The sequence below is a fragment of the Uniformispora flossi genome, assembly GCF_049534875.1.
In the GTDB taxonomy this organism is placed as follows: Bacteria; Actinomycetota; Actinomycetes; order Streptomycetales; family Streptomycetaceae; genus Yinghuangia; species Yinghuangia aomiensis.
In genome coordinates, this window is record NZ_JBMULZ010000031.1 from 15,047 (window position 1) to 66,181 (window position 51,135).

The 51,135-nt window shown below is 72.2% G+C and carries 43 protein-coding genes, 2 tRNA genes and 1 other RNA gene; 27 read left to right on the plus strand and 19 right to left on the minus strand.

What is annotated here, in order from left to right:
* Window positions 1-78: 78 nt before the first annotated feature.
* Window positions 79-166, minus strand: a tRNA-Ser gene (locus ACPA54_RS37145).
* 367 nt (window positions 167-533) lie between these two features.
* On the opposite strand from ACPA54_RS37145, the gene ffs reads away from it, so the two are divergent.
* The 10 genes from ffs to ACPA54_RS37195 all read left to right on the plus strand — a co-directional run bounded on the left by ffs (window position 534) and on the right by ACPA54_RS37195 (window position 10,768).
* Window positions 534-630, plus strand: an RNA gene (gene ffs / locus ACPA54_RS37150) — signal recognition particle sRNA small type.
* A 109-nt stretch (window positions 631-739) separates the two neighbouring features.
* Entirely contained in the window at window positions 740-2,914 is a 2,175-nt protein-coding gene (locus ACPA54_RS37155; protein ID WP_423536715.1) for a DNA polymerase III subunit gamma and tau, read from the plus strand.
* A 779-nt stretch (window positions 2,915-3,693) separates the two neighbouring features.
* Complete coding sequence (locus ACPA54_RS37160) at window positions 3,694-4,047, plus strand: YbaB/EbfC family nucleoid-associated protein (protein ID WP_345680612.1); 354 nt, start codon at window positions 3,694-3,696, stop codon at window positions 4,045-4,047.
* Window positions 4,048-4,265: 218 nt separating this feature from the next.
* Complete coding sequence (recR, locus tag ACPA54_RS37165; RefSeq protein ID WP_345680613.1) at window positions 4,266-4,865, plus strand: recombination mediator RecR; 600 nt, start codon at window positions 4,266-4,268, stop codon at window positions 4,863-4,865.
* Complete coding sequence (locus ACPA54_RS37170) at window positions 4,858-5,487, plus strand: DUF5063 domain-containing protein (protein ID WP_423536717.1); 630 nt, start codon at window positions 4,858-4,860, stop codon at window positions 5,485-5,487. Before recR ends, ACPA54_RS37170 begins: the two co-directional genes overlap by 8 nt.
* 212 nt (window positions 5,488-5,699) lie before the next feature.
* On the plus strand, window positions 5,700-6,968 hold the full coding sequence (locus ACPA54_RS37175) for an aspartate kinase (protein WP_345680616.1): 1,269 nt from the start codon (window positions 5,700-5,702) through the stop codon (window positions 6,966-6,968).
* Entirely contained in the window at window positions 6,965-8,035 is a 1,071-nt protein-coding gene (locus ACPA54_RS37180; protein WP_423536719.1) for an aspartate-semialdehyde dehydrogenase, read from the plus strand. The genes ACPA54_RS37175 and ACPA54_RS37180 overlap by 4 nt, the downstream gene beginning before the upstream one ends.
* Window positions 8,036-8,368: 333 nt before the next feature.
* Window positions 8,369-8,902 (plus strand): SigE family RNA polymerase sigma factor, encoded by a 534-nt coding sequence (locus ACPA54_RS37185; RefSeq protein WP_345680643.1) that lies wholly within the window; start codon window positions 8,369-8,371, stop codon window positions 8,900-8,902.
* Entirely contained in the window at window positions 8,899-9,936 is a 1,038-nt protein-coding gene (locus ACPA54_RS37190) for a hypothetical protein (protein WP_423536721.1), read from the plus strand. Before ACPA54_RS37185 ends, ACPA54_RS37190 begins: the two co-directional genes overlap by 4 nt.
* Window positions 9,937-9,952: 16 nt before the next feature.
* Window positions 9,953-10,768 carry an SURF1 family protein gene (locus ACPA54_RS37195; RefSeq protein WP_423536723.1) on the plus strand — a complete coding sequence of 272 codons (816 nt, stop codon included), beginning with the start codon at window positions 9,953-9,955 and terminating at the stop codon, window positions 10,766-10,768.
* Between the two features lie 54 nt (window positions 10,769-10,822).
* Here ACPA54_RS37195 and ACPA54_RS37200 read toward each other — a convergent pair whose 3' ends face one another.
* Window positions 10,823-12,670 carry a S9 family peptidase gene (locus ACPA54_RS37200; protein WP_423536725.1) on the minus strand — a complete coding sequence of 616 codons (1,848 nt, stop codon included), beginning with the start codon at window positions 12,668-12,670 and terminating at the stop codon, window positions 10,823-10,825.
* Window positions 12,671-12,948: 278 nt separating this feature from the next.
* On the opposite strand from ACPA54_RS37200, the gene ACPA54_RS37205 reads away from it, so the two are divergent.
* Window positions 12,949-14,235, plus strand: a complete 1,287-nt coding sequence (locus ACPA54_RS37205; protein ID WP_423536727.1) for a ricin-type beta-trefoil lectin domain protein — start codon at window positions 12,949-12,951, stop codon at window positions 14,233-14,235.
* A gap of 69 nt (window positions 14,236-14,304) precedes the next feature.
* On the opposite strand, the gene ACPA54_RS37210 is transcribed toward ACPA54_RS37205, so the two are convergent.
* Window positions 14,305-14,787 (minus strand): GbsR/MarR family transcriptional regulator, encoded by a 483-nt coding sequence (locus ACPA54_RS37210; protein ID WP_423536729.1) that lies wholly within the window; start codon window positions 14,785-14,787, stop codon window positions 14,305-14,307.
* 114 nt (window positions 14,788-14,901) lie between these two features.
* On the opposite strand from ACPA54_RS37210, the gene ACPA54_RS37215 reads away from it, so the two are divergent.
* Together ACPA54_RS37215 and ACPA54_RS37220 are read left to right on the plus strand one after the other, a co-directional pair.
* On the plus strand, window positions 14,902-15,891 hold the full coding sequence (locus ACPA54_RS37215; RefSeq protein WP_423536730.1) for an ABC transporter ATP-binding protein: 990 nt from the start codon (window positions 14,902-14,904) through the stop codon (window positions 15,889-15,891).
* Window positions 15,888-17,471 (plus strand): ABC transporter permease, encoded by a 1,584-nt coding sequence (locus ACPA54_RS37220; RefSeq protein ID WP_423536732.1) that lies wholly within the window; start codon window positions 15,888-15,890, stop codon window positions 17,469-17,471. Before ACPA54_RS37215 ends, ACPA54_RS37220 begins: the two co-directional genes overlap by 4 nt.
* A gap of 68 nt (window positions 17,472-17,539) precedes the next feature.
* Here ACPA54_RS37220 and ACPA54_RS37225 read toward each other — a convergent pair whose 3' ends face one another.
* Window positions 17,540-18,238 (minus strand): GntR family transcriptional regulator, encoded by a 699-nt coding sequence (locus tag ACPA54_RS37225; protein ID WP_345680630.1) that lies wholly within the window; start codon window positions 18,236-18,238, stop codon window positions 17,540-17,542.
* Between the two features lie 233 nt (window positions 18,239-18,471).
* On the opposite strand from ACPA54_RS37225, the gene ACPA54_RS37230 reads away from it, so the two are divergent.
* Together ACPA54_RS37230 and ACPA54_RS37235 are read left to right on the plus strand one after the other, a co-directional pair.
* Window positions 18,472-19,719 (plus strand): amidohydrolase family protein, encoded by a 1,248-nt coding sequence (locus ACPA54_RS37230; protein ID WP_423536734.1) that lies wholly within the window; start codon window positions 18,472-18,474, stop codon window positions 19,717-19,719.
* Window positions 19,720-19,772: 53 nt separating this feature from the next.
* Window positions 19,773-21,260 (plus strand): APC family permease, encoded by a 1,488-nt coding sequence (locus ACPA54_RS37235; protein WP_423536736.1) that lies wholly within the window; start codon window positions 19,773-19,775, stop codon window positions 21,258-21,260.
* An 82-nt stretch (window positions 21,261-21,342) separates the two neighbouring features.
* On the opposite strand, the gene ACPA54_RS37240 is transcribed toward ACPA54_RS37235, so the two are convergent.
* Window positions 21,343-22,566: an amidohydrolase family protein gene (locus ACPA54_RS37240; RefSeq protein WP_423536738.1), complete on the minus strand. Its 1,224-nt coding sequence runs from the start codon at window positions 22,564-22,566 to the stop codon at window positions 21,343-21,345.
* 168 nt (window positions 22,567-22,734) lie between these two features.
* Window positions 22,735-23,748, minus strand: a complete 1,014-nt coding sequence (locus tag ACPA54_RS37245) for a P-loop nucleotide/nucleoside kinase family protein (protein ID WP_423536740.1) — start codon at window positions 23,746-23,748, stop codon at window positions 22,735-22,737.
* A 263-nt stretch (window positions 23,749-24,011) separates the two neighbouring features.
* On the opposite strand from ACPA54_RS37245, the gene ACPA54_RS37250 reads away from it, so the two are divergent.
* Together ACPA54_RS37250 and ACPA54_RS37255 are read left to right on the plus strand one after the other, a co-directional pair.
* Window positions 24,012-24,776: a DUF4232 domain-containing protein gene (locus tag ACPA54_RS37250; RefSeq protein WP_423536741.1), complete on the plus strand. Its 765-nt coding sequence runs from the start codon at window positions 24,012-24,014 to the stop codon at window positions 24,774-24,776.
* A gap of 372 nt (window positions 24,777-25,148) precedes the next feature.
* A complete protein-coding gene (locus tag ACPA54_RS37255; protein WP_423536743.1) occupies window positions 25,149-28,658 on the plus strand; it encodes a HelD family protein in 3,510 nt (1,169 codons plus the stop codon).
* Between the two features lie 120 nt (window positions 28,659-28,778).
* Here ACPA54_RS37255 and ACPA54_RS37260 read toward each other — a convergent pair.
* Window positions 28,779-28,852, minus strand: a tRNA-Pro gene (locus tag ACPA54_RS37260).
* A gap of 232 nt (window positions 28,853-29,084) precedes the next feature.
* Window positions 29,085-29,981, minus strand: a complete 897-nt coding sequence (locus ACPA54_RS37265) for a metallophosphoesterase (RefSeq protein WP_423536745.1) — start codon at window positions 29,979-29,981, stop codon at window positions 29,085-29,087.
* Window positions 29,982-30,159: 178 nt separating this feature from the next.
* Between ACPA54_RS37265 and ACPA54_RS37270 the strand changes: the two genes are divergently transcribed.
* On the plus strand, window positions 30,160-30,615 hold the full coding sequence (locus tag ACPA54_RS37270) for a GatB/YqeY domain-containing protein (protein WP_423536747.1): 456 nt from the start codon (window positions 30,160-30,162) through the stop codon (window positions 30,613-30,615).
* Between the two features lie 179 nt (window positions 30,616-30,794).
* Here ACPA54_RS37270 and ACPA54_RS37275 read toward each other — a convergent pair whose 3' ends face one another.
* Window positions 30,795-33,125 (minus strand): transglycosylase domain-containing protein, encoded by a 2,331-nt coding sequence (locus ACPA54_RS37275; RefSeq protein WP_423536749.1) that lies wholly within the window; start codon window positions 33,123-33,125, stop codon window positions 30,795-30,797.
* Between the two features lie 356 nt (window positions 33,126-33,481).
* Between ACPA54_RS37275 and ACPA54_RS37280 the strand changes: the two genes are divergently transcribed.
* Entirely contained in the window at window positions 33,482-33,808 is a 327-nt protein-coding gene (locus tag ACPA54_RS37280) for a WhiB family transcriptional regulator (protein ID WP_345678137.1), read from the plus strand.
* Between the two features lie 328 nt (window positions 33,809-34,136).
* On the opposite strand, the gene bagB is transcribed toward ACPA54_RS37280, so the two are convergent.
* From bagB to ACPA54_RS37300, 4 genes are all read right to left on the minus strand, one after another.
* Window positions 34,137-35,366 (minus strand): ATPase BagB, encoded by a 1,230-nt coding sequence (gene bagB / locus ACPA54_RS37285; RefSeq protein ID WP_423536751.1) that lies wholly within the window; start codon window positions 35,364-35,366, stop codon window positions 34,137-34,139.
* Window positions 35,363-36,376, minus strand: coding sequence for an ATPase BagA (gene bagA / locus ACPA54_RS37290; protein ID WP_345678177.1), 1,014 nt, complete (start codon window positions 36,374-36,376; stop codon window positions 35,363-35,365). Before bagA ends, bagB begins: the two co-directional genes overlap by 4 nt.
* 120 nt (window positions 36,377-36,496) lie before the next feature.
* Window positions 36,497-37,813, minus strand: a complete 1,317-nt coding sequence (kynU, locus tag ACPA54_RS37295; RefSeq protein ID WP_423536752.1) for a kynureninase — start codon at window positions 37,811-37,813, stop codon at window positions 36,497-36,499.
* Between the two features lie 10 nt (window positions 37,814-37,823).
* Complete coding sequence (locus tag ACPA54_RS37300) at window positions 37,824-38,714, minus strand: tryptophan 2,3-dioxygenase (protein WP_423536754.1); 891 nt, start codon at window positions 38,712-38,714, stop codon at window positions 37,824-37,826.
* Between the two features lie 176 nt (window positions 38,715-38,890).
* On the opposite strand from ACPA54_RS37300, the gene ACPA54_RS37305 reads away from it, so the two are divergent.
* From ACPA54_RS37305 to ACPA54_RS37325, 5 genes are all read left to right on the plus strand, one after another.
* Complete coding sequence (locus tag ACPA54_RS37305; protein ID WP_423536756.1) at window positions 38,891-39,358, plus strand: Lrp/AsnC family transcriptional regulator; 468 nt, start codon at window positions 38,891-38,893, stop codon at window positions 39,356-39,358.
* Window positions 39,359-39,368: 10 nt separating this feature from the next.
* Window positions 39,369-39,524, plus strand: coding sequence for a Sp36 family protein (sp36, locus tag ACPA54_RS37310; protein ID WP_423536758.1), 156 nt, complete (start codon window positions 39,369-39,371; stop codon window positions 39,522-39,524).
* Window positions 39,521-39,994, plus strand: coding sequence for a RidA family protein (locus ACPA54_RS37315; protein ID WP_345678133.1), 474 nt, complete (start codon window positions 39,521-39,523; stop codon window positions 39,992-39,994). Before sp36 ends, ACPA54_RS37315 begins: the two co-directional genes overlap by 4 nt.
* A 168-nt stretch (window positions 39,995-40,162) precedes the next feature.
* Window positions 40,163-41,008, plus strand: a complete 846-nt coding sequence (locus ACPA54_RS37320) for an NUDIX hydrolase (protein ID WP_423536760.1) — start codon at window positions 40,163-40,165, stop codon at window positions 41,006-41,008.
* A 207-nt stretch (window positions 41,009-41,215) separates the two neighbouring features.
* On the plus strand, window positions 41,216-42,043 hold the full coding sequence (locus ACPA54_RS37325; protein WP_423536762.1) for an MBL fold metallo-hydrolase: 828 nt from the start codon (window positions 41,216-41,218) through the stop codon (window positions 42,041-42,043).
* A 57-nt stretch (window positions 42,044-42,100) separates the two neighbouring features.
* Here ACPA54_RS37325 and ACPA54_RS37330 read toward each other — a convergent pair whose 3' ends face one another.
* Window positions 42,101-42,775: a Crp/Fnr family transcriptional regulator gene (locus ACPA54_RS37330; RefSeq protein WP_345678130.1), complete on the minus strand. Its 675-nt coding sequence runs from the start codon at window positions 42,773-42,775 to the stop codon at window positions 42,101-42,103.
* A 285-nt stretch (window positions 42,776-43,060) separates the two neighbouring features.
* Between ACPA54_RS37330 and nth the strand changes: the two genes are divergently transcribed.
* The 3 genes from nth (at window position 43,061) to ACPA54_RS37345 (ending at window position 45,966) form a co-directional block, all read left to right on the plus strand.
* Entirely contained in the window at window positions 43,061-43,864 is an 804-nt protein-coding gene (gene nth / locus ACPA54_RS37335) for an endonuclease III (RefSeq protein WP_423536763.1), read from the plus strand.
* Window positions 43,861-44,664, plus strand: a complete 804-nt coding sequence (locus tag ACPA54_RS37340) for an NUDIX hydrolase (RefSeq protein WP_423536765.1) — start codon at window positions 43,861-43,863, stop codon at window positions 44,662-44,664. Before nth ends, ACPA54_RS37340 begins: the two co-directional genes overlap by 4 nt.
* A 111-nt stretch (window positions 44,665-44,775) precedes the next feature.
* Window positions 44,776-45,966, plus strand: a complete 1,191-nt coding sequence (locus ACPA54_RS37345; protein WP_423536766.1) for a MarP family serine protease — start codon at window positions 44,776-44,778, stop codon at window positions 45,964-45,966.
* 320 nt (window positions 45,967-46,286) lie between these two features.
* Here ACPA54_RS37345 and ACPA54_RS37350 read toward each other — a convergent pair whose 3' ends face one another.
* The 5 genes from ACPA54_RS37350 to ACPA54_RS37370 form a co-directional block, all read right to left on the minus strand.
* Entirely contained in the window at window positions 46,287-47,207 is a 921-nt protein-coding gene (locus ACPA54_RS37350) for an alpha/beta fold hydrolase (RefSeq protein ID WP_423536768.1), read from the minus strand.
* Window positions 47,208-47,351: 144 nt separating this feature from the next.
* Window positions 47,352-47,771 (minus strand): phage holin family protein, encoded by a 420-nt coding sequence (locus ACPA54_RS37355; RefSeq protein ID WP_423536770.1) that lies wholly within the window; start codon window positions 47,769-47,771, stop codon window positions 47,352-47,354.
* 106 nt (window positions 47,772-47,877) lie between these two features.
* Window positions 47,878-49,344 carry a Na+/H+ antiporter NhaA gene (gene nhaA / locus ACPA54_RS37360; protein ID WP_423536772.1) on the minus strand — a complete coding sequence of 489 codons (1,467 nt, stop codon included), beginning with the start codon at window positions 49,342-49,344 and terminating at the stop codon, window positions 47,878-47,880.
* A gap of 130 nt (window positions 49,345-49,474) precedes the next feature.
* On the minus strand, window positions 49,475-50,149 hold the full coding sequence (gene merB, locus ACPA54_RS37365) for an organomercurial lyase (protein WP_423536774.1): 675 nt from the start codon (window positions 50,147-50,149) through the stop codon (window positions 49,475-49,477).
* Window positions 50,146-51,018: a GNAT family N-acetyltransferase gene (locus ACPA54_RS37370; RefSeq protein ID WP_423536776.1), complete on the minus strand. Its 873-nt coding sequence runs from the start codon at window positions 51,016-51,018 to the stop codon at window positions 50,146-50,148. The genes merB and ACPA54_RS37370 overlap by 4 nt, the downstream gene beginning before the upstream one ends.
* Window positions 51,019-51,135 lie beyond the last annotated feature (117 nt).

A 51,135-nucleotide genomic window follows, 5' to 3' on the forward strand; every position in this document is an offset into this window, starting at 1 on the left:
TGAACCCCCAACTGCCACGACTCCCACGACGGCCCCCACCCAAGCTGCGGCGGGGGCCGACGTTTCGCCTGTTCAGGCTGGCGGAGGATACGAGATTCGAACTCGTGAGGGGTTGCCCCCAACACGCTTTCCAAGCGTGCGCCCTAGGCCACTAGGCGAATCCTCCGCCGGATAGCTTACCGGAGGCTGCGGGGTGGTTGCGCACGAGTATCCGGATGGGGGGCCGGGAGGGGTCGCCGGTGGCGTGCGGGGTTCGCTGCGGCGGGTCGGCTCGGGGGTGGTGGGTCGCCGCTTCCACCCGGTCGCCTCGGGCGTCGTCGCCGTCGCCTCGGCCGTCACCGCCGTCACCGCCGTCACCCGGGATGGCATCCGGCGGCGCGCGCCCCGTCCGCCCGCCTTCGTCCCGCCCGAGCGCTGCAGACCCGTCCGTCGTGGGCCTCGCCGCCGCGGCACCGCACCCTCGGCCGGGACCCGTCGCGCCGCGCCCGTGCCGGGTGGCAGCGAGCCGGTCCTCTCGTCGGGTAGTGTGGCCTCCGGACCCCCCGTGTGGCGGCATCCTGCTAAACCCCCCCAGGGCCGGAAGGCAGCAAGGGTAGGCGGGCTCTGTCGGGTGCGCGGGGGGTCTTTGCATGCCCGGAGGATTGTTCGCGGGAATAGCCGCGGGATCGTCCACAGCGGCCGACGCCCGCCCCGTCGGTCCGGGCCGGTTCGGGTTGCGCCGAACGCGGCATGGCTCCGGATGTCTCCCGGCCCGGCTATCGTCGACGTCGTGTCGCTTGCGCTCTACCGTCGCTACCGCCCCGAGACCTATGCCGAGGTCATCGGGCAGGAGCACGTGACCGATCCGCTCCAGCAGGCCCTCCGCAACAACCGCGTGAACCACGCGTATTTGTTCAGCGGGCCGCGCGGGTGCGGCAAGACCACGAGCGCGCGCATTCTGGCGCGGTGCCTCAACTGCGAGCAGGGGCCGACGCCGACGCCGTGCGGCGAGTGCCAGTCGTGCCAGGATCTGGCGCGCGGCGGGCCCGGCAGCATCGACGTCATCGAGATCGACGCCGCGTCGCACGGTGGTGTGGACGATGCGCGCGACCTGCGGGAGAAGGCGTTCTTCGCGCCGGTCAGCTCGCGGTTCAAGATCTACATCATCGACGAGGCCCACATGGTCACGTCGGCGGGCTTCAACGCGCTGCTCAAGGTGGTCGAGGAGCCGCCGGAGCACCTGAAGTTCATTTTCGCGACGACCGAGCCCGAGAAGGTCATCGGGACGATCCGCTCGCGCACCCACCACTACCCCTTCCGCCTGGTGCCGCCCGGCGTGCTGCGCGACTACCTGGAAAAGGTGTGCGCGGAAGAGGACGTCCAGGTCGAGAAGGCCGTGTTCCCGCTGGTCGTGCAGGCCGGCGCGGGGTCGGTCCGCGACTCGATGTCGGTGATGGACCAGCTGCTGGCCGGTGCCGACGAGCAGGGCGTGACGTACGCCATGGCCACGTCGCTCCTCGGCTACACCGACCGCGCGCTGATGGACGAGATCACCGACGCGTTCGGCGGCCGGGACGGTGCCGCCGCCTTCCAGGTCGTCGACCGGGTCATCGAGGGCGGTTACGACCCGCGCCGGTTCGTCGCCGACCTGCTGGTACGCCTCCGCGACCTGGTCATCCTCGCCGCCGTCCCGGACGCCGCGGACAAGGGGCTCATCGACGTCCCCGGCGACCAGCTCGAGCGCATGGTCGGGCAGGCCCGCGCCTTCGGCCAAGCGGAACTCACCCGGGCCGCGGACATCGTCAATACCGGCCTGACCGAGATGCGCGGTGCCACGTCGCCCCGGCTCCAGCTCGAACTCATCTGCGCGCGCGTCCTGTTGCCGGGTGCGGACGCGGGCGACCAGGCCTTCGGCGCGCGGCTCGACCGGCTGGAGCGGCGGGTCGAACTCGGCGTGCCGGCGTCCGGGGGTGCGGGGTTCGCCCCCTCAGCCCCGTCGGCCCCGTCCGCCGCGGACTTCGAAGACGCCCCGCCGGTGTCCCGGCCCGCCCCGCGCCCCCAGGCTCCGGAACCGGCGGCTCCGGCTCCGGCTCCCCGCCAGGCAGCCCCGCCGCCCGCCGCCGCACCGGCCCCGCAGCCGTCCGGCCGCGCCCCCGGCGCTTGGCCGTCGTCCTCGCGCGCGCCCCAGCAGGCGGCTCCGCCGCAGGCGGCCGCACCACAGTCCGCCCCGGCAGCCCAGACGGCCCAGACGGCCCAGGCGCCGAGCGCGCCCGCACCGCAGGGCTCGGCCCCGCAGGCCGGGGGCGGAGACGTCAACCGGGTACGCGGCATGTGGCCGCAGATCATCGACGCGGTCAAGGGCCGCAAGCGTGTGACGTGGATGCTGCTGCAGCGGGCGTCCGTGGCCGGGTTCGACGGCAAGACGCTCCAGGTCGCCTTCGAGAACGCGGGCACCCGGGACGGGTTCGTCAACAGCGGACACGACGAGGTGCTGCGCCAGGCGATCATCGATGCGTTCGCCCTCGACTGGCGCATCGAAGCCATCGTCGACCCCGGCTCGGGCGGCGGCGGCCCGGCCCCGTACGGCGGCAATTCGGGCGGCGGCGGCCGCGGATTCGCCCCCGCCCCCGCGCAGCCCCCCGCCCCGCCGCAGCCCGCGGCCCCGGCCCCGTCCACCGGCGGCTGGCCGGCCACGTCCCGTGCCCCGCAGGACACGCCGCCCCCGCAGGCGGCCCCGCCGCCCCCGGAACCGGAGCCCCAGGCCCCGCCGCCGGACGACTACGTCCCGCCGGAGTACGCGCCGCCGCCGGTTGCCCCGGAAGACGACATCGCCGCGTACGACGACGAGGACATCGCGGACGACGCCTTCACCAGCCACGAACTCCTCGTCCGCGAACTCGGCGCCACGGTGATCGAGGAAACCCGCAACATGTAAGGCACGGCGGGACCGCTCCGCACCCGGAGGCCCGGGGGGCGGGCGGCTCAACCAGCACCGCAGGAATGCCGCGGCCGACGGCACACCTGACGCAGGGCTTGGCCGCTGCCACCCGAAACAGGCGGCGCCGGACCGACCTGGGACGACGCGCCATGCGACGGGCGTGGACAGGCAGGCGAGGGCGCACGCACGTCGGCGGCCCTTGCGCAGCCGCCCCTCGGCGAGGACACCCCTGGCCTGGCCCCGCCCGCAGCGGCGCAGGGTCCGGCCCCGCCTCAGAGACGCGACGTCTGGCCCGCCCTCGTCGAAGTCCCCGGACGCCGCGACCAACCCCGCACACGCGAGGGACCGCCGCTGAACCGGGCGCCGGACGCGTTGTAGGTCGAGCCGACAGCCGACAGCCGACAGCCGACAGCCGACAGCCAGGTCAGCCCGCACGCTCAGCCCGCCGAATCCGCCGCAGGGGGCGCCACGCGCCACACCCTCATGCCCCCGCGTGCCCAACAGCCCCACCGCGCCCGCCCCAGCACCTGCGCGGCCCGTCGAAGCTCGGGCATCAGTCGCCCACGTCGGCACCGACCCGCACCCCACCCCGACTCCCCGCCTCCCGCCCCCCACCCCGACTCCCCACCCCCCCCGCACGCGCCCCCGTCGCGCCCCCCGCGCCCCGGCCCGGCGTGCCTCCGGGCACCTCCGGTCGGCCCGACGCCGTAGGCTCGAGCCGTACGCGCAGCCCTGTTCTTTCCGGGCTGCCCAGACCGCGACGAAGGGTGCCCCTGGTGTTTCCCGGTGGTGGCCAGCCCGACATGCAGCAGTTGCTGCAGCAGGCGCAGAAGATGCAGCAGGACCTGATGGCCGCGCAGGAAGAACTCGCGCGGACGCAGGTGAAGGGCACCGCGGGTGGCGGGCTCGTCACCGCGACGGTGAGCGGCGCCGGTGAGCTGCTGGCTCTGGAGATCTCGCCCGACGCGGTGGATCCTGAGGACACGGAGACGCTCGGCGACCTGATCGTCGCCGCGGTGCGCGACGCGAACCGCGCGGCGACCGAGCTGGCGTCCCGGGCGATGGGCCCGCTGGCCCAGGGCCTGGGCGGCGGCGGTCTCGGCGGCGGCTTGGGACTGCCGGGCATGTAGCCGGTCCGGTCCGGTGCGTGCGGCGGCGGTGGAGCGACACCGCGGCCACCGCCCGCACCCGGGCCGCGACGGTCCGCAGCCGACGGCGAAAACCGGAAGCGGAAACCGAAGCGAAAACCGGAGGCGAAAACCGCCACCTGCCCGAGCCTTGATGCGGCCACTACACCTCCCGTAATACAAAAGAAGACGAGAGACATCGACCCGAGGAGCGACCCAAGGTGTACGAAGGCGCCGTTCAGGACCTCATCGACGAGTTGGGCAGGCTGCCCGGCGTCGGTCCGAAGAGCGCGCAGCGGATCGCCTTCCACCTGCTCGCCGCCGACCCCGCCGACGTGCGCCGCCTGGTGAACGCGCTGGTGGAGGTCAAGGACAAGGTGCGGTTCTGCACGGTCTGCGGCAACGTCGCCGAGGCCGAGCAGTGCCGGATCTGCCTCGACCCGCGCCGCGATCCCGCGGTGATCTGCGTGGTCGAGGAGTCCAAGGACGTGGTCGCGGTGGAGAAGACCCGCGAGTTCCGCGGTCGCTACCACGTGCTCGGCGGGGCGATCAGCCCGATCGAGGGGGTGGGTCCGGACGACCTGCGCATCCGCGAGCTCATGACGCGGCTGGCGGACGGGACCGTGACCGAACTCATCCTCGCGACCGACCCGAATCTGGAAGGAGAGGCGACCGCGACGTACCTGGCCCGCCTCTGCAAGCCGATGGGTCTCAAAGTGACCCGGCTGGCCAGCGGGCTGCCGGTGGGGGGCGACCTGGAGTACGCCGACGAGGTGACCCTCGGGCGTGCCTTTGAGGGGAGACGACTGCTCGATGTCTGACGACCTGACCGACTTCACCGCGGAAATCGCCGACCAGATCGAGAGCTTCGTGGTGGCCGTCACGGAGGTGGCCAAGGGCGAGGAGCCCGGGGCGGCCGTGTCGATGCTGCTGCTCGAGGTGTCTCAGCTGATGCTCGCGGGCGGCCGTCTCGGCGCGATCGCCGACGTGCTGCCCGACGAGCGGTTCGAGCCGGATTCCGGCCCGGACCCCGACGTGGACGCGCTGCGCAGCGACCTTTCGGAGCTGCTCGAACCCATCGACGTCTACTACGAGGTGTTCGACCCGTACGTCCCGCGCCCGAAGCCGGTCGCGTTCCGGATCTCCGACGACATGGCGGACGTCGTCACCGACCTCATGCACGGTCTGGCGCACCACCGCGCCGGCCGGACGACCGAGGCACTTTGGTGGTGGCAGTTCTCCTACCTGGCGAACTGGGGCGCCACGGCCAGCGCCGTGCTGCGCGCGCTGCAGGCGGTCGTCGCGCACGCGCGGCTGGACGCGGCGGTGGGCGACGGTGTCGAGGCGGCGGTGGACGACGCGTTGGGCAACGAGCTGGCGGACCAGCTGGCCGAGCAGCTGGACGACGCGGTGGTGCTGGGCGGGCCGCCGCAGAAGGGCTGACGCCGGACGCGAGCGGCCGCGGCCGGGTCCGTCCCGAACGGAGCCGCCGCAGGTTTTCGCGCCCGGCCCGGCCGCCGCGCCACATTTCGTCGCTTTCGCGGGACAGTGTTCAAAAAGTGATACGAACGTCTCACTATGTGAATAGAACGTGGCGGTTGCGGTGGCCTCGTTAGACTGTCCCGACTGCAGCCAAAACGAACCGAGGAGCGCACGTGGGCCTTGTCGTGCAGAAGTACGGAGGCTCCTCCGTGGCCGATGCCGACGGCATCAAGCGCGTCGCCAAGCGGATCGTCGACACCAAGAAGATGGGCCACGAGGTGGTCGTGGTGGTGTCCGCGATGGGTGACACGACGGACGAGCTGATCGACCTCGCCCAGCAGGTGAGCCCCATTCCTGCCGGCCGCGAGCTGGACATGCTGCTCACTTCCGGTGAGCGGATCTCGATGGCGCTGCTGGCGATGGCGATCAAAAACCTCGGTGTCGAGGCGCGGTCGTTCACGGGCAGCCAGGCCGGTGTGATCACCGACTCTGTGCACAACAAAGCACGCATCATCGACGTGACGCCCGGCCGGATCCGCTCGGCGCTCGACGAGGACGCGGTCGCGATCGTGGCCGGCTTCCAGGGTGTCTCGCAGGACACCAAGGACATCACCACGCTGGGCCGCGGCGGCTCGGACACCACGGCGGTCGCGCTGGCCGCCGCGCTGGACGCCGAGGTCTGCGAGATCTACACGGACGTCGACGGCGTGTTCACCGCCGACCCCCGGGTGGTCAAGAAGGCTCGCAAGATCAACGCGATCAGCTACCAGGAGATGCTGGAGCTGGCCGCGAGCGGTTCGAAGGTGCTGCACCTGCGCTGCGTCGAGTACGCGCGCCGCTACAACATGCCCGTCCACGTGCGGTCGTCCTTCTCCGGACACCAGGGCACGTGGGTACGAAGCCAGTCCGAAGGGGACGACGTGGAGCAGGCGATCATCTCCGGTGTCGCCCACGACACCAGCGAGGCCAAGGTCACCGTGGTCGGGGTCCCGGACAAGCCGGGCGAGGCCGCGAAGATCTTCCGCACGATCGCGGATGCCGAGATCAACATCGACATGGTCGTGCAGAACGTGTCGGCCGCGTCCACCGGGCGCACGGACATCTCCTTCACGCTCCCGATGACCGACGGCCACAAGGCCATCGAGTCGCTGACCAAGATCCAGGACGAGATCGGCTTCGAGTCGCTCCGCTACGACGACCAGATCGGCAAGATCTCGCTGGTCGGCGCCGGCATGCGGTCGCACCCCGGGGTCACGGCGGAGTTCTTCGAGGCGCTGTCGAACGCGGGCGTCAACATCGAGCTGATCTCCACGTCGGAGATCCGCATCTCGGTGGTGTGCCGCGCGGACCAGGTGCCCACCGCCATCCAGGCCGTCCACACCGCCTTCGGTCTCGACGCCGAAACCGAAGAGGCCGTCGTCTACGGAGGTACCGGCCGATGAGCACCACCCGCAAGCCCACTCTCGCCCTGGTCGGCGCGACCGGTGCGGTCGGCTCGGTCATGCTCGAGCTGCTGTCGACCCGGCAGGACGTGTGGGGCGAGATCCGGCTGATCGCGTCGCCGCGTTCGGCCGGCAAGAAGCTCGTCGTGCGCGGCGAAGAGGTCGAGGTCGTCGCGCTCTCCGAGGAGTGCTTCGAGGGCGTCGACGTCGCGATGTTCGACGTGCCGGACGAGGTCTCCGCGCAGTGGGCGCCGATCGCCGCCGCCAAGGGCGCCGTCGCGGTCGACAACTCCGGCGCGTTCCGGATGGATCCCGAGGTCCCGCTGGTCGTCCCCGAGGTGAACCCGGCCGCGGCGCGCCTCCGCCCGCGCGGCATCATCTCGAACCCGAACTGCACGACGCTGAGCATGGTCGTCGCGCTGGGCGCGCTGCACGCCGAACTCGGCCTGCGCGAGCTGGTCGTGTCGTCGTACCAGGCGGCGTCCGGCGCCGGTCAGCCGGGCATCGACACGCTGCGCGAGCAGCTGGCGAAGGTCGCCGGGTCGGCGACGCTGGGCACCCAGCCGGGCGACGTGCGGCGCGCGGTGGGCGACTTCGGGCCGTTCCCGGCGCCGCTCGCGCTCAACGTGGTGCCGTGGGCGGGCTCGCTCAAGGACGGCGGCTGGTCGTCCGAGGAGCTGAAGGTCCGCAACGAGTCGCGCAAGATCCTCGGGCTGCCGGACCTCAAGGTGTCCGCGACCTGTGTGCGCGTCCCGGTGGTCACGACGCACTCGCTCGCCGTGCACGCGGTGTTCGAGCGGGACGTCACGGTCGCGCGCGCCCACGAGATCCTCGCCGAAGCCCCGGGTGTCGTGCTGTGCGACGACCCGGAGAACGGCGAGTTCCCGACGCCGGCCGACGTGGTCGGCACCGACCCGACCTGGGTCGGCCGGGTGCGCCAGGCGCTGGACTTCCCGAACACGCTGGACATGTTCATGTGCGGCGACAACCTGCGGAAGGGCGCGGCGCTCAACACCGCGCAGATCGCGGAGCTGATCGCGGCGGAACTGACCGCCCAGGAGGGCTGACCGCAGCCCCGGGCCGACGACGGCCGGCGCCCCTCCCGTGCGGAGGGACGCCGGCCGTCGGCATGCCGGGGGACCGGACCCGGCGAACCCCTCTCCTGACGGCGCGTCAACCAGTAGCGTGTGGGGCGCGGATCGGGGGGAGGCCGGTACGGACTTCCCGGCACTTCCGTACAACCTTCCGGGGACATCGGCTGTCTAACGTTCGTGGCGGAGTTGGTGGGGGTGGAACCACGGGTCGAGCGGGGCGTCGTCCGCCCGCCGCACCCGCCTGCCGAGGTGTCGGCGGGCGGTGATTCCCTCACGTGGGTGTCGGCACCGGACGCGGCGGCGGGGGTGGCGTTCGGATCGGCGGCGGGAGCGGCGGTGGCCTCAGACGAGGGCGTTTCCGTCGACCTGCTCACCGAGACATACCGCAGGCACTATCCGACGCTGCTGCGGCTGGCCGCGCTGCTCCTGGACGACCCGCATTCGTGCGAGGACGTCGTGCAGGAGGCGTTCGTCCGGGTGCACGTGGCCCGGCACCGGCTCCGGGAACCCGACAAGACGCTTGCGTACCTGCGGCAGACTGTCGTGAACCTCTCGCGGTCTACTCTGCGGCGGAGGCTTATGGCGCTGCGCCTGATGCCCCGGCCGACCGCCGACGAGCCGGCGGCGGAGGAGGGCGCGCACAGCGTGCTCGAACGCGACGCCCTCGTGCGCGTGCTGAGGGACCTGCCCAGGCGGCAGCGGGAAGTGATCGTGCTGCGCTACTACGCGGATCTGACGGAGGTTCAGGTGGCTGACCTGCTTGGACTGTCGGTGGGTTCGGTGAAGGCGTACGGCTCGCGAGGGCTCGAGGCACTGCGGGCCCGGATGGAGACGTCGTGACCGCGATGAACGAGGGCCCGGGTCGGCCGGGCGGTTCGTCCGGCGAACTGCCGGACGGCCTGTCCGAGGAGGTGCGCCGCCGTCTGCACGACGCGGTGGCCGATATCCAGCCCGCCCCGGGCGCGCTCGAACGGCTGCGCGTCGCGGTGCCCGCCCGGCGTCGCCGCCGACGGGCCGCGGGGGCGACCGCGCTGGCCACGGTGGCGGTGCTGGCCATCGCGACGCCGGTGGTGCGCACCGCGGTGCTCAGCGACCAGACGTCCCAGAAGAGTGCAAAAACGTCCTCTCAGTCGTCCGCGGGCGGCGGCCAGAACGACCAGGGCGAGAACGACGACGACCAGGAGAGCCGCGGCACCGACGGCTCGTCGGGAGTGGCCGGGTCGAACGGCAACGGTGCCAAACCGCGCACGACCGGGGGCCCGCAGGCGACCGCGACGACGACGGTCGTCGTCGCGCCGGTCCTGCCGACGGCCACGGCGACCGCCACCGCGTCGCCGACCGCCACCGCGACCTCGACGCTGCCGACCGGGGCCCAGGCGTGCGAGGTGAAGGACCTCGAGCAGGGCTCCGGCACGACGCTGGCGGCGCCCGGTTCGGACGGCATCGCGTACGGCGTGCTCGAGGTGCGGAACGTGTCCCGGCGGGACTGCTCGGTCTCCGGGGCGGGGATCGTGCTGGTCGCCGCCGCGCCGGGCAATCCGCCGGTGCAGGTGCAGGTGAAGTTCCACGAAGCGGGCGACCTGGCGGTCCGGCTGCCCTCGGTGACCGCGCCGACCGCGCCGCTGACGGTCCGGGCGGGCGCGGCGTACGAGTTCCAGTTCGCGTGGCTGCCGACGCGCGGCACCGGCGCCAACGGCAGCTGCACGCCGGGCGACGGCCAGGCCGGGCCGCCGCCGCCGATTCCGTCGCTCGCGTACATGCTGGCGGACGGCGGGGTGAAGATGGCCGAGGTGCCGCTGACCCCGGCGTGCGGCGGGGTGGTGTACCGGACCGAGGTGTATCCGGTGGGGGCGTTCCCGCGCGCCGCGGGCTGACGGTTACCGTGGTGGGGTGCGACACCGCTTCCTGCTGCAGCCCCGATGGCTGGCGTTCCACGTCCTGGTACTGGTCGCCGTCCCGGTGTGCGCGGCGCTCGGCCTGTGGCAGTTCCACCGCTACAACGAGCACAAGAGCAGCGGGCCGTCCGCGGCCCAGGCCGCCGCCGAGCCGCCCGTCGCGCTGGCCGAGCGGCTGCGCAACGGCACGGTGGTGACGCCGGACGATCGCGGCGGCACCGTCGAGGTGTCCGGCCGGTTCGACGCCGCGCACCAGCTCGTCGTGGTCGACCGCACGCTGGACGGGCGCAAGGGCAGCTATGTCCTCACCCCGTTCCAGCCCGCGTCCGGCGGCCCGGCCGTCCCCGTCGTGCGGGGCTGGCTGGAAGGCACCCAGGCTCCCGCGCCGCCCGCGGGCGAGGTGCGGCTGACCGGTCGCCTGGAGCTGTCCGAGACCGAGCACGGCTCCGGCATCGACCGGATCGCGGGCCTGCCCGCCGGGCAGGTCTCGCTGATCAGCACGCCCGAGCTGGTCAACGTGCTGCCGTACCCGATCTACGACGGCTACGTCGCGCTCACCGCGCAGGATCCGGCCGGCGATGCCGTGCTGCAGCCGGTGCCGCCCGCGAAGGAGCAGAAGAGCAACGGGATTTCCGGGCGGGCATGGCAGAACCTCGGGTACACCGCGCAATGGTTCGTGTTCGCGGGCGCGTCGGTGTTCCTGTGGTGGCGGGTGGTGCGCCGCGAGATCGAGGAGCGCCAGGAAGCGGAAGAGGCCGCGCTGCTGCGCGAGTTGGGCTTGGAGCCGGAGGGCGCGCCCGCGGAGGCGTAGCGGAGGCGACGACGAGGGCGGGTGCGGCCGGTGGCCGCACCCGCCCTCGCGTGTTCAGCGGCGCGGCAGGTGGCGGGCCACGAAGTCGAGTTCCTTGCGGACCTGGCGGATCCGCTCCTCGACGACGGCCGAGCCGTGGCCCGCGTCGTACCGGTAGACCTCGTGCACCACGCCGAGGGCGGCCAGGCGCGCGACGTAGTTCTCGATCTGCCGGATCGGGCAGCGCGGGTCGTTGACGCCGGCGCTGATGAAGACCGGCACGCCGACGTTCTCGACGTAGGTGATCGGGGACGCCTTGGCGTAGCGCTCCGGGACCTCGTCGGGCGAGCCGCCGATCAGCGTGCGGTCCATCGCCTTGAGGCCTTCCATCTCGTCCTCGTAGGCGGCGACGTAGTCGGCGACCGGCACCGCGGCGAGGCCGAGCGCCCAGTCCCCGGCCTGCACGCCGAGGCCGAGGAGCGTCAGGTAGCCGCCCCACGAGCCGCCGGACAGCACGAGCCGTTCGGGGTCGGCGAGCCCGGACTCGACCGCCCAGGCGCGGACCGCGGCGATGTCCTCCAGCTCGGTCAGGCCGACGTTCTGCCGCAGCGCGTCAGACCACGCCTTGCCGTAGCCGGTCGAGCCGCGGTAATTGACCCGGACCACGGCGAACCCGTGGTCGACCCACACGGCGACGCCGGGGGCGAAGTGGTCGCCGTCGTGAGCGGCGGGGCCGCCGTGCACTTCGAAGACCGTCGGGAACGGGCCCACGCCGACCGGACGGGACACCAGCGCGTGGATCGCGCCGCCGGGCCCTTCCACCCACGCGTCCTCCACGGGCACCGACCCGGGGGCGCGTTCGCCCGGCGGCACGAGCACGGTGCCGCCGCCGGTGGAGCGCAGTTCGCTGGGGCGTTCCCCGCTCGACCACAGGTATTCGACGGTGCCGTCGGGGCGGGCGCCCGCGCCGAGCACGGTGCCGGGCGGGGTCTCCAAGCGCTCCAGGGTGCCGGTGGCGAGTTCGTACCGGTACAGCTCGGAGCGGGCGTGGTGCTCGTGCTCGACGAGGATCGCGCTCGCGTCCGGGTACCAGTCGACCGCGACGTCGCCGGGCAGGCCGAGGTCGATGTCCTGCTCCTCGCCGGTGAGCGGGTTCCAGATCAGCGGCTCCCAGCGGCCGCGGCGCTGGTGCCGGACCAGGACGCGCGAGTCGCCGAGGATCGGCGCGAACCCGGTCGCTTCCAGACCGGAGGCCGGGGGTTCGCCGGGCACGCCGTCGTGCAGGTCGGCGACCAGTGTGCCGTCCAGGCGCACGGCGCGCAGCGAGGGGTGCATGGTGTCGCCGTGCTCGCTGTGCTCGATGACGAGCAGCGTGTCGTCTTCGGACAGCGCGGAGACGCCTGCCGACTCGCGGTGCCGGTAAATGGTGACCGGGTCGGTGCCGGGGCGGACGACGTGGACGGTGGAACCGTCTTCGTCGGTCGAGCGGCCGACCACGGCGAGGCCGTCGGCGCCGATGGTGAGGCCGACCGGGTAGGCCGGAGCGAGTCCCGGTGCGGCTTCCTCGTCGGGCCCGCCTTCGAAGCGCTGCCGCATCCACACCCCGAACTCGTCACCGTCGGTGTCCGCGAACCACCAGATCCACGTGCCGGTCGGGTCGATGCACGCGGTCGTGGTGCCGTTGGGACGATCGGTGACCTGCCGTTGTGCACCGGTGAACCGGTCCCACGCGTAGATCTCGTACCGGCCCGAGGCGTTCGACAGGAACACCGAGCGGTCGGGGGCATGTTCGGCCCAGTCGGGCAGGGACACGCGGGGCGCCCGGAACCGCCGTTCCCAGGCGGGGGCGGCGGGTTCCGCTGCGGCGGGGCGGGGTGCGGTGTCGGGACCTTCTGCGGTCGCCAATGGCGCGGAGTCGGACATGCGGTCCATTGAACTACGCGGGATCGCCCCGCCGCGCGGCCTCTGCGCGCCGCAGGGCAGCCGGAAACCGGCCACCGTGATTCCGCTCGGCCCGGGCGAACGCCTTGCGGCCCGGCGCACCGGGTGTCCGGTTTCCGTCAGTCGTCCGTGCGTCCGCGGGATAGCCGGGGGCGGTGGTGCGACCCGTACGCTGCCGTCCGGCGGGGCCGTTTGCGCCCCGCATCCGTTTCCGAGGGGAATCCTCTTCAGTGCGAGCCAATCGTTCACGCCGTGCGGTCGTGATCGCCGCCGTCGGCGCCATAGCCGTCTACTCCGGAATCCAGCTGGCGGATGCGTCGTCGTCCGGTTCCGGAAGTTCCGCGACGGCCGCGGCCACGGCGGACCCGACGCCGGGTCCGTCCGCCGAGGCGGCCGCGGACGCGGCGGCCGGCACGGGCCTGACCGGGCCGGTGGAAGGCGACGACGCCAACGCGATCGCCGAGGGCGGCCCCGCGGCGTTCAGCGCAGCGGTCACCGCGGCGGCCCCGCCGTCGGGCCTCGGCTGGAAGTCGAACGCGGCGACCAACCTGATGACCACGGGCTACACGTTCAAGTTCCGCGACCAGCGGGCGGCGGACTGGCTCGGCCCCTACGTGAAGTCGATCGCGGCGCAGATGTCGCAGATCACCAACATCCGCTACACCGTCGACACGCACCCGGTGGGCACCGCCTACCAGCGCGCGGCCGGGGACGTGCTGGTGATGCTGCACAACCGGCCGTGCAAGCCGACCGGCGGCTCGGGCATTTCCACCAGCTACAAGGGCGTCACCGACGGCAGCGGCGCGGCCAACTTCAGCTGCGGCTTCTACTGGTACAACGGCAACAAGACGACGGTCAGCGGCGAGGCGTGGATCGACTCCGAGTTCCTCACCTCGACCGGCGCACCGCGCGCGGACTGGGGCGGCGCGACGTTCTTCAAGAACCACATCGCCCACGAACTCGGCCACACGATGGGCCTGGCGCACGCGAACAACTCGACCCGGGAAGGCGACTGCGCGAAGGGCACGGACGCCGGCGAACTGCCGGTGATGTGCCGCCCGTCGACCGCGTACAAGGACCGCGCGGCGGGTCGCTACGTCCAGCAGTTCGACCTGCAGGGCCTGCGCACGCTGGCCGCGAACGGCGGCGCGAAGCCGCCGGCGCAGGGCCCGGTCGTCGGCGTCGGCGGCAAGTGCCTCGACGCCCGCGGCGGCAAGTCGGCCGACGGGACCCAGGTCCAGATCTACAAGTGCAACAACACCGCTGCGCAGTCGTGGATCCTCAACGCCGACGGCAGCATCAACATCCTGGGCAAGTGCCTGGACAACTACTCCAACAAGAGCGTGGACAAGAACAAGATCCAGCTCTACACCTGCAACGGGTCGGCGGCCCAGAAGTGGGCCGTCAACGCCAAGGGCCAGATCGTGCACGTGGCTTCCGGCAAGGTGCTGGACGTGACCGGGGGGAAGACCACGGACGGCACGGCGGTTCAGCTCTACAAGGCGACCACCGGCAAGAACCAGCTGTGGACGGTGCCGAAGGCCTGACCGGCCGACGGCGCGCGGCGCGGCCCCGTCCCCCGACCCGGGGGGCGGGGCCGCTCCCATGTCCCGGCGTCAGTCGCCGGGCTGCCGCTGCCGGGCCTGCCAGCGCTCCAGCATGCCCGCCAGCTCCTGCTGCATGAACGTGAAGAACTCCACGGTTTCGATGAGGCGTTCGCCCGCCCCGGTGGCCGGGCCGACCGCGTCGACGCCGGTGCGCAGAGTGGCTTCCCAGCGGGAGAGGATCCGGTCGCGGTTGGCGATGGCCTGGTAGAGCTGGTCGTTGCGGACCCGATAGCGCTCGCGCCGGGTACCGGGCTCGCGTTCGCGGGCGATCATGCCGACCTGTGACAGGTAGCGGACCGCGCCGGAGACGGCCGCGGGGCTGATGCGCAGCCGGGCGGAGAGGTCGGCGGAGCCGAGGACGCCGTCCTCGGACGCCAGCAGGGCGGCGAACACGCGGGCCGGCATGCGCGGCATGCCGGCTTCGGCCATGTCGCCCGCAAACCGCTCGACGAATGCGTCGACCGCATCCCCGGGTCCTGGGGGTGTGCTCACCGCCGGCCTCGCTCTCTGTCCCCGTTGCTCCTCGGCACGCACCGGTCAGCCTATCGGGCTTATGCACTTTCTTAATCTTCACGATTTTCTGAATCCAGAGTAGATTGCGGAGGCATGGACACCGCAATCCGCACGGCGGCGCTGCGCAAGACGTTCGGCCGTACCGTCGCCCTCGACGGGCTCGATCTGGAGGTGCGCACAGGGGAGGTGCACGGGTTCCTCGGGCCCAACGGGGCGGGCAAGTCGACCACGATCCGGGTCCTGCTCGGCCTGCTGCGCGCGGACGGGGGCACCGCGGAACTCCTCGGCGGCGACCCGTGGCGGGACGCGGTGGCCCTGCACCGGCGGCTCGCGTACGTGCCGGGCGACGTGACGCTGTGGCGCAACCTGACCGGCGGCGAGGTCATCGACCTGCTCGGCCGGCTGCGCGGCGGCCTCGACCCGGCGCGGCGCGCGACACTCGTGGACCGCTTCGAGCTGGACCCGACCAAGAAGGGCCGGGCCTACTCCAAGGGCAACCGGCAGAAGGTGGCGCTCGTCGCGGCGTTCGCCTCGGACGTCGACCTGCTCGTCCTCGACGAGCCGACCTCCGGGCTCGACCCGCTGATGGAGGAGGTGTTCCAGCAGTGCGTGGCCGACGAGCGCGAACGCGGCCGCACCGTGCTGCTGTCCAGCCACATCCTCAGCGAGGTCGAAGCGCTGTGCGACCGGGTGAGCATCATCCGGCAGGGCCGCACGGTGGAAACCGGCACGCTCGCCGAACTGCGGCACCTGACCCGTACCTCCGTGACCGCCGAACTCGCGGGCCCGCCGAACGGATTGGCAGACGTCGCCGGCGTGCACGACCTGGCCGTCGAAGGGCACCGGGTGCGGCTCCAGGCGGACAGCGACCGCATCGGCGACGTCCTCGCGGTCCTCGGCGCCTCCGGTATCCGCAGCCTGACCAGCACCCCGCCGACCCTGGAGGAACTGTTCCTCCGGCACTACCAAGACGACGGAACCGACCAAGCCGACCAAGCCGACCAAGCCGACCAAGCCGACCAAGCCGACCAAGCCGACGGAACCGAGACGGCCGCCGCCCCGCGGAACGGATCCGCCCGATGAGCGCCTACGCGGCCACCGGCACCCTCGGCCGGCTCGCCCTGCGCCGCGACCGCGCGATGATCGCGGCCTGGGTCGCCGGCCTGACCGCCGTCGTGCTCGCCACCGGAAGCTCGTTCGGCAGCCTCTACGACACCGCGCAGAAGCGCGCCGACCTGGCCGCGAGCATGAACGGCAACGCGTCGCTGCGCGCCTTCTACGGTCCGATGTTCGGCTGGGACGGCACCGGCGCGCTCACCGCGTGGCGGTTCACCGTGCTCGGGGCCGCCCTGACCGGCCTGATGGCCGCGTTCGTCGTGGTGCGGCACACGCGCGACGACGAGGAGTCCGGCCGCCAGGAACTGGTGTCCGCGGGCGCCGTCGGCCGACGCGCCCCGCTGACCGCGGCCCTCGGCACCGCGATCGGCGCCGGATTCGCGGTCGGGCTGTGCGTCGCGCTCGGCAGTGCCGCGAACGGCGGCTCCGTCGCCGGGGCCGCGGTGTTCGGCCTCGATCTGGCCGCCGGGGCGGCGGTTTTCGCGGGCGTTGCCGCGGTCGCCGCGCAGGTGGCCGAGACGGGGCGCGGGGCCCGCGGGATCGCGGGCGCGGTGCTGGCCGCGGCGTACCTCCTGCGTGCGGCGGGGGACGCGGCGACCGACGACGCCTCGTCGCCGCTGGTGTGGGTGTCGCCGCTCGGCTGGATCGAGAACACCCGGCCGTACGCCGGGGACCGCTGGTGGGTGCTCCTGCTGCCGTTCGCGTTCGCCGCGGTCTGCGCGGCCGCCGCCTACGCCCTGGCCGCCCGCCGCGATGTCGGCGCCGGACTGGTCGCCGGCCGTCCCGGCCCCCCGGCCGCCGCGCCCTCGCTCGCCGGGCCGTTCGCGCTCGCCTGGCGGCTGCACCGCGGCGCGCTCGCCGCCTGGGCGGGCGGCTTCGCGGTCGCCGGGATCGTCTACGGCGCCGTCGCGGGCAGCGTCGCCGACCTGGTCAAGGACAACCAGGGCGTCGTCGACGTCATCGAGCGCATGGGCGGGCAGGCCGGCATCACCGACGCCTTCCTGGCGAGCGCGATGGCGCTGATGGGGATCCTCGCCGCCGTCTACGCGGTGCAGTGCGTGCTCCGCATGCGCGGCGAGGAGACCTCCGGCCGCGCCGAACCCGTCCTCGCCGGGGCCGTCGGACGCCTGCGGTGGGCGGGCAGCCACCTGGTCTTCGCGGCCGCCGGGCCGGTGCTGCTGCTGGCGGTCGGCGGACTCGCCACCGGTCTGGCGCACGGCGCGCAGATCGGCGGACTCGTCGGTGCGGCGGTGGCGCAGACGCCCGCGGTGTGGGCGGTCGCGGCGGCGGCCGCCGCGGTGTTCGGGCTGTTGCCGCGCGCGATGGCCGCGGTCTGGGTGCTCGTCGCGCTGTGCGTGCTGCTCGGCATGGTCGGCGACGCCCTGCAGTTGCCGCAGCCGGTGATGGACCTGTCGCCGTTCACCCACCTGCCGAAACTGCCGGGCGGGGACGTGGAGTTGCTGCCGTACGCCCTGCTCACCGCGGTCGCGGGGCTGCTCGGCGCGGCGGCGTTCGCCGGAACCCGGCGCCGCGACCTCGGAGGCTGACGGCACCGCGTCGGGACACCCGGGCGAGCCCCTCCCTGCGGCGTGCCCGGCAGCGGCGGAAGCTCCGGCTATCGGTTCTCGGCCGCCGTGTCGGGGGCGAGCATGCCGAGCGCGTTCTCGTGGGTGCCGACGACGTGGCGGCGGGCGAGTTCGGCGGCTTGTTCGGCGTCGCGGGAGGCGATCGCGGCGTAGAGGCGCTCGTGCTCGCCGCACATCGCGGCGCCGTCTTCCGGGGTCGAGGTCAGCCGGAACAGCCGGCGGAGCCGCCCGTCGAGCGGTGTCATCAGGTCCTTGAGCAGCGGGTTGCCGGACATGTCGACGATCTGCTGGTGGAAGTCCGCGTTGAGGGCGACGGCCTCGCGCAGCCGCCCGGCCTCCGCTGCGCGGCGCGAGCGCTCGACGATGCGTTCGAGGGCGCGGAGTTCGGCGTCGCTCGCGTGGGTGGCGGCCAGTCCCGCGGCGAGCGCTTCGAGCGACTCGCGGACGGCGAAGAAGTGCCGCGCGTCCTCCGGCCCGAAGTCCGCGACGACCGCGCCCTTGCGGGGCTGTATCGCGACGAAGCCCTCGGTCTCGAGGCGCTGCATGGCCTCGCGGACCGGGATCCGGGAGACGCCCAGCTCCTCGGCGATCTCGCGTTCGACGAGCCGGTGGCCGGCCGGGTACTGCCCTTCGATGATGCGTTCGCGCAGCTCGACGTACGCCTGGTCGCGCAGGGACCGGTGCGCGTCGCCCATGTTCGGGCGGTCGGCGGTGGTGCGCGGGCTCATGGGCGTACTCCAGACGTGGGCGCGGTGCGGCCGGGCGGGCTCCGGCCTCCCGATCATTCCAGATGATTTCCGCAACAGACCGTTGCTTGGTATTCGGTATACCAGTTACGGTAGCCGCCGCCCGCCTCGGACACCTCCCGGAGCGCGCCCGCAGACCCGACAACGACCGCCCGCCGGCCCGCCGCAGCCGCCATGCGGCCCGCAATCGCCCCGCCACCGCCCCGAGGAGAGCCATGCCGACGCCGTACGAACCGTCCGTGTTGCGCAACGCGACACTGCCCGACGGCACCCGCGCCGACGTATGCCTCGCCGACGGCGTGATCACGGAGATCCGGGCCGCCGCCGAGCCCACCGACCCCACCGACCCCACCGACCCCACGGGACCCGCCCAGCCCGCCCAGCCGCCCGCCGACGCGGTCGACCTGGCCGGCGCGCTGCTCATGCCGGCGTTCGTCGACGGCCACGCGCACCTGGACAAGACGTTCCTCGGCTCCCCGTGGCAGCCGCACCTGCCCGTCGCCGACCTGCGTACCCAGATCGCCGCGGAGCGGGAGCTGCGCCGCCGGATCCCGGTCCCGGTCGAGGAACGCGCCATGACGCTGGCCCGCCGCATGTCCGCGCTCGGCACCGGGCACGTGCGCTCGCACGTCGACATCGACCCGGACGTCGGCCTCGACGGCCTGCACGCGCTCCTCGCCGTGCGCGAGGCCTGCCGCGACTTCCTCGGCATCCAGCTCGTCGCCTTCCCGCAGAGCGGCGTGGTGACCGCGCCGGGCGTCGCCGACCTGCTGGACGCCGCGCTGCGCGAGGGCGCCGAGCTGATCGGCGGCCTCGACCCGGCCGGGTTCGACGGCGACGTCGCCGGACAACTCGACGTCGTCTTCGGCCTCGCCGAGCGGCACGGCGCGGGCATCGACATCCACCTGCACGACGGCGGCACGACCGGCACCGGGCAGCTGCGCGAAATCGCCCGGCGCACCGCCGCGCTCGGCCTCGGCGGCCGCGTCGCGGTCAGCCACGCGTACGCGCTCGGCCAGGTCGACGACGCCGAAGTGGCGCGCACCGCCGAGCCCCTGGCCGCGGCCGGGGTCGCGATCATGACGAACGGCCCGGCCGGGACCATGCCGCCCGTGCTGCGGCTGCGCGACCTGGGCGTGCGGGTCTTCGCCGGCTCGGACAACATCCGCGACGCGTGGTGGCCCTACGGCACCGGCGACATGCTCGAACGTTCCACGATCATCGGCCTGCAGGGCGACCTCATGACCGACGACGACCTGCGCTACGCCGCCTCCCTCGCCACCGGCAACGCCGCTGCCGTCCTCGGCCTCACCGGCTACGGCCTGGCCGAAGGCGCCCGCGCCGACTTGGTCGTGGTCGACGCCGCGTCCGTCCCAGAAGCCGTCGCCGGACACCCGCCGCGCCTGCTCGTCCTGCACGGCGGCCGCGTCGTCGCGGACCACCGCCCGCCGCACCGCGGCTGACGTACCCCCCTTCCCACGCGCACTGCCGCTCCGCCCCCCCGGAGGTCCCTGCCATGACCACCCCCGCTCCGCCGTCCGCACCGCCCGAGAAGGCGGTGTCCGGTGACCCCGAGTCCGCCGGCCGCAAGCTGGCGAGCGGCCAGATAGGCACCGCCGACCTGGTCTTCTTCGTCGTCGCGGCGGCCGCGCCGCTCACCGTGCTGGCCGGTGTCGCACCGTTCGCGATCGGCGTCGGCGGTGCCGGGACGCCCCTGGGCTACCTGGTGTCCGGCGTGCTCCTCGCGCTGTTCGCCGCCGGGTTCACCGCGATGAGCATGTACGTCCGCAACGCGGGCGCGTTCTACGCCTACGTGGCGCGCGGCCTGGGCCGGACACTGGGCGTGGCCACGGCCTACGTCGCCGTCGTCGCGTACAACCTGATCACCCCCGGTGTAGCCGCCGCCTTCGGCTACTTCGGCGCGAACTACCTGAACGAGCGTGCGGGCACCGACATCCCGTGGTGGGTGCTCGCGGGCGTGTGCATCGCCGCCACCGGCGTGCTCGGCTGGCTGCGCGTCACACTGAGCGCCAAGGTCCTCGGGGTCGCGCTCGTCCTCGAAGTGCTGTCGCTGGTGCTCATGGAGTTCGGCATCCTCAAGGACCGCGGCGGCGCGGCCTTCGACCTCGGCTCGTTCGACCCGGGGACGCTCACGCACGGCGGCATCGCGAGCATGTTCGTCCTGGTCATCGGTGCGTTCACGGGCTTCGAGGCGACCGCGATCTACGCGGAGGAGGCCAAGGAGCCGCGCCGCACGGTGCCGCGCGCGACCTTCGTCGCCATCGGCTTCCTGGCGGTGTTCTACGCCCTGGGCGTGTGGATGATCATGGGCGCCTACGGTACCGACCAGGCCGTCGCGCTCGCGCAGGCCGCCGACGGGCCCGACCTGACGTTCAACGCGGCCGGCGCGCACGTCGGCACGTGGCTCGCGGACAGCATGGAAGTACTCATCATCGTCAGCGCGTTCGCCTCGACGCTCGCGTTCCACAACGCCGGCGCGCGGTACATGTACGCACTCGGCCGCGAAGGCCTGCTGCCGCGGTCCCTCGGCCGGGTGTCCGGCAAGCACGGCTCGCCCGGTGCCGCGGTCCTCGCGCAGAGCGGCTTCAACGTGCTGCTCATCGCGGTGGGCGTGCTGCTCGCGGCGGACCCGTACGCCGAGGTGTTCCTCTGGAGCAACAGCGTCGGCGTCCTGGGCGTCATGGTCATGCAGGCGCTCGCCGCGCTCGCGGTGTGGGCGTTCTTCCGTCGCGACCGACGCGGGATGTCCGCGTTCCGCGTGGTGTGGGCGCCGCTGATCTCGTGCCTCGGACTCGTGGTGCTGAGCGTGCTCGCGGTGCTGCACTTCGACCTGCTCACCGGCAAGACCGGCACGGTCAACACCGTGCTGCTCGTGCCGCTGCCCGTCGTGGCGGTGGCCGGCGTGCTCGTGGCCCTGCGGATCCGGCGGCGCGACCCGGCCCGCTACGCGCGGCTCACCGAGGTGGACGTGGAACGCGACTGAACCGGGGGAGCACGGCAGCACGGGCCGGTCCCGCGGCGGATTCCCGCCGCGGGACCGGCCCGTTGCCGTAGACCCGCGGCAGCTACCCGAGCTTGCCGTGGCGCGCGACGACCCGGCCGCCGCGGACGACCATCCGGCGCTCGGGCAGATCCACCACCACCTGCGGCACACACTCGCCCTCGACCAGCATGAAGTCCGCGGGGGAGCCGGGCGTGAAGTCGACGCGCGGCAGCCCGACCAGCACCGCCCCGCCGTCCGCCGCCAATGCCAGGCACGCTTCCAGCTCCTCGTCGAGCCGCGCGTCGACAGCCCAGCCGAGCAGATGCGCCCGGTGCAGCATGTCGGCGTTGCCGAACGGGCTCCACGAGTCCCGCACGCCGTCCGAACCCAGGCCCACGAGCACGCCCCGCGCCGCGAGTTCGCGGAACGGCAGCACCGTCGACTCGCCCAGCGCCGCGGTGGTCAGCGACACCCCGGCGTCCGCCAACGTGCCTGCGGCTTCATCGAGTTCGCGTTCGCCGAGGGCGGCCAGGCAGAAGGCGTGGCTGACCGTCACCCGGCCGGCCAGGCCGAGCGCGCGGGTGCGGGCGCAGATGTCGTACAGCGGGGCCAGGCCGGTCTCGCCGGTGTCGTGGATGTGGATGTCCACGCCGGTGCCGTAGCGCTCGGCGATCCCGAAGACGGTGTCGAGTTGCCCCTGCTGGTCCCCGTCGAAGCCCGCCGGGTCGAGACCGCCGACGGCGTCCGCCAGGCCCGCGCGCACCGCTTCCTCCAACAGCGCGGCCGTGCCGGGGGTGCGCTGGAGGCCGTGCTGCGGGAAGGCGACGATCTGCACGTCCAGCACGCCGAGCAGGGCCTCGCGGGCAGCGGCGACACCGTCGAGCGGACCGAGGCCGTAGGCCGGGGCGACGTCCACATGCGCCCGCACCGCGCGGGTGCCTTGCGCGGCCGCGTGGGACAGGAGCCGCAGAGCGCGCTCGCCGACTGGCGTCTCCTGCGAGCGGTACAGGTCGACGTCGCCTTGCACGTACTCGGCGAGGCCGGAGGCCGGGCGGCGGCTGTACCAGGGCTCCCCCCAGGCCGTCTTGTCCGGATGGATGTGCGCGTCGACCAGCGTCGGCAGCGCGATCATGCCCCGGCCGTCCACCACCTCGGCGACCGCGCCCACCGGCATGCTGTCCGCGAACACCCCGTCGACGACCACCAGTTCGACGGGCGCACCGCCCGCCGGGCGGACGTCGCGGAACACGGTGACGGTACTGGGGTGGGGCATGGCCGGCCTGCTCTCGCTCACGGTCCGGCGCATCGGCCGGGACACTTCTCTCCCCTCTGGTATACCAAATCGGGGGAGCGGTGCCGGGCGGCGGAGGACCGCGGTCACGCGGTCGTCGCAGCGCGAACCCGGCGCGGGACTCTCCCGGGCGCCGGAGCGGAACGGTGCGGCCGATTCCCTTGCGTCACCGATTTCCCTGCGTCACCGATTCCCGCCGCGCACGATGGCCTCCCGGGCGCGATCGGCGAGGGCGACCGCCGTGCCGTGGCGGTTGTCGACGACGAAGTGCGGTGTCACAGGCCGCATCTCCGGGTCCAGGCCGGCGGCGTAGGTGTCCCAGTTCCGCAGCTTCCCGGCATCGCGCGGAGTCCCGCGGAACTCGATGTGCTCCCGCATCGACGCCGGGTCGGAGGCTACCCAGACGCTGTGCAGCGTGACGTGCTCGGCCGCGCACCGGTCGGTGAGTCCGCGCATCCACTCCGGGTTCGAGAACTGCCCGACGAAGGGCGCGTCCAGGATCACCGAGACGCCGCAGCGGAGGTTGTCCCAGGCGGTGTCCATCAGGCACCGGTACTCGTAGGGCCGCACGTGCTCGGTGTACAGCTCCGAATGCCGATCGTCCGGGTCCGCGCCGTAAGCCCGCAGGAGTTGCTCGACCATCGGCCGGGTGAGGGTGTCCTTGTCGAGGACGGCCCACGCGGTGACCATCCCGAGGAACCGGGCGAGTTCCGACTTCCCGGACCCGGCGTACCCGCCCACCAGGGTCAGCGTCGTCCGACGCCGGGAGAGACCCGCACCACGACGCCGCCGCCATGCGCCGACCACGTCGTTACGGAAATCGGCGGCGGACACCTCGGGCACGCCCGGCGCGACCACCGCCAGCACGGAGCCGACTGCCTGCTCGCCGACGTCCGCCGACGAGCCCGGCGGATGCGGTTCGGCCGCCGGCGGGGTGTCCCCCGGCACCGGATTCCGCCACCCCAGCCGGGATTCGTCCGACTGGTAGAGCAGGCAGTAGGCCCGCCGCTCATGCGGATTCGGGTACGCCGCGCCGACCTCGTGGGCCGCCAACGTCGGGGCGTCCGCCGCCAGGTCCCAGTGGTGCCGCCGGGCAATGCCGCGCAGTTCGCGCGCGGCATCCTCCGCCGTCAGCCCCAGTGCCTCACGCGCCTTGCGGAGGGCCGCCGGATCCCAGCCCCGGCGCTCCCGAGCCATCGCACCTCCCCGGCTTGGTGGGGTTCAACGTAGAACACCGCGACGCCAGGTCGGGCCCGTCAGCCGATGCGCGCAGCACCAACAGGCGCTCCCTGACTTCCGTTTGTTCCTTCCGTGTGACCGTGTCACCGGATGGTGACAGCGCTGTCGTGGGTCGACGACGCCCGTATCCCCGCGGTCGGCGGCCGGTTCATAGTGATCAGGCAAGGACCGAGGGGCCGGGAAAGTTCAGGCCCCAACCGTGCGCTACCAAGGGGCTTTTCATGTTCGGCAACCGTCGCAAGGCACTCCTCCTCTCCGCCGCCGTCCTCGGCGGCGCGATGCTGACGACCGCGTGCCAGAACTCCGACTCGGGCGCCGCACAGGGAAGTTCCTCCAACGCATCGGCAGGCCAGGGGGCAGCCGCGGCCGGTTCCTCGTCCGCCGGCGGCAACCAGGGCGGGAACCAGAGCGGCAATCAGGTGAGCAACCAGGGAAGCGGCAAGGACTCCGCAGGCAAGTCCTCGGCGGGGAACAGCTCGGGCGGCCAGGGTGCGGCGGCCGGCTCCGGCTCCGGCTCCGGCTCGGGTTCAGGCTCGGGTTCCGGTGCGGATTCCGGCAGCGGCAAGAACGCGAAGTGCCGCACCGACGAGCTGAAGATCACCGCCATGGACAGCACCATCTCCGACGACAGGGAAGGCACCGTCGCGGTCACGCTGAAGAACACCGGCAGCCGGACCTGCGCGATATCCGGCTACGCGGGCGTCGACCTGAAGACCAACGCAGGCACGCTGTCCGCGGTGCGCAACGGCGACCCTGTCGTCCAGGGCACCCTCAAGAGCGGCGAGTCGGTCTCCTTCGGCATCTTCTACCCGGTCAACGACACCGGCGGCTCCGGCGTCCGCATCACCGGGCTCGTGGTGACCCCGCCCGACGAGACGAAGAGCGTCACCCTCCCGTGGCCGGGCGGCGCCAGCCTGCCCGTCACCGAAAGCGCCGGCACCCCGGTCAAGGTCGGCCCCATCGGCAGCGCGGGTCAGGGCGGCTGACCGGCACACGACGGCCGACAACGCCCTTGGGCGGCGGGGGCCGCGGGGGAGTGGGGGAGCTTCATGGGCCTGCCAGTCGGCCGGCCACCACGCGGTACCGCGACGCCGCGTTCACGCTGCGGTCCGCCGTGGAGGCCGAGACGGCCCGCCGTGCGAAAGCCCTGTCGGCTTCGATGTGCCTCGCGTGCCACTACCACCGGTACGAACTCGGGCCGACCAAGGAGCAGTTGTCCCATTGGCGGGCCGAAATCGATTCGGTGCTCGACCGTTTGGACGATAGCCGCGCGTCCGCCAACGAACCTGTGTTATCACTCGGGGGTGTGTGTGGGCTCCGGCCCGCACCGGGGCCGGGCCGGCGGAAGGGGACCTCCCGTGACCACCACATCTCGGGGCGCGGTCATCGCCGCCGAGCAGGAAGCGGTAGACCACGCTTACGCCTGCTACGAATCGGCTCTGGCGGACATGGGCCCGGATGCCGCCGCGGCGGCGTCCGCGAGCGGCAAGGACAGCGTCGCGGTGCGCCGTGCCGCAGAAGCCCGGGTCGAGGCATACGGCGGGCTGGACGGCGAGGCGCTGGTGATCAGCCGCGTCGACGTCCACGAGTCGAACGCACAGCCCGAAACCTGGTACATCGGACGACGGCTGGTTCGCGACGCGAACGGCGACATCGTCGTCGTCTCGTGGACCGACCCGACCGCCGCCGCCTGGCGCAGTGCCCTGCCCGAGTCGCCGGGCGACGTGCGCCTGCGGAGGCAATTGCGGTGCACCGAACGACTCGTCGAGGACTACTTCGACGAGATCGTCCTGGACACGCCCGCAGCGGTCGCCAGGAGAGGCGAACGGGCGGAGCAGGAGGACTGGGCCGAGGATCCGACGGGCAGTCGCGCGGACGACCGCGGCGATGCTTCCGGGGTGGGCACAGGCCCGGAAGAGACTGCGTCTCTCGGTCCGGAGCGGGCACGCGTGCCGTCACCGCGCGATGTCGGGCGGCAGGCGCGGAAGAAGCCGCGCCAGGTGGACGAATACCTCCTGCGCGAACTCCACCGCTCCCGCAGCGGACGCATGCGCGACATTGTCGAAACGATCCGCCGCGACCAGATGGCCCTGGTCACCGACGACCCGACGGGTGTTCTCGTCGTGCAAGGCGGGCCGGGTACCGGCAAGTCCGCGGTGGGCCTGCACCGCGTCACTTGGCTGGTGGACAACGGACACTTCCCTCCTCAGGAGATCCTCGTCGTCGGCCCGCACCGGCGCTTCCTCGACTACGTCGGGAGTGTGCTGCCGGCCCTCGGCACCCGGAATGTCACGTCGGTCCAGCTCGAACGTCTGTGGGACGGCGAGGTGCGGGGCACCGACTCCCGAGAGGCGCGACGCGTCAAGTCGGACGAACGGATGGCCGAAGTGCTGCGCCGCCGCGTCGAGGCGGAGTGCCGGCCAGAGGCGGTCGACGGGCTTCTGGAGGAAGCCTTCCGTGAGTCCGACGAGCCGTCCTTTGCCGTCGGCATCGGCAGCAAGTACTTGCGGCTGCGGCGCTCGGAGGTCCTCGATCTCGCACGCGAGACTCGCGACGAAGCGGGTGCGTATCGGGTAAAGCGGCTGCGGTTCCGCAGCCGCCTCGTAGACGCGCTTCTTCGTGCCGCCGCCGACGCGACCCCGGGCCGGCGGCGGGACAGCACGCTCAGGGCGGACCTGGAGCGCCACCGGCAGGTCATTGCTCTTGTCGAACGGGTGTGGCCCGCCCTCAGCCCCGAGGAAGCGCTGCGCAGTCTGCTGAACTCCACCGACCGGCTGAGGGAATGCGCAGCGGGCATTCTCGAAGACGCGGAGCAGGCCGCGCTGCGTCGGCCGCGTGCCAAGTCCGCGGCGGACGAGCCGTGGACGCTCGACGACCTGGTGTGCCTCGAAGAGCTTCGGCACCTCATCGCGGGAGATACCCCGCCGCGCCACCGGCACATCGTCGTCGACGAGGCGCAGGATCTGACGCCGATGCAGGCACGCTCGTTGAGTAAGCGGTGCCCCACCGGATCGATGACCGTGCTCGGTGACCTGACGCAGGCAACCGGCCCCCACACATACGCCGACTGGGACAGGCTTGCCAGGTTGCTCTCCGGCACCGGAGAGGCATGGCGCATCGCGGAGCTGGGCGTCAGCTACCGGGTGCCGGAACAGATCATGGCGTACGTGGCGCCCGTCGCGCGTGCTATCGGGCCCGAACTGCCTTTCCCCACAGCGGTTCGCCGCGTAGACGGAGACGCGGTGCGGTCGACCGCGGCCGACGTCGACACGTTGCCGGACGTGGCTCTCGCACGGGTCCGCCGACTGATCGGTACCGACGATCGTACGTTCCGATCGATCGCGGTGATCGGGCCCGACGACTCGCCGCTGCCGGACGCGTTCCGCAGTCGGTTGGACGCCGCCGGAGACATGACTCCGGAGGCACGCCAGTCGGTATCGGTGCTCGCGGCTTCGCACGCCAAGGGAATGGAGTTCGACCACGTCGTACTTCTGGAACCGGCGGCTGTCGCCGCGGACGAACAGGTCGGGTTGCGGCTGCTGTACGTGGCTCTCACCCGCAGTACGCAGACACTCACCATCGTGCACGCGGCACCACTGCCCGAGCCGCTTGCCGCCCACGACGTGGGGACGGACAGCCCGCCCGCGGCGGTGTCGCCTGGGGTCGGCGACAGCGTGCGCGTGCGGGTCTTGGACGGGGGCACCGGGTCGCATCGCAGAGTTCGAAGCGTGTCACCAGCGATGGATCGTCCCCTGCTGCTCGTCGTGAGGCACGGGACACCGCCGCCTCAGGTGGGCAGCGAACTGGACTGCTGGATCGTCCGGCAAGAAGCCCACGTCAGCATGGTGAGCGCGAGCGACTTCGGACGTCGGCCGATCGCGCCGGGCACAGTGAAGCGCTACGCGGGCGCGCTATCCCTGCTCGGCGAGCTTGCCGCCGGACGCACCGTCGACTCTGCCGACTCCGCCGCGAGGCTGTCCGAGCTGCGGGGGCTGGCCAACCGCTGTCTGAGCCGGGACCAGCCCGATTGGCTCACCGTTTGGCGGCTCCTCGGACAGCCGGACACAACCCGGCTGAAGGATTTGGTTGCCCTCACCCAGGCCGCGCGGAGCTGGGTGATGTCAGGTGATCCCGAAATTGCGCACCGGCTCCGGATCGATCCCCGATGGGAGGCGTGGAGCACCGCCTTCCATATCGCGGGACAGCATTTGCGGAGCCATGAGCAGGCCGGATCTCGAAGCGGCAGCGTCGAGGGCAGCTCACTCACCGCCGTCAACGCCGAGGGAGCCGCGGCGTTGGACGGAACACCGCGCCAACCCGTGCGCGAGCCCGGATCCGAGAGCCCTTCGAACGTCGCACCGCCGTCCGAAGGACGTTCATCTGAGGAGATTCAACTGAAGCCGTCAACGGGTCGACCCGACCTGGTGAACCCGGATGCAGCGCCGGAAAATTGGCGCGAAGCGCTGCTTCACGACCTCACGGCCGCGGTGGCCGCGGACCGTAACTGCAACGTGCACGAAGCGGTACGCCACGAGTTGCAGGCTGCCCTGCTCCGCTCCGGGATGCGCCCGTTCGACTCCCCTGTCCTGGACGTCGGCCTGGAGAGTGCCCAGGGCACGGTCGTCTACGAAGTACTCGGTACAGGACGTACGGGATATGCGGACCTGCGCGCCGGTGCCGTGCGGCTGCACGAGGTGCGAAGCCTTCTTCCGCAGGCCACAGCCCGTCTCTACCTGGTTCTTGCCGAATCTCCCAAGGAGGACTGGAGCGCGGACGCCGTGCGAGACGTGCTGGGTGTGCACGTGGTCTGGCGTACGACGCGAGGTTGGGAGGGAGAAGACGCGGACGCCGCCCTGGGCCTCGGCTGAGGGGCGTCACGCGGCCGGCACGAGAGGGCGCCTGCTGCCCTCGACCCTGCGCACGGCTCGTGACATGAGTGAGGCCCTGACCCGCTTCCGCGGATCAGGGCCTCACTCGTACATCTCACGTCGGGGTGGCGGGATTTGAACCCACGACCTCTTCGTCCCGAACGAAGCGCGCTACCAAGCTGCGCCACACCCCGTTTGATGCGCGTTTAGCTTAGCGGACCCGGGGGCTCAGGCGAAATCCGGTTTAGGAGGACGGGAACGTGCAGGTCAGGGCGAGGGGAGCGGCAGGCGACGGGGTGGGCGGAAGAGTCGCTCGAACGGCCGGAGGCGGGCCGAGTAGCGCACGTCACACCCTTTCCCCGCCGACCGGCGGTGGCGCTCCCCGCCAGCCCGCCCCGGACCCGCCGGAGCCGGACTGCCTCCGCCTTACCCCGCCGTCAGCGTCATCAGCGTCGCCTCGGGTGGGCAGGCGAAGCGGAAGCGTGCGTACCGCGACGTTCCGCAGCCCGCCGACACGTGGAGGTAGGTCTCGTTGCCGCCCGACGCGTAGCGCGAGAGGCCCTTGGCGCGTTTGCGGTCGAGGTCGCAGTTGGTGGCGAGGGCGCCGTAGAAGGGGACGCAGACCTGGCCGCCGTGGGTGTGGCCGGCGATGACGAGGGGGTAGCCCTCGGCGGTGAAGGCGTCCAGGGCGCGCAGGTAGGGGGCGTGGACGACGGCGAGGGACAGGTCCGCCGCGTGGTCGGGGCCGCCGGCGACGAGTTCGTAGCGGTCGCGGTCGATGTGCGGGTCGTCGAGGCCGACGAGTTCGATGTCGCAGCCGTCGAGCTTGAGGCGGCCGCGGGCGTTGTTGAGGTTCTCCCAGCCGACCTGGTCGAAGCCGTCGCGGAGTTCCGTCCACGGGTTCTCGGGGCCGTGGGTGCGGGTGCCGTCGTCGCGGCGGAGGTAGCCGGTGGGGTCCTTGCGGCGGGGGCCGAAGTAGTCGTTCGAGCCGAAGACGTACGCGCCGGGCAGCTCCATCAGCGGCGCCAGCGCGTCGAGGGTCTCCGGGACGGCTTCCGGGTCGGACAGGTTGTCACCGGTGTTCAGCACGAAGTCCGGACGAAGCGCGGCGAGTCGGCGCAGCCAGTCCTGCTTCTTGCGCTGGCCCGACACCATGTGGATGTCGGACACGTGGAGCACCCGCAGCGGGCGCATGCCTTTCGGGAGAACGGGCACCTCGACGCGCCGCAGCCGGAACGACCGGGCTTCGTAGGCGGAGGCGTAGGTCAGGCAGGCGGCCCCGGTGGCGGCGATCCCCAGCGGCAGCGCAAACTTCGTTCGCATTCTTCCCATGGTTCCAGAGCCGGGCCGTAGGAGGGAGCCGCCGGATGTTCCGGTTGTGTACGAGTGCGGCCGCGACGCCCGTCCCTTGCACGGCAGCTCCTCCCCACCGCCGGTCCCGAAAAGCGGTTGTGCCCAAAACCCGTGAGGTGTCCTGCGGGGCGGCTGCGACACTGGGGGCATGAGTACCTTCAAGAGCCGCCTCCAGAACGACCTCACCGAGTCCATCCGCGCGCGGGACGAGCTGCGTTCCTCGACGCTGCGGCTGACGCTGACCGCGGTGACGAACGAGGAGGTCGCGGGCAAGGAGGCCCGGGAGCTGTCCGACGACGAGGTGCTGAAGATCGTCGTCCGCGAGGCGAAGAAGCGCCGTGAGGCCGCCGAGGCGTTCGACCAGGGCAACCGCCCCGAGCAGGCCGCGCGCGAGCGCGCCGAAGGCGAGATTCTCGCCGAATACCTGCCGAAGCAGCTCGACGACGCCGAGCTGAAGAGCATCGTGGCCGCGGCGATCGCCGAGCTGGGCGTGTCGGGCCCGTCGGCGATGGGGCAGGTCATGAAGGTCGTGCGGCCGAAGGTCGGCGACCGCGCGGAGGGCGGCCGCATCGCCGCGGAGATCAAGGGGCAGCTCGGCAGCTGAGCGCATGCCGTCCGGGCACAGCCGGGCAGCCGAGCGCGAGCCGCCTCCAGGTCCACGAAGGACCCGGGCCGAGCCGCGCACGAGAAAGCGCCGGTGGGATTCCTCCCACCGGCGCTTTCGCCGTTCCGCTCGACCGCGCGCCCGCGGCTATGGCCTGGCCGCGGGCGCGCGGGCGGGGGTCACCCGCCCGTGGTCGTGTCCTGCGTCCGCGGGTTGCCCGGCAGTCCCGGGAATCCCGGGAAGGTCGGGGTGGTCGGGTCCGTCGGCTTGTCCGGCTTCCCGGGCTTGCCGGGCTTGTTGTCGCCGGGCTTGTTCTGGTTCTGGTCCGGCTTGCCCGGGTCCGGCGTGGCCGCGTGCTGGTCGACCTGCGGCGGGATCGCCCCGTCCGGCGGCGCGGTGAAGCTGATCTTCTGGGCGCCCGCCAGCGCGGCGGTCATGGCGTTCTTCCAGATCGGCGCCGGGATGCTGCCGCCGAAGACTTGGTAGACGCGCTTGCCGCCGATCACGATGCCGCCGTCCGGCTCCATCGTGGTCGGCTTCAGCGGGTTGCCGACCCACACCGCGGTGGACAGCTGCGGGGTGTAGCCGACGAACCAGGCGTTGGTCTTCTCGTCCGTGGTACCGGTCTTGCCGGCGTTGTCGCGGTCGCTCAGGCCGGCCTTGCTGCCCGTGCCGCTTTCCGTGACGCCCGCCAGCAGCTGGTTGATTATGTCCGCGTTCTCGGGCTTGATCAGCTGGTGGCAGTTGGCGCTCGGCGGGGTGATCTTGGTGCCGTCCAGCCGCGAGACCTCGGTGATGGCGACCGGGGAGCAGTACTTGCCGCGTGCCGCGAAGGTCGCGTACGCGTTCGCCATCGCCAGCGGGGTGACGGTCTCCGAGCCCAGGGTCAGCGACGGGATCTCCTGCAGCGGCTTGCCGTCGCCGCGGGTGACGCCCATGCTCTGCGCCATCGTGGAGACCGGGCAGATGCCGACCTGCTGCTCGAGCTTCACGAAGTACGTGTTGACCGAGAGCTTCATCGCCGACTGCATGTCGAAGGTGCCGAACTCCGACTCCGACTCGTTCTTGAGGCCCTGCTTGCCGTCCCACTCGGCCGGCTTGACGCTGCCCGTGCAGGTCTTGAAGGACTGGTCGCTCAACTTCACGACCGACGACGTCGTCGTGTCCTTGAAGTCGGGCTTGATCCCCGCCTCGAGCGCGGCGGCCGCGGTGATCGGCTTGAAGGTCGACCCCGGCTGGAAGCCGAGTGCCGACCCGCCCATCGACGACCCGACCGAGTAGTTGATCGTCGTCTCGTTGGCGGTGTCCTCGAACCCGTACGGCCGGCTCTGCGCCATCGCCTTGATCTGCCCGGTGCCCGGTTCGACCATCACCACCGCGTCGGCGACGGTCTCCTTCTGCAGCACGCCCTTGGTGGCCGCGTTGTACGCCGCCTCCTGCATCTTCGGGTCGAGCGTGGTCTTGATCCGCAGACCGCCCGCGCGCCAGAGCGCGTCGCGCTCCTCCTTGGTCTTGCCGAACGCCGGGTCGTTGCGCACCACGTTCTTGACGTAGTCGCAGAAGAACGACGAGCCGTTCGTGTTGTTGGCCGCGATGCAGCCGTTGGTGAGCGGCTGGACCTTGAGGTTCAGCTCGGTCGCCTTGGCCGCGTCCACGTCCTGCTGGGTGGCCGCGCCGACCTCGACCATGCGCTGCAGCACGATGTTGCGGCGGTCCTTGGCCGTCTGCGGGTTGCGGATCGGGTCGTACTTCGTCGGCGCGTTGACGATGCCGGCGAGCAGCGCGGCCTCGGGCAGCGTGAGGTCCTTGGCGTGCTTGCCGTAGTAGCGGTACGCCGCCGCCTCGATGCCGAACGCGCGCTGGCCGAACGGGATGATGTTGAGGTAGCGGGTCAGGATCTCGTTCTTGCTGAACCGCTGCTCCATCCCGATCGCGTACTTGAGCTCCTTGATCTTGCGGGACAGCTCCTGCTTGGTGGCGTCCGCGACCTTGGCGGGGTCGTCGCCGGCCAGCTCGACGAAGATGTTCTTCACGTACTGCTGGGTGAGGCTCGACCCGCCCTGCGTCTCGCCGCCGGACTGGTTCTTGACCAGCGCGCGGAGGGTGCCCTTGAGGTCGATCGGCCCGTGCTCGTAGAACCGCGAGTCCTCGATCGCCACGATCGCCTTCTTCATGACGTCGGCGATCTGGTCGTAGTTCACGATGATGCGGTAACGGTCGTAGACCGTGGCCAGGGTGTTCCCCGAGCTGTCGTAGATGTACGACGGCTGGGCGAGGAACGGCGCCTCCAGCTCGTTCGGGAAGTCGTCGAAGTTCTCCGCACCGGCCTTCGCCGCCAAGCCGAGGCCGCCGACGATCGGCAGGGCGACGCCCGCGAGCAACGCGCCCGCCAGAACAGCCGCGCCGACGAACGCCGCGATGCGCCCGGTGAAGCCTATGAACGACGGGGGGCGTAGCGGTCCACGACCTGAGGTGCCAGGGCGGGACTTGCCGGAGGGGGTTGGGGCCATGCGGCAAAGACTACGTGGCGAAACTTGCCGCACGGCGGAGGTACTTCACCTAGTCTGTAACAGCAGCCGGGGGACAGCTCCCACCAACCCGTTCACTCGTACGAGTGAATTCGGGCCAACGCGGGAGGTTCCCGGCAACCGGACCGGGGTGCCGTGTCGAGGCAAATCCACAGGTCGCGCAAGGGTTTTCACCCGCATGGGTGGGCTCATATTCGCGCATAGTCCGTCCGGGTCATGGATGACCGCCCAGTAGGGGCTGTTGCGCGGGCCCGTCTTTTCGTAGCGTCCTGCTTGGCAACGGGATTTCCCGTCGCCGCCGTAGGGGGAGCCTCGAATCGGGAGAGGACGGCACCAGCATGAGCTGGGTTACCGACTGGAACGCACTGGCCGCGTGCCGCGCCAGCGATCCGGATGAGCTGTTCGTGCAGGGGGCGGCCCAGAATCGCGCAAAGGCCGTATGCACCGGATGTCCGGTGCGTACCGAATGCCTGGCCGACGCCCTCGACAATCGGGTCGAGTTCGGGGTCTGGGGAGGGATGACGGAACGCGAAAGGCGGGCTCTGCTCCGCCGGCGGCCGACCGTCACCTCGTGGCGCAGGCTCCTGGAGACCGCGCGAGAAGAATACGAGCGGGAAATCCATGCGGATTATCCGGAGAGCATCGGTCTGCGCGCGGCAGGCTGACGGTTCCCCGGGACAACATCCCGCCGCCCGGAATATCCGGATAGCGGGTCACATCGGAACATCGGCCGCACACCGTGGCGGCAGACGCGCCGGCTGAGCACCATCGCACGCACCATCCGCCGGTCCGCCGAGCTTGGGAGTCAGGCCCCGGCTCGGGGACCGGGGTGGAGCGTCGGCCGACCGCGTCCGCCGGTGCCCTCGGTGCCGCGGACGGTACGCGTATGCCCGCGGCGGGCAGGCCGGCCGGTCAGGCTGTTCGGCTTGTTCGGCTTGTTCGGACTGCTCGGGCTGTGCGCGCGGTTCATGCTGTTCACGCTGTTCATGCCGTTCATGCCAGGTGTCCGCCGATGCTGCGCAGCCCGTCGAGGTCGTGCACGTCGCCCGGCAGCGCCGGCACTTCGACCACCGGCACGTCCGGGTGGATCGACGTGAAGCGCGTGCGCACGCGCTCCTCACGGCCGATCATGCGCAGCCGTTCGGCGTGCAGGGTGAGGAGTCCGGCGACGAGCCGGAGGTCGTCGGCCGACGGGGCGTCGCCGGCGGGTTCCTCGTCGTCGTAGGTGTCTTCGTCGTAGGTGTCTTCGTCGTACGCGCGCTCGTACAGCGTTTCCGCGGCGGCCATGCTCCGCTCCGCGGAGAGCTGCCCGGCGCCGGTGCCGTGCACGCGGTTGAGCACGAGTCCGGCGAGCGGCATCGACTCGGCGTCGAGGCGTTCCACGAAGTAGGCGGCTTCGCGCAGCGCGTCCTTCTCCGGGGCGGCGACCACCAGGAACGCCGTGCCGGGGGCCTGGAGCAGTTTGTACGTGGCGTCCGCGCGCTTGCGGAACCCGCCGAAGGTGGTGTCGAGCGCGGCGACGAACGTCTGGATGTCGGTGAGCAGGTGCGCCCCGACGACCTTGTTGAGCGCCCCGGTCATCAGCCCCATGCCCGCGGACAGGAACTTGAGCGCGCCGCGTCCGCCGACCTTCGCGGGCGCGGACAGGATGCGGATCAGCCGCCCGTCGAGGAACGAGCCGAGGCGCTGCGGCGCGTCGAGGAAGTCGAGCGCGGAGCGGGACGGCGGGGTGTCGACGACGATGAGGTCCCAGTCCCCGCCGCCGTGCAGCTGGCCGAGCTTCTCCATGGCCATGTATTCCTGCGTGCCCGCGAAGCTGGACGACAGCGACTGGTAGAAGGGGTTCTCCAGGATCTGCCGGGCGCGCTCGCGGTCCGCGTGCTGTTCGACGATCTCGTCGAACGTGCGCTTCATGTCGAGCATCATGGCGTGCAGGCTGCCGCCCTTGGTCTCGTCGACGCCGCCCACCCGGCGCGGCGTGTTGTCGAGTTCGGTCAGCCCCATCGACTGCGCGAGGCGGCGCGCCGGGTCGATCGTCAGCACGACGACGTCGCGGCCGCGTTCGGCGGCGCGCAGGCCGAGCGCGGCGGCGGTCGTGGTCTTGCCGACGCCGCCGGAGCCGCAGCACACGACGATGCGGGTCGCCGGGTCGTCGATGAGCGGGTCGAGTTCCAGCTGCCGGGCGGAGAACCCGGTCCGACGGGACTTCACCGTGCCGGTCATGCGACCCCCTGTTCGCGCAGTGCCTCGGCGAGCCGGTAGAGCCCGCCGAGGTCGACGCCGTCGGCGAGCAGCGGCAGCTCGTACATGGGCAGGCCCAGGGCGCGCACCGTCTGGCGTTCCTCGGTCTCCAGGACGATGCGGCCCGCGTGCTCGTCGGCTTCCGCGAGGAGCGCCGCGACGAGCGTCTTGGTGGGGCGTACGCCGGCCGCCCGCAGCCCGGCGTCGAGCAGGTCGGGGGTGAGCCGCCGGCCGGTGTCGGTCTCGTCGTCGACCTGGAGCGGCGGCCGCGCCATGTTGACCACCACGCCGCCGACGGGCAGCCCGGTGGCGCGGAGTTCGGCGACGCCGTCGACGGTCTCCTGGACGGGCATCTCCTCCAGGAGGGTGACCAGGTGGACCGCCGTCTCGGGGGAGCGCAGCACCCGCATGACGGCTTCGGCCTGCGCGTGGATGGGGCCGAACCGGGCGAGCCCGGCGACTTCGGTGTTGACGTTGAGGAAGCGGGAGATGCGGCCGGTCGGCGGCGCGTCCATGACCACCGCGTCGTAGACCCACGAGTTGTCGCCCTTGACCCGGCGGCGCACCGCTTCGCACGCCTTGCCGGTCAGCAGGACGTCCCGTAGGCCGGGCGCGATGGTGGTGGCGAAGTCGATCGCGCCGAGCTTCTTCAGGCCCTTACCGGTGCGGCCCAGGTGGTAGAACATGTCGAGGTAGTCGAGGAGTGCTTCCTCGGGGTCGATGGCGAGCGCGAACACCTCGCCGCCGCCCGGTGCCACCGCGATCTTGCGCTCCTCGTAGGGGAGTTCCGCGGTCTCGAACAACTGGGCGATGCCTTGCCGCCCCTCGACCTCGACCAGCAGCGTGCGGTGCCCGTCGTGGGCGAGCGCCAGGGCGAGCGCCGCCGCGACGCTGGTCTTGCCGGTCCCGCCCTTGCCGCTGACGACGTGGAGGCGGACGCCCTCCCAGTCGGAGTCGGGGCCGCCCGCGCGGCGGCTGTCGTGCTGGGTCACCTGGCTCACACTGTCGAGACTAACCACCCCGCGGCATGCCAACCGCCGGTGGTCCGCGCGGGTGACCGGTTTCACGCGGCCGGGCCGGGCCGCGCCCGCCCCGCCCCGGTTCGGCCCCGCTCAGGTGACGGTGTTGCGCACCGTGTACTTCGGATCCCGGTGCGCGCCGGACGCCAGCACGTCGCCGAGCGCCTCGGCGGCGGCCACGACGTCGGCGAACGACACGTACAGCGCGTTGAACCCGAACCGCAGGATGTCCGGCGGCCGCACGTCCCCGATCACGCCGCGGTCCACGAGCGCGGCCATGACCGCGTGCGCCTCGGGGTGCCGCACCGCGACCTGGCTGCCGCGCCGGGCGTGCGGCCGCGGCGTGGCGACCTCCAGCCCCAACTCGTCGGCGCAGGTGATGAAGAGGTCGGTCAGGGCCAGGCTCTTGGCGCGCACCGCGGCGATGCCTGCCTCGCCGAACACGCCCAGCGCGGCTTCCAGCGCCAGCATGCTCAGCAGCGGCGGCGTCCCGATCCGGGCCCGTGCGATGCCGTCCGCGGGCCGGTAGGCGGGCTCCATCGCGAACGGGTCGGCGTGCCCGTGCCAGCCGGTGAGCGCCGGGTCGAACCCGGCGTGGAGCCGCCGGGCGATGTACAGGAACGCGGGCGAGCCCGGCCCGCCGGACAGGTACTTGTAGGTGCAGCCGACCACGAAGTCCAGGTCGAGCGCGTCCGCGTCCACCGGGACCGCGCCGACCGTGTGGCACACGTCCCACAGCACCAGCGCCCCGGTGTCGTGCGCGGCCGCGGTGATCCCGGCGACGTCGCGCAGCTCGCCCGTGCGGTAGTCCACGTGGTTGTACGCGGCGACCGCCACCCCGGTGCCCTCCGCCCGCAGCACCTCCGCCGCCTCCGCGGCCGGGACCCGCCGGACCTCGGCGCCGCACAGCCGGGCCGCCGAATCGGCGAGGTAGGCGTCCGTCGGGAAGGTGTCCGGGTCGGCGAGCAGCACGCCGCGGCCCGACCGCGCCCGGAGCGCCGCCACCAGCGCGTTGAACAGGTGCACCGACGTCGAGTCGCCGCACACGACCTGCCCGGGCGCCGCGCCGATCAGCGGCGCGATCGCGTCGCCGACCCGGGTGGGCGCGTTCCACCAGTCGTGGGTGTTCCACGACCGGATCAGGTCGGTGCCCCACTGGCGGTGCACGACGTCGTCGACCACGGCGGGCACGTCGTCGGGCAGCGCGCCGAGCGAGTTGCCGTCCAGGTAGACGACGCCCGGCGGCAGCCGGAAACGGTCGCGGAACCCGGCCAGCGGGTCGCGCGCGTCGAGGGACGCCGCATAGTCGCGGGACGTCCCCGGGGCCTCGCGGGCGTCGTTGCCGGCTTGTTCGCGAGCCTGGCCGCGGGCTTCTTCGCGGGCTTCTTCGCGGGAGGTGTGAGGCAGCACGGTCCAGTTCCTAGACGACGGAGGTGCGCATGGTCCAGAGGTCGGGGAAGACCCGCAGCCGCACGGTGCGCTCCAGCCACTCGGCCCCCGACGAGCCGCCGGTGCCCGGGCGGTTGCCGAGCGCGCGCAGGGTCGCGGCCAAGTGCCGCTCGCGCCAGCGGGTCCAGCGCTCCGATATGTCGGTCAGCGTCTCGCCGAGGTCGCGCAGGTCCGGGTGCGCGGTGCCGGTCGCGTAGACCTCCGCCCACGCACGCTCGGCGTCCGGGTCGGACTCGTGCGGGCGCAGCCGGGCGGCCGGATCGGCGGGCGGCAGCGGCAGGCCGCGGCGGCGCAGCACGTCGAGCGCCGCGTCGTACAGGCTCGGCGCGTGCAGCACCGCGTCCAGCTCGGCGTGCACGTCGGGCACACCCTCGTACGGAAGCAGCGCCGCCGGACGCTTCAGCCCCAGCAGGAACTCCAGCTCGCGGTACAGGTGCGACTGGAACCCGGACGCCTCGCCCAGCGCCTCGCGGAACGCGGCGAACTCGGCGGGCGTCAGCGTCGCCAGCAGGTCCCACGACGCCACCAGCACGTCCGCCTGCCGCACGCTGCGCCGCAGTACCCGGGTGGCCTCGGCGACCTCGTCCGCCTCCAGCAGCCCGCGCGCCGTCGACCACTCGTGCTTGAGCAGCGCGAACAGCAGCTCCATGACCTGCGACGCGACGAGGAACGACACCTCGGTCGGCTCGTCGGTGCGCGGCGTCTGGAGGCTCAGCAGACGGTCGAGGCCCACATAGTCGGCGTACGGCGGCGCGCCCGCGTACGAGCTGCGCGGTGCCTGGGGCGCGTTCTCGGCGCCGGAGCCGCCCATCGGGCACACTCCGGCCGGCTCCATACCCGCGGCGGTTGCTGCCTGTGCCATCACCGTCCACACCTCCCTCACGCCCCCGCCGGATTCCTGTGCCCCATATGCAAGCGTGCGATGCCGCCGCGCGGAATGGACGCCGAACGGCACCGCCGTCCGATCGTCTTACGATCCGAAGGAGAAACCCGCAGATCGTTCACGAACGGAAACCCGATCCGAAAGGACGCCGCCCGATGCCCCACGACGTGGCCCTGGATGCCGCCGACCGGCGGCTCCTCGCCGAACTCCAGAACGACGCACGGCTGTCGTACAACGAACTCGCCAGACGGGTGAACCTGAGCGCGCCGACCGTCGCCGACCGGGTCCGCCGCCTGGAACGCGCGGGCGTCATCACCGGCTACCACGCGCACGTCGACCCGGCCGCCGCCGGCCGTGCCGTCGTCGCCCTGGTCCGGATGAACTGCTACGGCCCGCGCTGCCTGCTGCGCCGCGACGCCGACGAGGTCCGCGACTGGCCCGAGCTGCTGCAACTGCACCGGGTCACCGGCGACGCCTGCTGCGAACTCATGGTCGCGACCGCGAGCATGCACGACTTCCAGTCGCTCATCGACCGCCTCGCCGAGCACGGCACGCCGTCCAGCACGATGGTCCTGTCGAGCCCCGTCCCGTGGCGCGCGGTCGCCGCCCCCGACCCGCGTTAGAGTCCCGCCCATGAAGAAATGGGAATACTTCACCGCGCCGCTGCTGATCCACAACACCAAGCAGATCCTCGACACGTTCGGTGAGGACGGCTGGGAGCTGGTGCAGGTCGTGCCGGGCCCGAACCCGGAGAACCTGGTCGCCTACTTCAAGCGGGAGAAGCAGTGACCGACGCTTTCGTGCACCCCGAGGACCGGCTCGCGCAGCTCGGGCTGACCCTGCCGGGCGTCGCCGCGCCGGTCGCCGCCTACGTGCCGGCCCTGCGCACCGGCAACTACGTGCACACCTCGGGCCAGCTGCCGATGGTCGAGGGCAAGCTCCCGCAGACCGGCAAGGTCGGCGCGGAGGTCACTCCGGAGGACGCCAAGAAGTTCGCGGAGCGCTGCGCCCTCAACGCGCTCGCCGCGGTCAAGGCGGAGATCGGCGACCTCGCCCTCGTCCGCCGCGTGGTCAAGGTCGTCGGCTTCGTCGCCAGCGACCCGGGCTTCACCGGCCAGCCCGCGGTGATCAACGGGGCGAGCGAGCTGCTCGGCGCGGTCTTCGGCGACGCCGGCAGGCATGCCCGCAGCGCGGTCGGCGTCGCGGTGCTGCCGCTGGACGCGCCGGTCGAGGTGGAGTTGCTCGTCGAGGTCGTCTGACGCGGGGCCGGCCGGCCCCGCCGCCGGCGGTGACGAGGGCGGGTCCGGTTTCCCTGGACGGGTGCCGTTCCGGGGACCGGACGCCGCCCCGGCCGTCCGCGGACGGCCGGATCAGCAGGCAACCTGACGGTCTGTCGGATCGATGCGGTGCCGCGTAGCATCCGCCGCATGACACTGCCCGGCATGCCCGCGTCCTGGACCGACCGCGCCCGCGCGATCCTCGACGGCGACCTCGTCCCCGCCGAGCCGCGCCGCGCCGCGACCGTCGTCCTGCTACGGGAGCGGCCGGGCGGGCCGGAGGCCTACCTGCTGCGCCGGCACGCGGGCATGAAATTCGCAGCCGGGATGTACGCGTTCCCGGGCGGCGGAGTCGATCCGCGGGATGCCGACCACGCGGTCGCGTGGGCGGGGCCGGGCCCGGAGGAATGGGCGGAGCGGTTCGGGACGTCGGCGGCCGAGGCACGGGCGATCGTCGCCGCGGCGGTGCGGGAGACGTTCGAAGAGTCCGGCGTGCTGCTGGCCGGGCCCGGGCCGGACTCGGTGGTCGCGGACACCACGGGGGACGACTGGGAAGCCGACCGGGCCGCGCTGGTCGACCGGTCGCTGGGATTCACCGAGTTCCTTGACCGGCGGGGGCTCGTGCTGCGGTCCGACCTGCTCGGGGCGTGGTCGCGGTGGATCACGCCGGAATTCGAGGACCGCCGGTACGACACGTGGTTCTTCGTGGCGGCGCTGCCCGAGGGCCAGCGGACACGGGATGTGTCCGGCGAAGCGGACCGGGTGACGTGGGCGCGGCCCGCGGACGCCTTGGCCGGACTCAAGACAGGCGAACTCGGCATGCTGCCGCCGACGATCGAGACGCTGCGGAACCTGGCGGTGTACGCCGGGACGGCGGAGGCCCTGGCCGCGGCGGCGGGCAGGGGGCTGGCGCCGGTTATGGCGAAGCCTCGGTTCGAGGGGGAGCGGTTGGTTATCGAGTGGCCGGGGATTCCGGATCCGTTTGGGACGGCCTGAGTCTTTCCGCCTTACAGGGCCCTCCCTCCTCCCACCACTGTCGGTACGAGTTACGCGTCGGCAGCCCCTCCCCCGCCCCCTCCGCCATCAAGCAGCCCCCACGGACCCGCCCGACGCCCCCACCTTCGCCCACCCGTCCCAGCCCTGTCATCCACCAAACCGCCACCCTGTGGATAACCGTTCACAACTACAGAACACACTTGCTCCATGGACTCTTTCCGCATCCCCGGCGATCCGCGCCCGGTCGTGGCCGGTCCCGCCACCGCCCGCGCGACCTGTGTCCTGGCCCCCAACCCCAGCCCGATGACCCTTGACGGCACGAATACCTGGCTGCTCGCCGAGCCGGCCGCCGACCGTGCCGTCGTCGTCGACCCCGGCCCCCTCCACGAGGGCCACCTCGCCGCCGTGCTGGCCGCCGCCGACGAGCGCGGCACCCGCATCGCGGAGATCCTCCTCACCCACGGCCACCCCGACCACTCCGAAGGCGCGGTGCGGCTCGCAGAGCTGGCCGGCTGCGGCGTCCGTGCGCTCGACCCCGCGCACCGCCTGGGCAGCGAAGGCCTCGTGGAGGGCGACGTCGTCACCGCGGGCGGCCTCGAACTCCGCGTCCTGGCCACCCCGGGCCACTCGTGGGATTCGCTCTCGTTCGTGCTGCCTGCCGACGGCGTCGTGCTCACCGGCGACACCGTTCTCGGCCGCGGCACCACTGTCGTCGCCCACCCGGACGGCAAGCTCGGCGAGTACCTCGACTCGTTGGCCCGGCTGCGCGCCCTCGTCGAGGCGGGCGGTGTCGACCGCGTGCTGCCCGCGCACGGCCCGGTCCTCGACGACGCCCGCGGCGTGATCGAGTTCTACTTGGAGCACCGCGCACAACGCCTCGCCCAGGTTGAGGCCGCCGTCGCGGCCGGCGACCGGACGGCCCGCGAGGTCGTCGAACGCGTGTACGCCGACGTCGACAAGAACGTCTGGTGGGCCGCCGAAATGTCGGTCCGCGCCCAACTCGACTACCTGAAGGAACGCGGCACCGTCGGCTGACGGCAAACGGCCGGGCCCGCGGCAGCGGACCCGGCCGTCAAGCCGTCGGGGCGACTCTCAGCGCGACCGGCGCGACAGCCGCTCCACATCCAGCAGCACCACGGCCCGCGCCTCCAAGCGCAGCCAGCCGCGGCTCGCGAAGTCGGCGAGGGCCTTGTTGACCGTCTCGCGCGACGCGCCGACGAGCTGCGCCAGCTCTTCCTGCGTCAGGTCGTGCGCGACGTGGATGCCTTCCTCGGCCGGGACGCCGAAGCGCCGCGACAGGTCCAGCAGGGCCTTGGCCACGCGGCCGGGGACGTCGGAGAACACCAGGTCGCCCAGGCTCTCGTTGGTCCGGCGCAGACGGCGGGCTATTGCGCGCAGCAGCGACAGCGCGACCTTCGGGCGGCCGTTGAGCCACGGCTGCAGGTCCTGGTGGCCCAGGCCGAGCAGGCGCACGTCGGTGAGCGCGGTCGCGGTCGCGGTCCGCGGGCCCGGGTCGAACAGCGACAGTTCGCCGAACATCTCACTGGGGCCGAGCACCGCGAGCATGTTCTCGCGGCCGTCGTTCGAGCTGCGGTGCAGCTTGATCTTGCCTTCGATGACCACGTACAGCCGGTCGCCCGGGTCGCCCTCGTGGAAGAGGGAGTCACCGCGTTCCAGCGAGACCTCGGTCATGGAGGCACGCAGCTCGGCGGCGTCCTCGTCTTCGAGCGCCGCAAACAACGGCGCCCGCTGCAGAACGTCGTCCACGAGGGGTCCCTCCTTGCCGGTCCGGATCACCCGATCGGAGCCTGGCGGTCAAACAGTGCGATCGGTCACAGTCTGACGCACGCGGATCGGGTTTGGTCACGCGGGTGTCCTGAGTCACGATCCGGTGGCATCCGTTCGTGTCGGGACATATCCCCCCGGTGATCGGGTGTATGCGCTGGGTTGCGTACACGTTGCGCGGGGATTACCCCGGATCGGCCGTCGGCACGCCGAGCGGCCCATCCGTGTGCCCCACATATGTAGCACCCGCCTGCGTACTCTGGCCGAGTGCCTAGCAAAAAGCCCGAGTCGCAGGTCGCCAAGGTTCGCCGTGCCCGCCGGATCAACCGGGAGCTGGGCGAGCTGTATCCCGGAGCGCACTGCGAGCTGGACTACGAGAACGCCTTCCAGCTGCTGGTCGCCGTCGTGCTGTCCGCGCAGACCACGGACCGCAGCGTCAACAACGTGACCCCCGCGTTGTTCGCGCGGTATCCGGATGCCGAGGCGCTTGCCCAGGCCCAGGCCGCCGAGCTGGAGGAGATCATCCGCCCGACCGGGTTCTTCCGGGCGAAAGCTCGGTCGATCACCGGCCTCGCCCAAGCCCTGTGCGACAAGTTCGGAGGGCAGGTCCCGCGCAAGCAGGCCGATCTCGTGACGCTGCCGGGTGTGGGCCGCAAGACCGCGAACGTCGTCCTCGGTGAGGCCTACGGGGTCCCCGGAATCAGCGTGGACACCCACTTCGGGCGGCTTTCCCGGCGTTTCGGCTGGACCACGGAGGAGGACCCGGTCAAGGTCGAGCACGAGGTCGGCGCGCTGTTCCCGAAGAAGGACTGGACGCTGCTCTCGCATCGGGTCATCTTCCACGGCCGCCGGGTCTGCCACGCCCGCAAGCCCGCCTGCGGGGCGTGCGGGATCGCGGCGCTGTGCCCGTCGTACGGCGAAGGCGAGACCGACCCGGAGAAGGCACGCAAGCTCCTCAAGTACGAACTGGCCGGACAACCCGGCCAACGCCTCAAGCCACCGGCGAAGCCGGTGCTCGCGACCGGGGCCGCACCCGACGACGGGGCGGCACCAAGGGAGGGGACCGCATGACGGAAACCAGCCACCGCACCGCACACACCCACGGCCAGGACGGCCCCGACCGGGACGACCGCGCCACGCCCGCAGAGCCCGCCTTCATCCCCGCCGAGGACCTGCCCGCGTGGCTGCGCCCGGTCGCCGACGCGGCCCGCACGGTGCGCCCCGAGCAGCTCAGCCGCTTCCTGCCGCCCGCCGAGGGCGGCCGCCAGTCCGCGGTGCTCGTGCTCTTCGGCGAGGGCCCTCCGGAAAGCGGAGACGGGCCCGACGTGCTGCTGCTCCAGCGCGCCAAGACGCTCCGCTCGCACGCCGGGCAGCCCGCTTTCCCGGGCGGCGCCATCGACCCCGGCGACACCGGCCCGGTGGGCGCCGCGCTGCGCGAGGCGAACGAGGAGACCGGCCTCGACCCGTCGTGCGTGCGGGTGTTCGGCACCCTGCCGCCGCTGTACATCCCGGTGAGCAACTTCGTGGTGACGCCCGTGCTGGCCTGGTGGCGCGACGCGTGCCCGGTCGCGCCGGTGGACCCGGCCGAGGTCGCGCGCGTGGTCCGGGTGCCGATCGGCGACCTCGCCGACCCGCGGAACCGGGCCCGGCTCAAGCACCCGAGCGGGCACCTCGGCCCGGCGTTCCTCGTCGACGGCATGGTCGTGTGGGGGTTCACCGCGGGCCTGCTCGACCGCACGCTGAGCCTCGCGGGCTGGGAACGCCCGTGGGACCACACGCACGAGGTCGAACTGTCCGAAGCCGAGTGGCGTCTGGCGCGCCGCGGCTACGACCCCTACGAGGAGACCGCGGCCGAGCCGGCGGACTCGTGACGGACGGACCGGCAGCCCGCCGTGTCGCGGAAGCGTCACGCCCGGTCGACGACTTCGACCGCACGGCCGCCGCGGCGGACAACAGAACCGCCGCCGTGAGAGCGTGACACGGTGAACGTCCTGGACCTGATCCTCATCGTCGCCGCGGTCGCGTTCGCGGTCTCGGGTTACCGGCAGGGTTTCATCGTCGGCGTGCTGTCGTTCGTCGGGTTCCTCGGGGGCGGCGTGCTCGGCATGTGGCTCGTGCCGTACATCCTGGAGCACTTCGATCCGGGTCTGGGACCGTCGATCGCGGCGATCTGCGTGGTGCTGGTCATGGCGACGCTCACCCAGGCCATGGCGACGTCCGTCGGCGGCCGGCTGCGCCGGCAACTGACGTGGCAGCCCGCCCGCGTGGTGGACGCCGCGGGCGGTGCCGTGGTGAGCGTGTCCGCGCTGCTGGTCGTGGTGTGGCTCATCGGGTCGTCCATCGCCGGGTCGTCGATGCCGACGGTCTCCCGCGAGGTGCGCGGGTCGCAAGTCCTCGGCGGTGTGCAGAAGGTGCTGCCGCAGGGCGCCGACACGTGGTTCTCGTCGTTCAGCAACCTGCTGGACAGCAACGGATTCCCGCAGGTCTTCAGCCCGTTCGTGCACGAGGACATCCCGCAGGTGCCGCCGCCGGACGAGAAGCTCCTCGCCTCGCCCGCGGTGCAGAGCAGCCGCAACAGCATCGTCAAGATCGTGGGCACCGCGAAGAGTTGCGGCAAGGTCATCGAAGGCTCGGGCTTCGTGTACGCGCCGGGCCGCGTCATGACCAACGCCCACGTGGTCGGCGGCGTACGCAAGCCGACGGTGCAGATCGGCGGCGAAGGCAAGCAGTACGAGGCCGACGTCGTGCTGTACGACTGGCGCCGTGACATCGCCGTGCTGTCCGTTCCCGGACTGCCCCGGACGACCCCGTCCCTGCAGTTCGAGTACAAAGTGCAGCCCGGCTCCGACGCGTTGGTCATCGGCTTCCCGGAGAACGGCTCGTTCCACGTCGAAGCCGCCCGCGTGCGCGCGCAGATCAAGGCCGGCGGCCCCGACATCTACAAGCGCGGCACGGTCAGCCGCGACGTGTACTCGCTGTACGCCAAGGTCCGCCAAGGCAACTCCGGCGGCCCGCTGATCGCGCCGGACGGCAAGGTGTACGGCGTGATCTTCGCCAAGTCCCTCGACGACGAGTCGACCGGGTACGCGCTCACCGCCGACGAAGTCCGCGAGGACATCGAAGCGGGCATCAAGAACACCAAGGCGGTGGACACCCAAGGGTGCGCCCTGTGAGGCGGCGCGCACCGCGAGGCGGTGTGCGCCGCGCGAACCGCGCGGCGTGCACCACCCGGTGCCGTCTCGGCCGTGTCTAGTGCGGAGCGCGTATCCGCAGCGTCAGCCAGCGCACACGCCGGCGCAGTATCGCGACAAGCCCCGCGAAGTGCCCCGCGCGGTCAGGGGATGTCCACCGGTACGCCTGACTCATGCCGGGGCGCCTACCCCGGGTCTTCAGTGGATAACCGCGCCATGCCATGCGGTCAGGATTTCACGCCCCACGGTCGTCCTGGTTTGTCGAGAACTGCCAGGATTTTCCCCACGGTTGATCACATTGCTCAACGCTCGGGTTCGGGATCCTTGAGCCAGCCCAGCAGTTCGTGGGTGAACGTCTCCGGCGCTTCCTCGTGCGGGAAATGCCCCACGCCGTCGAGCAGCCGCCAGCGGTACGGGGCTTCGACATACCGTCCGGAACCCGCCGCCGTACGCGGCAGGATCGCGCCGTCGAGCGAGCCGTGCAGGTGCAGCGTCGGCACCTCCACCGGAGTCTTCATGCGCGCCGCGTACTGCAGGCCGTCGGGCCGCGGCAACGACCGCACCAGCCACCGATAGTGCTCGGCCGCGCAGTGCGCGGTGCCCGGGATCTGCATGGCGCGCCGGTAGCGGTCCGCCGCATCGCGGTCCGGCCAGCCGGGCGCCGCCCAGCGCTTGAGGAGCCCTTCGACCATCGCCGCGTCGTCCCGGACGAGTTGCCGCTCGGGGATCCACGGGCGCTGGAACGCGAAGATGTGCGACGCGGCGGCGATCTGCTTGCGGTCGGACAGCAGCGCGCCGCGCAGCCGCCGCGGATGCGGCATCGACACCGCGACCAGGCGCCGCACCAGCTTGGGCCGCAGCACCGCGGCGGTCCATCCGACGAACGCGCCGAGGTCGTGTCCGACGACGGTGGCGTCGGGTTCGCCCAGCGAGCGGATGACGCCGGTCACGTCCAGTGCGAGGGTGATCGGGTCGTAGCCGCGCGGCGGGCGGTCACTGCCGCCGTAGCCGCGCAGGTCCATCGCCACCGCGCGGAACCCGGCCCGGGCGAGCGCCTCCATCTGGTGCCGCCACGCCCACCAGAACTCCGGGAAGCCGTGCAGGAGCAGGACGACCGGGCCCTCGCCGAGTTCGGCCACATGGAAGCGCGCACCGTTCGCGGAGATGTCCCGGTGGGTCCACGGGCCGTCGATGTTGACCGCTGAACTCTCGGGAACCGTCACACCAGCAGACTCGCACATATCGGCCGTGGACCGGCGGAGCCTGGGCTGCCCGACACGTCACACCCGCCACACCGCGCACTCGCGCCCGGGTCCGCCGCCGGAACGCGGCGGTGCACCCGGGCGCGGAAAACCCCGTGCCAGGAGCTAGCCGACGGTCTTGAGCGTCGCCACGGTCTCCTGCGTGGTGCGGATCGTGCGCTCCGGCGGACGGACCTTCTTGAACGACGAGACGCCGAAGAAAGCCAGGGCCCCGGCGAGGAGCAGATAGGTGCCGCCGACGATGAGGAACGACCAGCCGAGGCCGAGGCCCAGCGCGTGGATGCCGTACGCGATCGCGACGCTCAGGAACGGGAACGCGAAGAACGCGAGGGCGCCGGCCACGATGAACGCGCCGCTGCCCTTCGCGACCTGGATCGCGCTGACCTTGACCTCGCTCTTGGCCAGCTCGATTTCGCTGCGCACCAGAGTGGACATGTCGCGCGTGGCGTCCGAGAACAGCTCGCCGAGGGAGCGCTGGCTTTCGACGGGCACATCCTGCGGGCGAGGCCTCTCGGTGCCTGCCATGCTCACTCTCCTTGTCCTGGTTTCCGGCGGCGGTCCGGCCGCTCGGGGCTTGCCGGGGCAGGTGCTGCCGGTGTGTAGCCCCGATCATGCCCTGCCCGCGCTCCGGCTATCCACCGGGGCGCGGCGTACGGGTGTGGCGGACGGGAAATTCGTCGTCCGGCCCGTCCTGCTGCCTCTCCCGCTGCCCGTCGGCCTGCCCGTCCGGCTCCGTGCCGGGCCGTTCGTCCTGCTGGTAGCAGTCCGGGATGCCGTCGCCGTCCTCGTCGCGCTCTTCGTCGGCTACGAGGTCGCGGTACTTCCGGTCGCGCATCCGCAGCGCGACCGACGCGGCGGTGGCGGCGAGCAGCGAGCCGACGAGGACGGCGGCCTTGGCTTCCTCGGTCGTGCCGGGGTCGTCGGCGAACGCGAGTTCGCTGATGAGCAGGGAGACGGTGAAGCCGACGCCGGCGAGCATGGCGAGGCCGAGCACGTCGGCCCAGGCGAGGTCCTTGTTGAGTTCGGCGCGGGTGAACCGGGCGGCCGTCCAGGTGCCGCCGAACACGCCGACGGCTTTGCCGAAGACGAGTCCGACGACGATGCCGAGCGGGACCTTGTCGGTGAACACGTTGCCGAGTGCGCCGCCGGACACCGCGACGCCCGCGGACAGCAGGGCGAACAGCGGCACGGCGATCCCCGCGGAGAACGGCCGGATGACGTGTTCGAGGTGTTCGGCGGGCGACCGCTTCTCCTCCGGGTCGGGGGTGACGCGCATCAGCAGGCCCATGGCGACGCCCGCGACGGTGGCGTGGACGCCGCTCTCGTGCACCAGTGCCCAGATGACGACGGCGAGCGGCACGTAGAACCACCAGCCGCGGACCCGGAAGCGCTGGAGCGCGAAGAAGACCACGAGTCCGGCGACGGCCAGTCCGAGCGCGGCGAAGTTCACCGACGACGTGTAGAAGATCGCGATCACCATGATCGCGAGCAGGTCGTCGACGACGGCGAGGGTGAGCAGGAAGGCGCGCAGCGCGGACGGCAGGTTCGTGCCGATGACGGCGAGGACCGCGAGGGCGAAGGCGATGTCCGTGGCGGTGGGGATGGCCCAGCCGTGCAGGTCGCCGCCCGAGGCGTTGACGGCGAAGTAGAAGACCGCGGGCACCGCCATGCCGCAGACCGCGGCGACGACCGGCAGCGCGGCGGCCGAGGGAGTGCGGAGTTCGCCGACGACGAGTTCGCGCTTGAGTTCGATGCCGGCCACGAAGAAGAACACCGCGAGGAGGCCGTCGGCGGCCCAGGTCGCGAGGGAGAGGTCGAGGTGGAGGGCCTCGGGGCCGATGCGGTAGTCGCGGAAGCTCTCGTAGGCGTCGCTCCATCCGGAGTTCGCCCAGATCAGTGCGGCGACTGCGGCGATGAGCAGCAGGGCCCCGCCGACCGTTTCCTGGCGCAGCGCGTCGGCGACGAAGTTGCGCTCGGCGAGCGTCGACGGCCGCCGCAGAAAAGTACGCCGTATTGCGGAGCGCACGAAGGAGTCCTCCTGGTCGCCGGGGTCCGCAGGCGTATACCGCCGTGGGGACCGGACAAAACGGCGGCGCATATGCGTCACCGCGTGCCGACCAGGCTTCCCGGCATGCCGCGGCGGGTGACCGCGGCCCACGTCGAGGGGACCCGAGAGTCCACCCCGACGGCCGCAAGTATATCGACAAGATTTTCCTGCCCGGAACGGATCAAAGCCCCCAGAAGGGGCCTTCGAGGCCGGCGTCGCGGAAGTAGGCGGCGGCTTCCGCGGGTTCGCGGCGGACGTAGCCGTGGTCGAGGCGGCCGGCGTACCAGCCGCGGGCGAGGCGCCACAGCGTCGGCAGGTCCATGACGTAGCCGCGCGGTTGTCCGGTGGCCTTGAGCCAGGCGGCGACGCACGAGGGGCGGCAGAACAGCCGCTGGTTGCCGCAGGTGTGGACGACGTCGTCCCACATGTGCGCGGTGGGCACCAGGAAGTGCGCGACGTGCGGCCCCGGGGGAGGGGCGGTGCCGTCCACGACCCACGCCAGCGGGGCGCCGCAGCCGGGGCAGCGGGTGGCGACGAGGACCTCGGGCTCGCCGGGGACGAGGTGCGGGACCGCGAAGGCGTCCCAGGCGCAGCCGCCCCACCACAGGGTGTGCGCGCCCATGACGGAGAAGCCGAGCGGGATGGACGCGAAGGGGTGGGCCATGAGGATGGCGTCGTCCGGGCCGAGGACGAGGTGGCGTTGCCGGTGCAGCACGTGCAGTCCGGCACGGACGTCTCCTTCGGGGATGCCGAGCCGGTCGGCGAGGTCGGCGGCCGCGGGTGCCCGGCCGGTGCGGGCGAACGCGTCGTACACGGCCACCCGGAGGTCTTCGCTGCCGGACGCGTCGGGGATCACGTGGGGATCTCCTCGTCTTCGTGGGCGGGGAACCCGAGGATGACCCGGTCCTCCACAGGAACGAAGCCGATGCTCTGGTAGACCGAGTTGCTCGTGGGGTTGGCGAGGTCGGTGAACAGCAGGACCGTGTCGGCGCCGTCCTTGAGGGTGGCGGCGGCCCGGGCGGCGGTGACGGCGGCTGCGAAGCCACGGCGGCGCAGGTGCGGGGGCGTGTAGACCTGGGCGATGCGGGCCGCCCCGGCGACGGTGGCCGAGACGGCCGCCATCGAGACGATCCCGCCGTCGGCCTCCCACACCACGTACTCGCCGCGGGACAGCTTGAAGGCGACGATGCCGGGGACGTCCTCGGCGATCTGCTCGGTCTCGTCGCGGAAGGCGTGCAGGAACGCGACCAGGGTGTCGGTGTCGCGGGCGGCGGCGAACCGGGCCCGGCCGACGGGTGCCGGGTCGGGCGGGGTGAGCGTCCCCAGGCGGTACAGGCGCTGCCGTTCCACTTCGCGGACGAGCGAGCCGGTCCGTGCCGTCCACGCGTCCGAGAACACCTCGGCGTCCCGGTCGCGGGCGTTCACCGACTTCACGGGATGCCCGGCCGCGACCAGCGTGTCCGCGAGCGATTCGGCTGCGGACTCCGGGAGTTCGGCGACGAGCAGGGGGAAAGGCGGTGTGTGCACGAACGCGCCTGTGGTCCGGGCGTTTTCGTCGGTGTGCCAGCCGAACAACGGTGTCCCGTAACCGAATGCGGCGAGGCCGCGCGAGCGCAGGGCCTCCAGCACCGTGAGGCACCCGGTGTTCGAGACCGGGTTGCCGATCACCAACTCGCGTGCGGCGGACTCGAACACGTCGAGATCGCCGGTCAGATGCCATGTCATCGCATCATGGTCGCGGACCGGGACGCGCGGGGCGAGGACTATTCCGCGATGGGTCCGGACGCGCCGCGGCCCCGGACCGGGACAACCGGTCCGCTCGGAGATGTGTATAAGAGACAG

Bases quoted from the DNA above. Each gene is read 5' to 3' on its own strand.
- ACPA54_RS37370 (WP_423536776.1), bottom strand. From the start codon at position 51,018: ATGACATGGCATCTGACCGGCGATCTCGACGTGTTCGAGTCCGCCGCA.
- ACPA54_RS37200 (WP_423536725.1), bottom strand. From the start codon at position 12,670: ATGTCCGACTCCGCGCCATTGGCGACCGCAGAAGGTCCCGACACCGCA.
- ACPA54_RS37235 (WP_423536736.1), top strand. From the start codon at position 19,773: ATGACCACCCCCGCTCCGCCGTCCGCACCGCCCGAGAAGGCGGTGTCC.
- ACPA54_RS37180 (WP_423536719.1), top strand. From the start codon at position 6,965: ATGAGCACCACCCGCAAGCCCACTCTCGCCCTGGTCGGCGCGACCGGT.
- bagB (WP_423536751.1), bottom strand. From the start codon at position 35,366: ATGACCGGCACGGTGAAGTCCCGTCGGACCGGGTTCTCCGCCCGGCAG.
- ACPA54_RS37225 (WP_345680630.1), bottom strand. From the start codon at position 18,238: ATGAGCCCGCGCACCACCGCCGACCGCCCGAACATGGGCGACGCGCAC.
- ACPA54_RS37300 (WP_423536754.1), bottom strand. From the start codon at position 38,714: ATGGCACAGGCAGCAACCGCCGCGGGTATGGAGCCGGCCGGAGTGTGC.
- ACPA54_RS37240 (WP_423536738.1), bottom strand. From the start codon at position 22,566: ATGCGCCGGACCGTGAGCGAGAGCAGGCCGGCCATGCCCCACCCCAGT.
- ACPA54_RS37320 (WP_423536760.1), top strand. From the start codon at position 40,163: ATGACACTGCCCGGCATGCCCGCGTCCTGGACCGACCGCGCCCGCGCG.
- ACPA54_RS37355 (WP_423536770.1), bottom strand. From the start codon at position 47,771: ATGGCAGGCACCGAGAGGCCTCGCCCGCAGGATGTGCCCGTCGAAAGC.
- ACPA54_RS37325 (WP_423536762.1), top strand. From the start codon at position 41,216: ATGGACTCTTTCCGCATCCCCGGCGATCCGCGCCCGGTCGTGGCCGGT.
- ACPA54_RS37215 (WP_423536730.1), top strand. From the start codon at position 14,902: ATGGACACCGCAATCCGCACGGCGGCGCTGCGCAAGACGTTCGGCCGT.
- ACPA54_RS37220 (WP_423536732.1), top strand. From the start codon at position 15,888: ATGAGCGCCTACGCGGCCACCGGCACCCTCGGCCGGCTCGCCCTGCGC.
- ACPA54_RS37340 (WP_423536765.1), top strand. From the start codon at position 43,861: ATGACGGAAACCAGCCACCGCACCGCACACACCCACGGCCAGGACGGC.
- ACPA54_RS37230 (WP_423536734.1), top strand. From the start codon at position 18,472: ATGCCGACGCCGTACGAACCGTCCGTGTTGCGCAACGCGACACTGCCC.
- ACPA54_RS37280 (WP_345678137.1), top strand. From the start codon at position 33,482: ATGAGCTGGGTTACCGACTGGAACGCACTGGCCGCGTGCCGCGCCAGC.
- ACPA54_RS37155 (WP_423536715.1), top strand. From the start codon at position 740: ATGTCTCCCGGCCCGGCTATCGTCGACGTCGTGTCGCTTGCGCTCTAC.
- ACPA54_RS37305 (WP_423536756.1), top strand. From the start codon at position 38,891: ATGCCCCACGACGTGGCCCTGGATGCCGCCGACCGGCGGCTCCTCGCC.
- ACPA54_RS37275 (WP_423536749.1), bottom strand. From the start codon at position 33,125: ATGGCCCCAACCCCCTCCGGCAAGTCCCGCCCTGGCACCTCAGGTCGT.
- ACPA54_RS37170 (WP_423536717.1), top strand. From the start codon at position 4,858: ATGTCTGACGACCTGACCGACTTCACCGCGGAAATCGCCGACCAGATC.
- ACPA54_RS37250 (WP_423536741.1), top strand. From the start codon at position 24,012: ATGTTCGGCAACCGTCGCAAGGCACTCCTCCTCTCCGCCGCCGTCCTC.
- sp36 (WP_423536758.1), top strand. From the start codon at position 39,369: ATGAAGAAATGGGAATACTTCACCGCGCCGCTGCTGATCCACAACACC.
- nhaA (WP_423536772.1), bottom strand. From the start codon at position 49,344: ATGCGCCGCCGTTTTGTCCGGTCCCCACGGCGGTATACGCCTGCGGAC.
- ACPA54_RS37265 (WP_423536745.1), bottom strand. From the start codon at position 29,981: ATGCGAACGAAGTTTGCGCTGCCGCTGGGGATCGCCGCCACCGGGGCC.
- ACPA54_RS37245 (WP_423536740.1), bottom strand. From the start codon at position 23,748: ATGGCTCGGGAGCGCCGGGGCTGGGATCCGGCGGCCCTCCGCAAGGCG.
- ACPA54_RS37270 (WP_423536747.1), top strand. From the start codon at position 30,160: ATGAGTACCTTCAAGAGCCGCCTCCAGAACGACCTCACCGAGTCCATC.